Raw genomic sequence first — 56,931 nt, forward strand, 5'->3', positions numbered from 1 at the left:
ATTTAAGCAAGTTGTTAACAGTGTTCGAGAAATGCCACAACTTTCAAGCAGGGAAAGTGCAGTAATGAAGTATTTACTACAAGGAAAGTCCAATAGAGAAATCGCTTCAGTGCTATCAATAAGTGATAAAACAGTCAGCACATACAAACGCCGTCTATTGGATAAATTTAACGTAAAGAACATTGTTGAGCTAACAAGAGTGGCGGGGGCGTAAGACCGCATCATGACACTTAAAAGTATCGCGTTGTCTCTTTTCATCGCAACATTACTATTCGTCACTTCTGTCACAATGATTGGTGCGGTGTTAATTTCTTATGAAGTAAAGCAGTTCAACACTTACGCGAATAATTTAGCCAAAATAAAACAAAAAGTAATTCTCATGGGGCTATTGACGGAAGCGCAGCTCGAGCAATACAAAGGCATGAGCGTGAGTGAAGTAGAAGCGCAAACAGAGCTGAGCTTTCAAGATGCGATTTACTCCCTGTCACGTTATGAAAAACTCAATTACGTTGAAGCTGTTGCACGGAAATCGCTTCATCAGGCTGAAGCGTATTTATCAAATGCGTTCAATCGACAAAATGCCGTTATGTATTTTCGTTCTTATACTGGAAACAAACTCATCTTAGAGAGACCGATTGAAGCGCTAGAGGGAGTGAAAGCCACGTTTGATGTTGATTGGTGTAAAAGTAACTATTCTTGTGTGTTAGCCGCGTGGAAAGAGCAACTAACGGACCGGGTATTGTTTTCCCTACCATTTAAAACGACATACTCCGATGACATGGCGATAAGCATCATGAGTCCGGTTTACTTTCAAGGTGAGTTAGTGGGAGAGTTCTCGGAACAATTGTACCTCTCGCCGCTTTATAATGATGGGAAAGCGGTGGATGTTCAAATAGCGAATGGGAACAAGCAAATGGTGATTTACTTCGCTGGCTACCCCTTTCCATCATTCGCGTACACCCAATCATATGTCGCAGACAACAACAATCTCATTGTTTACATGTACCCATTCAGTAAAATTGTACTGGATTACGTGTTCTTGTTTATCATCTTCTTTTTCGTAACTTTAGCGTATTACAACAAAGCTTATGAATCTAAAGAGAGCAAACTTCGCCTCGCTAAGGCACTGACGAACGTGACGAAAGATGATTTAACGGGATTGTTTAACCGCAGAGTCTTTCAAGATAGCGAATTCAAACGTCGTTTGGAAACCGCGCCATATTCCGTCATTGCAATAGATGGCGATAGGATCAAGCGAATCAATGACCATTACGGTCACCATGTAGGGGACGAAGTTATTGGGATTATTGCTGATGCTATGTCTAAAGTGTTTCGAAATAGTGATTATCTAGTTCGAACTGGTGGTGATGAGTTTGTTGCGATTCTGCCAGGTTGCAGTATCAGCCAATCTTCAATATTGGCGAAGAAGCTTCGTAGTGTCGTTAAAGATAACCGACTAAAGACCTTGGATATCGAAGTTAGTGTGAGTACTGGTATCGCGGCGAATGAGTTACACGAAACGCTTCAGGACGTTATTGTACGTGCAGATGAAGATCTCTATGAGATGAAAAAACACAGACAAAAGTCCCATTAAGCAGGTCTGGTATTGACTAAATGCAAAGTTACGGAACATAACCATGACATAACTGTTTGATTAATTTGACCAAACAGAATGAGTGGTCTTTTATATTAGAGCAGTCAACAAATAGTGATTGCTCTATTTATTCTCGACCTTACATCTGGTGTCGCACGTGAACAAAGATCTCGACTTAAACTTACTTAAAATACTTGTCTTACTGGATAAGCACCGTCAGCTCAAGCCCGTTGCGAAAGCGATGGGGAAGAGCGAAGCGTCAATTAGCAAATACCTTGCCCGATTGCGACTCCAGCTAAACGATGAATTGTTTATTCGGCATCCTCACCACATGGAACCGACGGACTATTTAAAACGTCAATTACCTAAAATTTCCGATGCACTCGAGAAGCTTGAAACTTGTCTAATTAGAGATGAGTTTGAACCGGAAAATTACGAAAAAGACATCACCATTTGTTTACCGCAAACCGCTCAATACTCATTTGGGCATTTACTTGCAATGGATTTAATGGCGCTGTTTCCCAAGGCGCACATTTCGATAGCAACGATTACAGAGTATACGATAGAAGAGATAATCCTAGGCAAAGTGGATGCGCAGTTACATTACTTCAACGAGGATGTTCCGAAATCTGTTTATCAGAAGTTCATCGGCTATGCGCCTGCTGTGGTAGTTGTCCCTGAAGAGCTGGGAATTACCACCCTAGAAGAAGCAGCCAAACTTCCCTTTATCATGTTAGAGATTATCGGTTGGAAAGAGAAAGAGCAGCTCGTTAAGCGTGCAATGGAAAGCCACGGTATGGTCATCAACCGTATTGCGGCTCTAGACAACGTAAGCAGCGTATTGAAGCTAATTAAACAAAAAAGCGCCGCAACCGTATTACTTGAATATCAGGCGCCAATTGATGGATATAAATTTATAAGAGTGCCAGAGCATTTTTACCCAGATGGCTGGCCAAAAGTGGTTGTACAGGTGAAGCAAAGCTTAAGACATGATGCAATGCACCAGTTGTTAATCGGTGCTATTGCAAAATACATGAGCGCTTAGCGGCAAAACTCAATGTTTTCTGACTGAGGAATAGTATGCAGAAGTTCAATCAACGTGTCCGCATGGTACTTTTTCAGAATACGCGTTTTGTAGGTGCTGATTGTTTTAGCGCTGAGTGAAAGTTGTTCAGAAATCTTCTTATTTGAGTAGCCTTGTACAAGATAATGGAACACCATGGCTTCGCGATTTGAAAGTGTTACGTTACCCGACGATGGTGTGTGAGTCGACTTAAACATTGAGTAACCGCGTGAAACACTCACAATTGCGTCGATAATGGTCTCTCTTGTTTCATGCTTGCTTAAGAAGCCGTTTGCGCCCATTTCGTACGCTGCTTTAGAAAGACTCGAGTAGTCGCGTGAAGAAACAAATAACAGTCGGCCACGATATCCCGTCGCTAAAATGTTTTTGGCTAAACGCATACCATCGCGGTCGCCAAGCACTACGTCTAGAATAATCAAATCAATCTTTTGGCCTCGAACAAGATCCATCACTTCCGCACTGTCAGTGGTTTGAATCACTTCAGCTGCGTTGATTACGGATTCAACTAGAGAAGCAAGTGCTTCGCTATACAATGGTTGAGCGTCGATAATAAGAACATTATTCAAAGTTAACCTCACCTAATACATCAACTAGTGTGCTGTCAGGCGACAGCGCAATTGGATGAATAGGATTGTAGGAAAAACCTTGCTAAGAGGAAGGAAAATGACTCTTTCCAAAAGTGAAAATCAGTGTCTTGATTATGGGAATAGCGATGTCAGGTATTGAAATACCTAGTGATAGGATAATTGCTTAAAACTTACGCTGACAAAAAATTAACAAACTGAAAGTGCTCTTTCAGTGTTCTACGCCTTCAGATTTTCTTGTGATGTTTCTAGCGCTTCGATTTAAACCCGTGTGTTAGCAAGCGCAGTTTTATACCAAGCCACTTGAAGAGAGCGTGTTCTACACCAGGCATGAGCACGGTAGCCAACTTTGTAATGATATCTGTTAGATAGGTTTGGCTATTGACGCTGAACATTACTTCAAATTATTTCTAAACTTTTCATTGACTCTGCCGCTAAAAGTGGAGGTGTTAATTCGCACTTTGGCCACTCATAATGTCGTGTTCAAAAATGAGACAATTTTACATGGTTTGGTATGGAAATGTGCGTTAGCCGTCCTTTTGATGGTTTACAAATTTTGTTGTAACGACTAAAAAGGACTTTTGGATTTTTAGCCAGAGAATGGCTTCTCATGGCGTTTGCATCAAACTTTTTCTGATGCGTATTTTTGGTTGGATAATTGGCTTTATGAGTAACGTAACCAGCACCATTTTGACAGAAAGTGGTACCAATGAGCTTGAAATCATCGAGTTTCATTTAGAAAAAACATTGCCAGATGGCAGCACAAAAACTTGTTATTACGGCATTAACGTTGCGAAAGTACGAGAAGTGATTCGCGTGCCAGAAACAACCGATTATCCAAACGCACAACCTCATATGATTGGTGTGTTCTCATCCAGAGATGTACTGACGCCTTTAGTGGATTTAGCTGGTTGGTTAGGTGTGCCAACACGACAAGATCTGGAGCGCAAGTTTGTAATCGTTACGGATTTCAACAAAATGACCAATGGCTTCTTAATTGACAGCATTTCGCGTATTCATCGTATCTCTTGGAATGATGTGGAATCACCAAGTCAGTTTTTGGAAGCGGGCGAACAAGATTGTGTAGTAGCCGTTGTCCGTAAAGAAGGCAACCTGATCATGATTCTCGATTTTGAAAAAATCATCGCAGACATCAACCCAGAATTGAGTATGGAAAAATACGATGTGAAAGGGGACAAGTCGGTGGATCTCAACCAGAGAATGGTCGGTAAGCGTAATGCTAAAACGATCATGGTGGTGGATGACTCAGCATTTATTCGCTCTTTGATCCAAGAGACATTAGCTTCTTCAGGTTACAATGTGATCACATGTAAAGACGGTGGTGAGGCGCATGAGAAGTTGATGAGCTTGATCGAGGTCGCGAAAGAAGAAAACTTGCCAGTTAAAGAGCTATTAGATGCGGTGGTTACAGACGTAGAAATGCCTCGAATGGACGGTATGCACTTAGTGAAGAGACTACGCGATACCGAAGCGTTTCATGAAATGCCGATCATTATGTTCTCGTCATTGATGAGTGAGGATAACCGAGCGAAAGCACTATCTCTTGGCGCAAATGATACGATTACCAAGCCAGAGATTGGCCGCATGGTGAATATGATGGATAAATACGTGTTTAACTTTGCGTAAAAAACCGATCAGATGAAACAAATAAGGCTGCCGATTGGCAGCCTTATTTTTATTGAGGGCAGGGAAGAATATCTAAGGTGTAACTCTCGTTTGGAGTCTGCGGTGGCCCATATAAAATTCCGCATTGTGTAAGGCTAGCTCTTTTTTCGTCGGCTGCAGCAATGACCATTTCGCGAGTTGTTGAACCAGCCGGGTGATGAAATGTTTTCCAATCCGAGTCTTCTTCGTTCAGTCCTTGCACGAGTAACTTCATCGATTCGCTATCAGAATCAGGATATCCATATAAAAAAACACAGCGCTTTGAACCACCAATATTACAGCCGTCAAATGGTAAATCTGCCATTAAAGCACTGTCTACGAAGTTTGAAACGTAAGGCTTGCTTTCCAATCCCGCAATCGCCATTTTCCCATAACCCACGCCTAATGCTGACGCAATAGCGCCTTTCATTCCTTCCAAACGTGCTTCACGTGCATCGCTTTGAAGGTTTAAAAAGCGTGGCGCGGCAGTGACAGCAAGAATACCGAGCACGACAATAACTACGACTAACTCTATTAGAGTAAATCCCGTTTGTTTTTTCATATTATTTTCACAGCAAGTTAAAGGTAGAAAAACACTGACCGTACACTTGTTTATTGTGTAAATAAGTACGGTAATGATAAATCGATCAGTAGTATAAAGAGGTGAGTTGTAAAGTGCTATACCGACGCCGTACTAATTGACTGAATCCATTAAATGCAATGGAGAATTCACGGGTCTAATTCTGCTAGATTTTAAGAGGTCATTAATTCCGCTGAAGAAATGCTGCGTGAACAGGCGAGCATGAATCCTCTTCGATGTAAGCAAACATGTACATCAGCGGAATGAAATACAAAATGCAAATGAGGGCGAACCGCACAAATGGATTGTCTTTTTATTCACTTTGATGAATGCTACGCGGAATTCATATCGCAGTGTGCCTGAGGTATTCGTCATGCGAATGTGCTTTGGTTTTGTGTTTATTTTTCAAATATAAGAATAATCTAAATGGAATTCGATTCGATAAACTTCCTTGCAATAGGTTTGATATTTCTTGGCTCTTATGTCCAGACCGCAATCGGTTTTGGCTTGGCTATTGTTGCCGCACCTTTACTGATTCTTTGGGCGCCAGAATATGTTCCTGCGCCAATCTGTTTAGTCGCGTTATTTATTTCGTTGATGAATGCGATGAAGCACCGCAGTAGTGTTGAAATCGGCGGCTTAAAGATGGCGTTGATTGGGCGAGTGCCGGGATCAATTGCTGGTGGCTTGCTACTCTTTTTTGTATCTACACAAACTCTCACGCTTTGGATTGGTTTGTTGGTGCTGTTTGCAGTCGTGGTGAGTATTTTACCGTTTCGGGTTGAGCCTACGCCTTCGCGTATGACATGTGCTGGTTTCTTTTCTGGGTTGTTTGGTACCAGTTCTGCGATTGGAGGCCCTCCGATGGCGTTATTGTTGCAGCATCAAGAAGCAAATCAGTTACGCGGCAACTTATCGGCTTTTTTTGTTTTCAGTTCGATTATTTCACTAATAGTACAAATCCCAGTGGGCTTCTTCACATTGCATCATTTGGTCATTACTATTCCTCTATTACCTGCTGCGGCGCTTGGTTACTGGCTAGCAATGAAAACTACCCAGTCGTTACCAAAAGAAAAGATTCGGTTTGGGGCACTTATGTTGTGTTTTGTGAGTGGCTTTACCGCCGTCGTACAAGCGTTGAGCCAATAATGCCATCTGCATCATAAAGTCACTGCGGGATTGCATTCCTTTTTATGTATGGCGGACTTGTTTACTTACGCCAAATTGGTCGTTTAGATGGGCGATAGTTTTATGAATAACACTCGTTATGGCACTTTTATGGCAGCATTCTCCTTTGTGATCTGGGGATTGCTACCAATTTATTATCGTTATTTACCGAATGCTTCTATGGATGAGTTGCTAGCATGGCGAATCATTGGGTCTGTACCTGTCGGGTTTCTAATTGTACTTGGGATAACCCGTCGAGGGCTGAATTGGAAAGAAATCTGGCTTGATAAAAAATCCTTGTGGTACACGTTTGTGGCGAGCAGTTTGATGTGTATTTCTTGGAGTGCGTTCACTTGGGCTTTGACCCATCATCGGGTCATCGATGCCAGCTTAGGCTTCTTTATTGGACCATTAGTATCTGTTGCGCTGGGCGTATTTATTCTTGGGGATAGGCTCTCAAAAGGCAAACTTATTGCAATAGTGTTGGCAACAATTGGTGTTATGTATCAAGTGATTCACTATGGTCAGCTACCCGTTATCGCACTAACGATGGGGTTGTTCTTTGCTTTGTATGGGCTGTACAAGAAGAAGATAAATTATGACTGGAGTACAACCTTGTTTGTTGAGGCGTTGTTACTGACTCCAGTTGCACTCGCCTATTTGCTCTATAAACAATGGGCAACTGGTGAACTGGCTTCGGGCACAGATACCACAACATTGCTTTTGTATTTTGGCAGTGCACCTATCACACTTTTACCACTCGTATTTTATTCTATCGCAATACGTATAACTAATTTATCAACCGTCGGTCTAATGCAATACATCGAGCCAAGCTTGCAGTTTGTGTTGGCAGTTATGTTTTTTGGCGAGTTGTTTGACGAAGTGAAAGCGGTGACCTTTGCATTTATTTGGGCAGGGCTGTTGTTCACAATTTTTGAAAGTATTATCAAAGGGCATCGGCGCAAAAAGCTAGTCAAACACCCCTTATAGTGGTTTCAATATTCTCACATATTAGCTTCTTTATTCTTATGCCCTCCATTCGAGGGCATTTTTAATACCATAAAGCATTGGCTTTCGTTTTTTGCCCGAATAGAAATCATAACTTGAGATTATTTGACGCATTATCATAATGATACCGCTATAGTTATAGCCAAGTGACACGCTTATATAAGTGAAAACCAGATCAAGAAGGACGACATATGATCACAGCTCTGTATGCCAACATTCTCGCAATACTCATTATTTGGTTGGCTGTTCAAGTAATTAAGCAACGTCGCTTAAATCAAATTGCTTATGCCGATGGTGGGGTAGAGGCTCTACAAATTGCTCGTAGTGCCCAGAGTAATGCGACAGAATATATCCCCATCACCCTGATTTTAATGGCACTTTTAGAATTTAATAGTGCTTACCCAACATGGATACATCTCACCGGTATTATTTTTGTAATTGGTCGAGTTATTCATGCTAAAGGCATATTGAAAAAAGACTTGAAAAAGCGCATTAGAGGGATGCAGGTGACATTTCTGGTGATACTTTCATTGGTTGTGTTAAATATGATTTACCTGCCATACGATAAGTTATGGTAAGTCTGCGACGTTACATTCCACCACCTTGGGTACTCGTTCTGATTGGATTAGTACTGAATATTGGCGCGATCATCGTTACTAGCTTAGTCCTTGATAAGTTGGGTAAACAGCACTCGCAGCTCGCAGAGCAAACAGCAGAAAACTTGTATTCCATCCAACTCGCATGGAACAGTGTGGAAACCCTAGAAAGGAAAAGAGAAGCTTTACTGCTGCATGTGCACATAAGTCAGAGCGTAGCGATACCTTTAGAGCTAGAAGAGGTATTAGCAGGGCATTTATCTTCTTGGGTTCTCAACGAGTCGGATGAAATAAAAATTGATCAACTTCCTCAACTGATGTCAAAGATAAATCAGGCACAAGCTTCGTATAGAGACCGCATCGATAATTACTACATTGAGAATGTAGAGCTCAATGAGGTAATGGCAAAGCAGGATGAAAAGATCGCTTGGTACAAGAATATCGGACTCTTCTTGCAAGTATTCGGACTTGCGTTAATCCTTGCACGCGACTTAGCTAGGAAGCAATAAAAGCAAGAGCTAAAGATCAGGTTTATTGCGAAATGCCAATGGTAGTTTGCAAATTGCAATTTATTCGGTGAGCAAACAGTAGCTATTGGTTAAGTTTTAATGAAAGTGATTAAATAACAACCTGTTTTTGTGCACTGAAAAGTTGGCACGGCTCATGCTTTAGTATGAGTGACCCTTTCTAAGCCGAGGGTCACCTAGCCAACTGACGTTGTTAGTGAACCATCTTGTTCACAAATATATACAGCCAATCACGACTCCTTGTGGTTGGCTTTTTTTTATGCAGTCTAGAACTGTGCTTTAATCCAGATCATGCGATGGTCGGAAGATACATCCTTACCATCACCATACTTACCGATACGTGCATCGTTAAATAGTTTACGGCCTTCTTCATAAGACGCTGACCAGTACACACCAGAGTCTATTACATTCAAATTTGCTGAAGGCAAGGCATAGTCTACCCCTAAGCCAAACGTTGAAGTGATGCGATTCGGATATGGGTGAGTTGAACTGCGGTCAACAGCGTGTTCAGCTGCACCAAAGCTTGTTGGGTAAAGCTCACCATTCATCACGGTTTGATTAACCAATGGATCGTTGTGCAGCTCTTGCATTACAGAGCTAATACCGTCACCAGCCACTGGATCAAGATTTTGATCACCCATCATTACGAATTTAGTGCCGTTCGTTAAGCCACCTGTTTTACCCGCATCGTCGTAAAAATAGTCTTTGCCTTGAATGTAATGATGCCAAAACTCCACTTCTGCTGCGTTTTGCGCTTTGTTTTTACCGGTGTCAAATACTGGTGGAGTAGGATGAGACATCAACAAGTGTACAACTTCCTCGCCATTGCGTGTTGGAATGATGATTGGCGCGTCGACGTGATTTTTCGAAGATAGACGCACTTGATCCCATTCTTCCGCTGAGTACCATTCATCACCACACTTCATGCCGTCTGGAATCTTTTGCGAACCGTCACAGATAGTAATGGTTGGAATTTTCGCACCTTCCATATCTTTCCATTTAAATGCTTGGAATGTACGTGTGTTTGCCGTGTCAATTTTATACTTAGACATAAGGGCAAATGCATATTGACCATGGTACATGCCAAAGCCCCATGCATCACCTGGCATTTGACCTGCGGTTCCGTTGTTGTCGAGATCAAACTCACTCAACAACCCTGTATTGGTTGAATAAGATTCAGCATAAGGGTATTCAATAGGCTCAAGGTTTGCTTCACCGCCCGCGCCATTGATGCTTTGCGCGACAGACAAGTAGTTCTTCTGGAATCCTTCAATGGCTGCTTTGTTTTCGCCTGTTCCCTCGTTGTTGTATTCCGCCATCATAAGAACATCAGGACGATTCTTTTGAATGATTGCTGCAACGTTACGAATTTGAATGACTTTTTCCGCAGTGGTTTTGTCTTCGGCTGCGATTGAACCGTCTAAATAAGAGGTGACCAACGCAGCTTGCTGCGTTGGTTCAATTTGCATTTCATCTACCAAAGTTTCGAAGGTAGCGCGGTCAAAAGAGAGGTTGTAAGTCGCTATTTTTACTTCTTTAGGCTGAACATTGACGTATTCAGTATCGTCATTACATCCAGATAGTAGAGCGGCGCCAACAAGGACAGCGATAGAGGTTTTGATTGCTTTCATGGGTACGTCATACCTTATAATTAATTCGGCTGAATATTAAAGTCATCAGTCATTGTTTTAAGCGATATTAGTCACACAAACGTTTTCATATTTACATGTTCAATTAGTTTTTGTGTGATTTGTGCAATAAATGCAACACTTTCAACACCAGAAGGTTATATGTAAATTGTTAAAAAACGGTGTCGTTATTGATGCGAAATAGAGAGTCCGCCACCGTTAAAAAGAAAAGCGTAGAATTTAAGCGTGCATGAGATGTTTGAGTTGTATGCTTATCGCCGTGTTTTATTTTTTATGTTTAGATTTCCGTATATAATAAGCAGTCAATCAGAAGTGAGGACGACCTCACCGCTCTATCTTTTCTCGGGGACGACCCCATCTCGTTGGGAAATGTGACATGGCTTGGGGAATTCTCTTCATTGCGGGCTTGTGTGAAATCGCATGGGCTGTCGGTCTTAAATATTCACAAGGGTTTACCAAATTCGGTGCTTCGGCATTCACTATTGTCTTTATGTTATTGAGCTTTTGGTTGCTTGGCATTGCGTTAAGAACCTTGCCTTTAGGCATTGCTTATGGCGTATGGGTAGGGATTGGCGCAATAGGCACGGCAGTCGTGAGTATTTATCTGTTCAATGAGCCAGCAACACTTATCAAAGCCTTAAGCTTGCTAATGATTGTCGCTGGTATCGCAGGGTTAAAAATATCAGCTTAACGTTAGGCTAAACACAAAACAGCCAGAGTCACTCTGGCTGTTTTTCTAAATGTCGTGTTTACGGTTCTGGCGAGGTATATCAAGCGTTGCGCTTAATAAAAGGTAACCGTAAGTGATGACCAAACGCATTAATTAATGCGCCTGTAACAATCAGACCGCCACCGACGTACGTCCAAATGATCGGAACCTCGCCAAAGAAAATGATGCCCAACAACACAGAAAATACGATCTGGATATACGAATAAGCGGAGGCTTTACCCGCTTGTTGAGTTTGCATCGCTTTGGTTAACCCCAATTGCCCTATTTGGGTAAAGACACCAACTAGAACCAACATGAAAGTCAGATATAGATCGGGCATTACAAAATCGTCGCCAATCAGTAAGAGTGAAGCGGGGAGAGCAACCAACGGGAAATAGAAAATGATCACTGAGCTGTCTTCTGTCTGACTCAGTTTTCTGACAATGACGTAGGCAATTGAGCTACCAAATGCGCCTAAGATCGCAATCATGACGCTAAACATTGGTAAAGCGCTATCTGAGCCTTGCCCAGTTTCTGGGCTTACCATGATATAGATGCCGAGTAAGCACAACGCAATACAAAGGAAAGTTGACGGCTGGATGCGCTCTTTCAAGAAAAATACGGCGAGTAGTGCAGTAAATACCGGATGAATATATTGGAATATCGTCGCTTCTGCCAAAGGTAAGGTGGTCACTGAATAATATACACACATCAGAGCCATCGTGCCCACAGCACCGCGTGCAAATAGTAATGGCTTATTATTGCCCCATACAGAAATTCGTTTTCGCTTTACATCGAAATAACTAATGATAAGTGAAACGAGCGCTCTTGCTGCAACGATTTCAAAAACGGGGATACCGTAGTTGCCGACGTGCTTTACTGTAGCCGACATCAGAGCAAAGCCGAACGCGGAAAGCACCATAAAGCGCACACCGATGGGAATCATAGTGTTGAATGAATTGGACATTTTACTGCTCATTTGTTGCGACAGATCTCACTTTAGCATACTTAGTTAGCGATTAAATCCTCTCAACTCAAACACTTCTGTCGACAAGATGAATAAACAGTAGAATACGTAGCAATTAATCTGCCTCTCTCAGCGTAACAATAAAAACTCGATATTTAAGGAGCTTACATGATCCCGATAAAAGCAACGCATGTTTCAGGCGTTGTCATTTCAAAAATTGATGGCATAGAAAAAATGCTGTTACTCAAACGCGTAAAAGGTGGCTATTGGTGCCATGTTGCAGGTGGTATCGAAGCGGGTGAAGCCGGGTGGCAAACCATTTTAAGAGAGTTAAAAGAAGAGACACTAATTGACCAAGTTGAGTTACATACAGCAGACTTTCTAGAGCAGTTCTACGAAGCAAAAAATAACCGTATCATGGTTATCCCATGTTTTGTGCTATTTTGTCCGCCTAACCAATCAGTTGTTCTTAACGAAGAGCATACAGAGTATCGCTGGTGTACGCTTGAAGAAGCTAAGCAGCTGGCTCCGTTTGCCAATCAGCATCACCTCTATGAACATGTATGGAAGCATTATGTAGATGTGGCATCACTAACGCCATTTACGCTGATCGATCAAAAGGGCTAAATGAACGGCAACGGCTTTGATTAGTTTTTATAGAGAGGTTTGTTCTCATAAAATGAAGCGTTAGGATTTGCGCTGAGCGTTCACAATAAAAAGGAATAACATCTATGGATGAAGTCACATGCCAAGAGACGTATCAAGGAAATCACTTACAGAAGCGTTTTTCCGTCTCGCAAAGGATCTCAATTGAGCCCCTCAATACGAAACACGCGTCCGCTTTACTAGAGGTTGTGAACACTCACCGAGAGAGCCTTGAGGGCTATCTACCTTGGACGGATTCTGTCACGAATCATCGAGAGGCCGTGAACTACATTTCCCAGCGAGTGAACAGTAACGCGCTGGATTCCCACTGGTGTGCAATTTATTTTGATGAGCAGCTTACGGGTGTTATTGGCATTAAAGGTGTGGATTCACATACGCGTGTTACTGAAATTGGCTACTGGCTTGCCAACAATGGGCGAGGCCATCGTGTGATTGACCAAGTGCTCGCAGTATTGATCCCTTTTTTGAAGCAGAAAGGGCACGCACAATTCATTCAGTTCCATTGTATGGAAGATAACATCGCTAGCATCAATATTGCTGAGCGTGCAGGCGCCACATTAAAAGAATACGTTGATCATGAGTTCGATATGCTTGACCGCTCTCAACGACTAGGCATTTATGAACTACGTTTGATGTAGTATCCACCCCAGAAATATTTTAATCAGAGTTCGAACTCTAACTTCACGAGCGCTACAATAGTAACATTGTTGCGCTCGTGTTAACTTGGGGCGTCATTGGCAGAAACTAGGCTAGGAGAAGCATCATGAACGCAATCACAGAGGTTGAAGTAGATAACTTGTTACAGCAAAGCCTCGAACGCTTAAAAGCGGCATATGCAGCCGAGCCTTATCCTAGTTTGGATGAACGTAAACAGCGCCTCGTTTTGTTAAAAAAATCGCTGCTTGAGAACAAACAAGCGCTGGTTGAAGCGTTAAGTGACGATTTTGGCTATCGCTCAGAATTTGATACCGCTATGACCGACGTTTTGCCAACGGTCTCGCATATTAATTATACCCTCAAACGACTAAAAAAATGGTGCAAACCCAGCAAGCGCGAATCCGGCTTATTGCTCGCACCTTCTAAAGTCACCGTTCAGTATCAACCGTTAGGTGTCGTCGGGATCATTTCACCGTGGAACTTTCCTGTGATTTTGAGCCTTGCGCCTTTAGTGACAGCATTGGCTGCTGGCAACCGCGTGATGATGAAGCTCAGCGAATTTACGCCAAAAACCAATAAAGTCATCATCGATATTTGCCGTGGGTTGTCTGAGTATGTCGAAGTTTTTGAGGGTGAAGCAGACGTCGCACAAGCATTCAGCCAACTGCCATTCGATCACCTTTTGTTCACGGGTTCTACGAGTGTTGGTCGCGCAGTGGCAAAAGCGGCAGCGGAAAACCTTACGCCGGTGACGTTAGAGTTGGGTGGAAAGTCCCCGGTGATCATTGCAAAAGATGCAGACATGAAGAAAGCCGTTGATGCTATCTTGTTTGGTAAATGCATTAATGCAGGCCAGATTTGTGTCGCGCCTGACTACGCATTTGTACCGCAAGAACGTGTCGAAGAGTTCATTTCGCTATTCTTAAAACGTTTTGAAAAGCTCTATTTAAAATCCAACAAGAATCAAAAGCTGACCCATATTGTCAACCAACGACAATATGATCGTTTGACTGCGCTACTTGAGGATGCAAAAGCGCAAGGTGCTAACCTTCACACTGTTGAAGCGTCGCCCCAAGAGGAACGACTTCTGTATCCTCATTTGGTCACGGATGTGTCGCCGAATATGCGAATCATGCAAGAGGAGATCTTCGGGCCATTTCTACCTGTTAAGCCCTACAATGCGGTTGATGAAGCGATTGATTACATTAATCAGCGCCAAAGACCACTTGCGCTGTATGTTATGTCGGACGACAAATCGACCATCAAACATATTGTACGCAACACCCACAGTGGTGGCGTCGGCGTTAATGATACGGTTTTACATGTTGGCGCTGAAGATGCGCCTTTTGGTGGCGTTGGTGAATCGGGTATTGGGCATTATCACGGAGAGGAAGGATTCAGAACTTTTAGTCATGCGAAAACCATTCTTCACACACCGAAATGGTTGCCAAGAACGAGCGTATTAATGCGCCGTAGGGCTATGGCGATAAAAGCGATCCAAAAGATCTTTGTTCGATAATAATTATGATTTGATTGATAAAAAACCGCCCGAATAGGAGGTTTTTTGTTTCTATATGCTCTGAAACGCTGGGCACCAAAGTCCGAGAAACTTCCATCGCGTGCTACCAACAAAACAAAGAAAGGCTCTTGTTGAAAGAGCCTTGTTCAGGAAATGTCGAAATATCTTGGCAAGTTTAATGCAGAACTTCACTGCTGAATCTTAGATATCTACAGTCGTTCATCAGTTCTTTAAACGCCTTTCGGTCCAGCTTAATCAGAGTTTCATGATCGCCAGCTTCAAGGTAGACATGTTCCAAGTTTGCTAGTCTTTCATCGCAAACTGTCGACATGTGGTAAGGGCTACCAATCGGTGGAATAGCGCCGTGTTCACAATCGGTGAAGAGTCGGTAAACCATACGCTCTTTCACCAAGTGGAAGGTGGCATTAAATTCGTCGTTTAATCTCGACAAACTGATTTTGTTGTTGGCAGGTAAGACTGCCATCATATGACGCCCTTCATGATCCTCAAGAATCACACCTTTTGCGATATTCATTAAAGGCACACCTGCTGCAACACCACTTTGTAGCGAGCTATGACTGTGGCTGTGATTCACGGTTTGAAAGTGAATGTTATGCTCAGTCAAATATTCATCTAATCGGGTTGCAATCGCCATATAGCCTCCACGTGTATGAGACCCATAAAAAGTATAGGTTAGTCGGGCGACAATCGCGCATTTTACTCGGCGACACTGACGCTCTTTACGCTCCTGTTCTACGCTTATTGCAAGCCAGCGAGAAAGCATGGTTAACAATAATAAATAGGGGGCAACATGAGCAAGCCAATCATCGCTGATAACAAGCCGATCAAAGTAGAGTTGAAAGCTGGGCAAGAATATTACTTCTGCCGATGTGGGCGTTCTAAAAATCAACCTTACTGCGATGGGTCTCATTCGGGAACCGGCTTAAAGCCAATGAGCTTTAGTGCGGAAAAAGACGAAGATGCCTATCTCTGCCAATGTAAGCATACCGCCAATGCTCCTTTTTGTGATGGTACACACAAGCGATTTACCGCAGAGCAAGTCGGTAAAGAGGGACCGGAACAAAAGCGAGAGAAAAGAGACAAACCAACGGCGTCTGCTACTCAAGAAGAACCAACCCTCGAGTTTATCCACCAATTAGCGAGAGAAGGACTCTCTAAACTCGGTCATCATGGTCCGATGGCTGCAATGGGGGTTCCTAGGCATTTGCTACCACATTGGGATGCTATACAAATTATGGTGGCGCAAATGGCGACACAACCGTTGTTGGAAGACGTTCCTGTGTCTACCGAGTTGATTGTGGGACCAAACGCGCGTAAGCCGCTCAGACTCGCCATTCCTTTGTTGGTGTCGGACATGAGTTTTGGCGCACTTTCTGAAGAGGCGAAAATTGCACTAGCAAAAGGTGCAGAGTTGGCAGGGACTGGGATTTGCTCTGGTGAGGGTGGCATGTTACCGGAAGAACAAGCCGCTAATTCACGGTATTTCTATGAGCTTGCTAGTGCTCAATTTGGCTACGACGAATCTAAGCTTCTTAATGTTCAGGCGTTTCACTTTAAAGGTGGGCAAGGAGCAAAAACGGGCACGGGTGGTCATCTGCCTGCAAATAAAAATGTAGGTAAGATCTCTCAGGTGAGAGGCATCCCCGAAGGACAACCAGCGATATCACCACCAACGTTCAAAGATCTTCACACTACTCACGATTTCAGAAAGTTTGCTGACAGAGTTCGTGGCATCACAGGCGGTATTCCAATTGGATTTAAACTCAGTGCCAACCATATTGAGCAAGACATTCAGTTTGCGCTTGATGCTGGGGCTGATTATATCATCTTAGATGGTCGCGGTGGTGGCACGGGTGCGGCGCCAACTATGTTCCGTGATCATATTAGTGTTCCCACCATCCCTGCATTAGCTCGTGCACGTAAGTACTTAGATGAAAAAGGCGTAAGTGACCGCGTCACATTAATCATCACCGGTGGGTTGCGAGTTCCTACGGATTTTGTCAAAGCGTTGGCACTTGGAGCAGACGGAGTAGCGATAGCAAACAGTGCGATGCAATCGATCGGTTGTGTCGCGGCTCGCATCTGCAACACCAATAATTGCCCGGCAGGCATTGCGACACAAAATGCCGATTTGAGGCAGCGTCTCGACGTTGGAAAGTCATCCCAGCAACTGAAAAATTTCTTCGAATCCTCGGTCGAGCTCATGAAAGTCATGGCGAGGGCGTGTGGTCATCACGCTCTGAATGAATTTAGTCATCATGATTTAGCGACCTGGGATCACAACATGGCGAGGCTGTCTGGGATTAAGTATTCAGGTATGGACTTAAACTGATCTCTATCCATATTTTCTGCATATAGGTACATGTTTGATAACAATTATTTATTCGCTGAAATGTTTGAAATTTTGACTTGGCGTTAACTAAAAAAACAGTGTATGAACTACGCTGTTTGAGGTGGATATTCGATTTATTGAATAACAAAGAGTGGTTACCACAACCACGACACGAAGGAGCATTATATGAGCAAAGCAAACGGCGGTTCGGTAGGTAAATGTCCAGTTATGCATGGTGGGCAAACATCTACAGATAAGTCGGTGATGGATTGGTGGCCGAATGCCTTGAACTTAGACATCCTGCATCAACACGACTCCAAAACCAACCCATTTGGCCAGGACTTTAATTACAAAGAAGAACTGAAAAAGTTAGATGTCGAAGCACTTAAAAAAGATTTAAAAGATTTAATGACTGATAGCCAAGACTGGTGGCCTGCCGACTGGGGACACTACGGTGGTTTAATGATCCGAATGGCATGGCATGCAGCGGGCAGTTATCGTATTGCGGATGGCCGTGGCGGTGCTGCTACAGGCAACCAACGCTTTGCTCCTCTCAACTCTTGGCCAGATAACGCCAACCTGGATAAGGCTCGACGCCTTTTATGGCCAATCAAGAAAAAATATGGCAACAAACTAAGTTGGGCAGACCTGATTGTCCTTGCCGGTAACATGGCGTACGAATCCATGGGCTTTAAGACCTTTGGCTTTGCGTTTGGACGAGAGGACATCTGGCACCCAGAAAAAGACACTTACTGGGGCTCTGAGCAAGAATGGTTAGCCACAAGTGACGCTGATAACAGCCGCTACTCTGGTGAGCGAGATTTAGAAAACCCGCTTGCTGCGGTAATGATGGGTCTTATCTATGTGAACCCTGAAGGGGTAGACGGTAACCCAGATCCTCTCAAAACAGCGCATGACATGCGAGTGACCTTTGCGCGAATGGCTATGAACGATGAAGAAACCGTCGCTCTCACAGCTGGTGGTCACACGGTGGGTAAGTGTCATGGTAATGGTGATGCCGCAAACCTTGGCCCAGAGCCCGAAGCAGCAGACGTTCATGAGCAAGGTCTTGGCTGGATTAATCACAAAACACGTGGCATTGGCCGTGACACGGTAACGAGTGGTATTGAAGGTGCTTGGACAACACACCCTACACAATGGGATTACGGATACTTCCACCTACTATTTAAGTATGACTGGGAACTGAAAAAGAGCCCAGCAGGTGCATGGCAATGGGAGCCAATCGACATTGAAGAACAAGACAAGCCTGTCGATGTTGAAGACGGTTCTAAGCGCTACAATCCAATCATGACCGACGCCGATATGGCGCTCAAAATGGACCCTGAATATCGTAAGATTACAGAAAAGTTCCAAAATGACCCTGCGTACTTTGATGACGTTTTTGCTCGTGCCTGGTTTAAGTTGACACACCGCGATCTAGGACCAAAATCATGTTATTTCGGCCCTGATGTGCCAAGCGAAGATCTTATTTGGCAAGACCCAACGCCCGCAGGTAAGACAGACTACGATGTTGATTTAGTAAAAACAAAAATCGAAGCAAGTGGCCTATCCATTAGTGAGTTAGTAAGTACGGCGTGGGATAGTGCGCGTACTTACCGTGGCTCTGACCGCCGAGGCGGTGCAAATGGCGCGAGAATTCGCTTGGCTCCGCAAAAAGATTGGCAAGGGAACGAACCTGAACGTCTAAGACGTGTTCTTGCGGTGTTAGAAAAAATAGCAGCAGAAGAGGGCTGTAGTGTTGCAGATGCTATCGTGCTTGCTGGTAACGTAGGTATTGAACTGGCTGCGCGTGCCGCAGGTCATGATGTATCTGTGCCATTCACGCCAGGCCGAGGTGATGCCACCCAAGAGATGACGGATGTTGAATCATTCGAAGTACTTGAGCCTGTTGCTGACGGTTTCCGAAATTGGTTGAAGAAAGACTACGCGGTTAAGCCAGAAGAGCTTTTATTAGATCGTGCTCAGCTTATGGGATTAACGGCGCCAGAAATGACGGTACTTATTGGTGGTATGCGCGTTCTAGGCAGTAACTACGGCGGTGGAAAAGAGGGCGTATTTACTGACCGAGTCGGCACTTTGTCGAATGATTTCTTCGTGAACCTTACTGACATGGCATATACGTGGAAACCAGTGAGTGCTAATCAATATGAAATCCGTGATCGTAAAACCGACGCTGTGAAGTGGACGGCAACCCGTGTGGATCTTGTCTTTGGTTCAAACTCGATCCTGCGTTCGTATGCGGAAGTGTATGCGCAAGATGATAATCAGGAAAAATTCATCCATGACTTCATCGCCGCATGGACGAAAGTCATGAACGCGGATCGTTTTGACTTGCAATAAGTGAAACGATGCCCGTCGGTAGATGGGTTGATGAATAAGTAAGAGAGGCGGGCGAAAAGCTCGCCTTTTTCTTTACCTATCTTTTTACTTTGATTGAAAGTTAAGCTCATTTGAACCATAATAACTGGACCATATGAACCATAGGAGCTTGATATGGCAACTGCAGCATTAAAAAGCTTCAAACCGAAACAACCTCATAAAGCCAATTTCTGGTTTATGTTGGGTATTGAAGACGCTGAAACAGGTCGCACTGATGCGGTTCACAAAGGCTTTGAGCCAAAGGTGTATCGCAATATTGTTGAGCGTGTGAAGCTTTCTCAGAGTGAGTTTCAAAACGTCACATTGATACCTGTCAGCACGGTCAAGCGTCGTCTAAAAAACGATGAACGCTTCAATACGCAAGAAAGTGATGCAATCTATCGATTAGCGATGTTATTGAAACTCGCGACAGAACTGTTTGACGACGAAGAGCGCGCGTTAAAATGGATGAGAGAGAATGTGTATGGCTTAGGTGGAAAACGTCCACTTGATATGGTCTCGACCACGGTGGATTTTGAAATCGTAAAAGATTTGATCGGCCGTTTAGAGCACGGGGTATTCTCGTAATATGAAGCTCTATCGTCTCACACAAAAGAAATTTGCTGACACGCCATTCAGCCCCGTTGGCGCAAAGTTATTTGGAGGGCGATGGAACTCAAAAGGAACCGAAGCCCTCTATTTCTCTGAATCGGAATCCCTTTGCTCGTTGGAAGTGTTTGTTCACGTAAACAACGATCCTGCTATCACCAAACTTTACGATTTATATCGTATTGAAATGCCAGAATACCTCATCGCCACCTTAGATGAAGAAGATCTCCCTGTGACGTGGCGAGCAATACCGGCGAGCGAGTCTACGCAGTACATTGGTGACCAGTTTCTCAATGATCCTCATCCTGAGTTTGCCGCGCTGCAAGTGCCTTCAACGATTTCACCTCGTGATAAAAACTACGTGGTGAACCCAAATCATCCCAAAATGAAAGAGATCATCAAGAAAGCCGAAAAGCTCGATTTCGCGTTTGATCCGCGCATTTTCAAATAGACGCCTAGCTTTGTCTTGCTTTAAAGCATTCAGCGCTTACCTGAGATAAGCGCTGAAGCATAAAAGTTTATTTCCTTGGTTATTGTCGGTCGTAAGTGAACTGTTGCGCTTCATTTGTAGTGTTGAGGTAATGCCCAAGCACCAACTCAGCACCTTTGTAAGATAAATGGCTGTCATCCGTATACATCGCATTGTTTGCTCCAACTCTCATTCGACATACGCCATTTCTGCAAATGGCATCGGTCAAGTCGACAAACTCAACGTGCTCAAATTGCTCAAAGTAGTTCACTAACTTCGCCACGTTTTGAGGGTGATGTTGTTTGGGAGAAAAGTCGCAGGCAGACTCTTCTGTCTCGCCAAACAAACGCGCTTTCCAAAGGCATTCTCCTACCGCAAACGGTGCAGAAGGGGTTGGACCGAAAACGACCACTTCCTTTCCTTTCAGTTCATTCAATAATTTGGTTAATGATGCTTCATAATCGGCTTGTGAAAGCTCTTTATTGAAATTAGAAGAGATAACAACGCGACGAATGGAAGGGGTACTTAGAATGGTATCGACAGCCTCATTGAAGAACTGTCGGCAAGGAACTGAGCCAGCACCTTTGATGGTGTCGACATAACCGACCGCACAGGAATCTTGAGTAAGTTGCACCACGCCAGTTGGTGTTACTTCAGATAGACGCTTCACGTAAACCATGCTGTGACTATTGCCTAACACAGCGATGGCGGGCTGCGGCGCAGACGAGCACACATCGTTAACGTTGGTGTTGCCGTTGCAATCTAAACCATAACCGTTGTTAACGCGCATGGCCTCGAAAAATGCGCTTCTTTCTGGAAAACCACCGTTTTGATGACCGATAACGCCGAGCGTTAGCAAGGGCAACGTCAACAACACAATAACCGCGGACACAGTGCGCATGCTCATGGCTTTTCGGCTACGGAACGGCTTTTCAATAAAGCGCCAAGTGAAGTAAGACAGTACAAAAAGAGCGATAACGTAAAGCGGGATATTGACGTCTTGTGTTGTGTCCAACATGTAGCGGTAAAAGACAAATAATGGAATGTGCCACAAGTATAAGCTGTAGCTGATTAAGCCGACGAACACGACCCACTTTAGGCTCAGTAATCTACCGCAGACATTGTCTTTAGAGGCAAACAAAATCACCAACGCGCTACCGATGACCGGCACCAGCAGCGTAATGCCCGCGCCATCTTGCGATTTTTCAAACAAAAGCGCGGAAGCCAATATCAAAACGATGCCAATGGTTGCTAGAGTATCGTTAGATTGAACTTGGACTTTTCTCATCACTAATGCGAGTAATGAACCGCTTGCCAGTTCCCAAGCGCGAGAGAAGATCATGTAGAAGGCGAAATCAGGGTCGTTGCTCGCGTAGACAATAGTCATCAAACTCAGCACAAATACCGTGATAAAAAAAGTCAGGTAAAACGCGTTTTTACCACGAGCGAGTAGCATGAGTAGCAAAGGAGTGACAATGTAGTACTGTTCTTCAACGCCCAAGCTCCATGTGTGGAACAGCGGGTTGGCTTGATCTTCTAAACCGAAGTAATTGTGGCCTTTTAAATACAGAAGAATGTTGGATGCGGAAAGAATGGAAGACACTGCAAATTGACCAACGTCTTTGTGTGCTTGCGGCAAAAATAGCCACCAAGACATCAAATAGCTGACGGCGATCACCACCAGTAAGAGGGGGAGTATGCGACGAATGCGTCGCTCATAAAAATCACCAAGGCTGAACTTCTGGTTTTCTAAGTCGTTAATCACGATGATAGTGATCAAATAGCCGCTGATCACAAAGAACACGTCGACGCCAATAAAGCCACCAGCGAATTGCTCAACTCCTGCATGAAACAAAATCACCAACGTGACAGCAATCGCCCTTAATCCGTCTACTTCTGCTCTGTAAGTCATATCGTGTTGCTCCAACATTCCGTTTAATGAAGTAGAGCAAAATATGAACCAGAAATAATGTTTATTTAAATCAGTGCCTTAAAGTGATTGTCAAAATGAAAATGCTAGGTGGGTTAACGAATTCCCAAATTGAATTTCAATATGGAAAACCCATAAAGAATGATCTTAAGAAGCGCTAAATCAAAGAACGTAAAGCGCGAGGCACTTAGACTCCATTGAAAATGATTACGCTAAAGAAACGATGACAGAGAATACGATTCAGGAAAAAATTGCCAGCTTTACTTGTATCGAAGAGGCTTTGAATTACTTCGACATCGAGTTTGATAGCCGATTTATCGAAAACAATCGAACCGAGTTGGTTAAGAGGTTTCACGGCTACTTAATCCTCACTAAACCGGATGATTGGTTTTCAGGTCGTCGTGCTTTAAAGAATGCTTACTGTAAAGTACAACGCAGTTTGCTCAGTAAAAAGACGCGCTCTGCGTGTCGAGGTTGTACATCTTGTCAAAGACGTTAATTCTGATGGCTTGCCTAAAAAGAACCCTGCATCTTGGCGTTACAGGGGGAAGAGCAAGGTTCTTTTGGTTTCGCTATTGGTTTGTCGCGAGTTGCGAATCAGCTTTACGTAGATGAATTAACCCGCGTGGTACGCAGGGTAGTCCACTAAGCCTTTTTCACCGCCGCCGAACAATGTGGCAGGGTCATGTTCTGCCAGTGGATAGCCATGCTTGATGCGGCTTGGTAAGTCGGGGTTTGCAACAAACGGACGGCCAAAGCCAATCATGTCAGCTAAACCACTTTCGATCGCGTGTTGCGCCTTTTCATCGTTGTAACGACCGGCATAAATCAGTGTACCTTTGTACGCCTCACGAACTGCGGTTTTAAAGTTGTGCGGAGTGTCTGGCGCGTCGTCCCAATCCACTTCTGCAATGTGAATGTAAACCACATTGAGTTTATCAAGCAGCGCTGCAGCGGCGGTGTAGGTTTCGACTGGCGTACTATCAACGGTGCCATTTAACGAAGTGAATGGTGCAAGACGAACACCAACGCGCTCAGCGCCAATAGCTTGCGTCATCGCTTCTATCACTTCACCAAGAAAACGCAGACGGTTTTCAATAGAGCCACCGTATTCATCGGTGCGGTTATTCGCTTCAGAATCGATAAACTGGTTAACCAAGTAGCCATTCGCTGCATGAAGCTCGATACCATCGAATCCGGCTTCCATCGCGTTTAGTGCGGCTTGGCGGTACTCTTCAATAACGTTCTTGATGTCTTGTTTGGTCATTTCACGTGGCACAACCACGTCGACAAAACCCGGTTCGTCTGTGCCGTTATCGACAAATACTTTCACGTTTTCTGCTTTTAGCGCAGAAGAAGAAATAGGTTGCTCACCGCCAATGTTATCAGGGTGAGTCACACGACCAACGTGCCATAATTGCGCGAAGATAACGCCGCCTTTCTCGTGCACTGCATCAGTTACTTTTTTCCAGCCAGCAATTTGCTCTGGGCTGTAAATGCCTGGTGTCCATGCATAGCCTTGACCCATTGGCGAAATTTGTGTGCCTTCAGCAACGATTAGGCCCGCTTCAGCACGTTGAGCATAGTAGGTCGCCATCATGTCGTTAGCGATATTACCTGGTTGAGAAGCACGAGAGCGCGTCATCGGAGGCATAACGATACGGTTTTTTAATGAGAGAGAGCCAAGTTTAATGGGTTGAAATAATGCGTCTGTCATAGGAAACCTCGTTATTTTTGAGTTTGGATGAGTTCGATTTGGTAACCATCGGGATCTTTAATGAACGCGATGTGAGTTTCTCCGCCTTTCATTGGACCTGGCTCGCGAGTAACGTTGCCACCAAGCGCTTTAATTTTTTCGCAAGCGGCGTAAATATCTTCAGACCCCAGTGCCATGTGTCCGAATGCGTTACCCAAGTCGTAACTGTCGGTATCCCAGTTATAAGTTAGCTCGATGGTCGCGCCATCTGGTTGATCAGGGTTACCAACAAACACCAGTGAGTAACGGTATTCTTGGTTTTCAAAACGATCCAAAACACTCATTCCCAGAACTTTTGTATAAAATTCGATAGATTTGTCTAGGTCAGCTACACGGATCATCGTGTGGAGAAACTTCATAAGTCGCCTTTTCATAACGTTGCGTAATCACTATGCAAACCATATCGTCACTCTAAATAAACTGGAAATTATCGTTAATTATTAAAATGATTATTTAGTGTTATGAAAAGCGAGGTTGCTGGCCCTGCAACATGCAAACAAAGATTACTCGCCGTTTCTTTTTAATTATTGGCATATGCTAATTACTCTTTTGAGAAACCGAGTAACTATCATGTCCACAAACAGCTACTGTCATTACACTCACGAGTCTCATCATCAATGTGCGGTTTGTTCTTCAATTAATGTGAATCCGAACTCTTTGGCCGTGAACTACCAATACCTAGCCGATGGCTCTGTTGTCGGAGAGTTTCACGTTTTACCGCGTCATCAGGGTTACACCGACCTGTTGCATGGTGGCATTGCGAGTTCGCTGCTCGATGGTGCAATGACGCACTGTTTGTTATTTAGAGACATTCAAGCCCTTACCGCGCAGTTGGATGTGCGCTACCATGCACCTATTGAGTTAGATGAGCACGTCACGATTACTGCACACTGTGAAGGTGAACGCCGCGGTATATATCAATTGGTGGCTCAATTGCTGGTCAATAATGAAGTTAGAGTGACGGCAAAAGGGAAGTTTATTCGTCCTAAAGAGGCGTAAATAAAAACTCGTTCTACGGAGAGATAATGAAGAAATTTGATGAGTTGTACGCAATTGCGACGAGAAAATCTCAATATGACCAAACCAACACTTGGTTTAAAGGCGTAGAGACTTATCTGGAGGCCATTGGCAAAGAAGTTGATGAAGTCCGCGAAGAGATTCGTGAGGATCGCCTTTGTCATTTGGAAGACGAGTTAGGCGATGTGTTGTGGAACTATCTTAACGTATTAAAAGCGCTGGAAAGAGAAAAGGGGATAGATCCTGAGAAAGTACTCGAAAGAGCCTGCAACAAATACGATCAGCGTGTATCTGCGATTGAGTCGGGACGCAGTTGGGATGAGATAAAACAGCAGCAGAAACAAGCCTTGAACGCAGAGCATGAAGCCGCGCAGTTAGAAGATGTAAAGAGCCAATAACTGCGCTTGGTATTGAAAGGGTTGGTCAATAGGGAATACCTAGTCAGCCCTTGGAACTGTTGACCAACAGTAGGTCACAAGGTGGTTGATCAAGTAACGTGTCTACAGTGCTGCCAGACCAAAATTGAGATGACATGCTTCGTTTACATGCCCCCATAATCAAAATCGCTGCTTGTGATTGCTTAACTGCTTTTGGTAACGCCGTTTCAGGGTTTCCTTCTGGCAGCAGTAGTGGTACTCGAGTTAACTTTTGCGCAGTAATAAAGTCCGTAATGCCTGCTTTTTGGTTGCTTAATATCTCTGCACGATAGCGAGAGAGGTATGGCGCGACGTATCGGCAGTAAACGAGCGTCATTTTCCCGCTTAAGGTTTGTTCCAATTTTGAGCCTCGCGAGACGATGGCTTTATCTACTATCGACTTTTCATCCCCTCGATGAAGTGGGTCGATTGCACAAAGCATGTTGGCGTGAGAAGGCCATGAACGCTCACTCAGTAGCAACAAGTCGCAATCTTGTTGTGCTAGTTCTGTGAGCATCGTTTGAATCTCGTGTTTGTTAAAGTGTCCCACGAGCAGTAAGTCAGTGTGGTCAACAAGCCGTTTCGTAACTTGCTCAACCCAATGACTCCCTTTGAAATGCTCGTAAGAGAGCGTTGGCGTTTCAAGCTCTTCTTCTTCACAAAGTTCGACAATTAATGCGTTGAACTTTAAGGTCCAAGATTCAAACTCAGCTTGTCTTTTTTCTATATGGTCAGAGTTGAAACTGAGAAAATGAGCGAATGCGTGATCTTCACTTCGGCGATGGTCTTCCACTAAAACCACAATAGGCTGAGCCAACGCTGTCGAAAATTGAATCACTTTACGAAGCACCTTACGACTTGGTAAGGCGGCCTGCTGAGTCAGAAAAAATACAGGTGCCATTGATTACTCCATTATCAAACAAGGCGAATGAGCCTGACACACATTCAAGTCTATACCATGAACTGATGCAGAGGCGTTTTGTTTCTGCGAGCGAAATATAAATTCCGCAATTAAGTCAACTATCGCCTAGAATTTTAACATCAAGAATTCATGCCTTCGGATAGCACATATCGTCAATGCGGCGAATGTGGTAGTGAAAGCTATAGGTAAAAGTAATGATAGATTCCAACCAATTGCAAATTAACCGCAAAGTGCCACATTTGCTTGCTGAGATCATTAAAGCGATAGAATCGACCGAAGACTTGAGCTTTTTGAAAGACTATCAAGAAGCACAGATTGCGAACATTTTGGAATCGGTCAACATTGCTTACCGTAAGCGTGTCATAGAAGCAGTGCCGCCTGAGAAGTATTGGACGGTATTAAATTTGCTCCGATACGACACCGCCAAGCACATTCATCAATCACTCAATAAAGACTTACAACATGAACGCTTGGCGTACATAACTGATTCTGAACTGATCATCTTTGCGGACTTTCTACCGACCGAATTTGTAGATGAATACCTTATTGATCAAAGTGAAGAGTCTGTCGCGCATATCCAACAAGCATTGTCGTATGAAGACAACAAAGTTGGACGTTATGCCGAGCCTCACTTTCTGGTCGCAAACCCTAAAAACAGCGTAGGAGGCATCAAAACCGAGCTGCTAAAACGTGGGCAAAGTCCAGTGCGGTTGATTATTGTGCGTGATGCAAGTGGTGTGATTGGTACGATAGAGCCGCAAACCCTGTTGCTGCACGAGAATCATATCAAACTTACCGACTTGACCGTAGTTACGCCAATTCTAGAAGATATTCAAACGATTCAAAGCGTCAGCAAACAAGTCTCGATTGATGGTGGAGCACATTGGTTTCCTATCATGGCTGGTGGCAAAATTATGGGCGTCTTGTCGATGGCGACCATTGCGATTACGTTGCGCGAACTCAGCCTACAAGCTGTAGTGGCAGAAAACGTACGAAGCGAAGAAGATTTGTTCACACCATTAAGCGTGGCGACAAGGCTAAGAGCACTTTGGTTGGTGATTAACTTGCTGACCGCTTTCGTAGCCTCCGCCATCATTGGGCTTTTTGATAATGTGGTCGAGCAAGTCGTTGCGCTTGCGATCTTAATGCCTGTCGTGGCGAGCATGGGCGGCATCGCGGGTAGCCAAACCTTAGCGGTGGCCATTCGGGGTATCGCATTGAACCACTTGCACCAAAGTAACTTGAAGCTATTGGTGAATAAGGAATTAAAAATCGCCACCATTAATGGCTTGATCATGGGATTAGTCATCGCGGGTGTCGTCTACATGGTGTTTGACTCTTGGCCATTGGCGCTTATTATCTGTTGTGCCATTTTCCTCAATAGTTTGGCGGCCGCGGCATCGGGTACGTTGATACCATTCACGTTGAAGAAGTTTAACATTGACCCCGCCGTGGCTGGCTCGGTAGTATTGACGACCGTTACCGATGTCGTTGGTTTCTTTGCGTTCTTAGGCTTAGGTGCCATTTTCTTGATATAGATATCCAATTGACGCGTTAACCAGCAGAACCAATCGCACCATTTCCCAACCCAGTATTTTGGGCGAGCTTGCTTCGCTCAGCATTCCTCCGTTTTCCATAACCGATGAACACGTCGTTTCGGTTCTTACTTTGTATATCTCTTCACTGCCCAGTTCTATTCCCCCAAATTTCCCACTACCGATCTCGCTTAACGCTGGCGTGCCAAATGCCAATTTCAAACGCCAGATGATGCCAATTTTCTTGGCTGTACACGCATTACTTCACTCAAACAAAAAAATAAGGAAACAATTTTGAATAAACTCATCGTATTCACTGGTGGTCCTGGTGCAGGGAAAACTTCGGTAATCGAACAGCTAAAAACACAAGGCTTTATCTGCGCGCCAGAAACCGGCCGTCAAATAATACAAACGCAGGTTGCCAATCACGGTTCAGCATTACCTTGGAATGACAAACAAGCTTTTCGAGACGAAATGATGAAGGTAGAAGTGAGCAATTACCGAGCTTTCAATGTCCACCAAGGGAATGTGTTTTTTGATCGCAGTATTGTGGACGTATATGGCTACAGTAAGTTGGAACAACTGCCAATCTCGCATGAGCTCATCACGCATTGCCAGACGCTTCGTTATCATTCTCAAGTATTCATTTTTCCACCGTGGACGTCGATATTCAGCAACGACGAAGAGCGAAAGCAAGATTTTTCTGAAGCGGTGGCTACGTATCAACAGATGGTCAACGCTTATCACAAATTTGGTTATCAATTGATCGAAGTGCCCAAAATGTCAGTCGAAGACAGAGTAGCGTTTATTCGCGGCTCAATCATCGAATAAGGCTGAAAGATGATTGATGCAAACAAATGCGTAAGGCGATTGTGACCACGACGACAATATGCGTAAAGGGAGTTATTTATACTGGATAAAATTCAATAACTTAATTGAGTGTTATGTCTTTTAAATATCTTACCTTATTGCTCGCAACGACGAGCATGAGCAGCTTTGCTGATGTAGGCCTGCCTTCGGGGGATGATTGGTTAAACCATGTGACGAATGGCCTAGCCCCATATTGGATGATGGAAAGCGCGCATGGACAACCTGCGGGGAATTTTCCGACTTTTCGTTGTGATAACGGTGTCATTCTCGACCCACAAAAGCCGTGTGAAGAATTAAACAAAGAGTGGATTAGCCCGCACTTCGATCGCGAATACACCCGCATGAAATCGCGCCAAACTTACGCTTATGGCGTGCTTTTTCATCTTACGGGTGACAAGCAAGCATTAGAGCTGGCAAAGAAAGGGGCTTATTACCTGATTGATCATCTACAAGATGAGAAAAACGGCGGCTTTGTGAGCTTTACGCGTGGTGGAAAACCGGGGATGGAGTGGCAACAACGAACTTCTCAAGACCAAGCTTACGCCTTGGTGGGGTTGGCGATGTACTACTACTTGACGCAAGATCCAAAGGTTGAACAAGCGCTTATCGACCAGCAAGCGTTTATATTTAAACAATACCGACGAAGCGATGATCGCGGTCTGGCTTGGGTTTTGAAAGACGGTGATGGGGAAGGTGCGAAGCAGCAAGAGCTAGTCGCTCAACTTGACCAGATCAATGGCTATCTGTTGTTAACGGCGCCACTTTTACCACCGCCAGCGCAAGCCAAGTGGAAGCAAGATCTGCAATGGCTGACGCAAGTGATGATAGATAACTACCATTCCGTCAAAGAGCAGCGCTTTTATGGCGCGATACACCACAAAGCGGTAATGATGCCAGATGCGAAACACAATGATTTTGGACACACCATCAAGGCGTATTGGATGACGTATCTGACAGGTCAGTTGTTGGAAAATTCAAAGTGGACAGAGTTTGGTTTCAAAGGAATGAAACACACGCTTAAACAAGCGCAATACCAGCAAAACTTTGAGCAAGTCAAAGCGCTCTTCTCTCCAGAATGGCAGGGTAAATGGACGCAAGAGAGCATTCCTGCTTGGCAATCAAGACCGCACAAGCATTACAGCTCGTCTTGGGAATGGGCAGAGCTCGATCAAGCGGCAATGACAGTTTCCCTTATTGATGGTTCGATGAAAGAAACGCTTCAATACACGTTACCCACTTTTATGGACGTATGGGTGGATCATCAGTACGGAGGTGTTGGTCTGAATCCTAAATCAACCAAAGCGTTCCATTGGGGAAATGGTTACCACCAGTTTGAACATGCGTTGGTCGGGTATTTGTACGCGCAACAAATGGCAAAACAGCCCGCCAAGCTTTACTACGCGCGACCAGCAGAGAGCAAAATGCCACTTAATCCATATTACTTTAGCGCAGACGTAAAATCGTTGTCGTCACAAAGTGATGGAGTCACCATCGCGACATTCACCAATATTCGACCTTAGGTTGGTCGATGGTGATGTGTTGGTTAAAGTCCGCGTAAAAGCCAATAAAATCCTCCGACAGCAAGTGCGACTATTAGCTATCTAGGTCTGTCACTAGATAAGCTTCAAGCAATAATGGTGTAGGTAATGCCCACGGGGCGCTTACAAAAAGCCGTCAGAACCACTGGCTTTGACGGCTTTTTATTCTATGACAGGTAGAGGCTTCAATTTTCAGCGCGATAGGTCCATGAAAACTTAAGTGAGATTCCAATCACGTCGCATAATCTCACTAGTGTCATTGGAAATAAATGAATTGTTTCTGATACATAGAACGTATTAACATGGTTGCACTGGGCCCATATGAGTAAACTTATTGAATATACAATTTGAGAGAGAGGGGTTAGTTTTAAAAAATAACAGTTAGTTGGAATCTAGGTTAAATGAAAATAAAACTATTTAAAAAGCTACAAGTTGTATTTCTTGTGGTGTCAGCATCTTTAATGGTGGGGTGTTCGTCTATAGATGCGCATGCTGGTGGCGGATACGGAAAGCCGTTTTCAGGCACCGCGTTATCAGTCGCACGACAACCTTGCTATTTAAGAGCTGATATTACTTCTATCGCGTTATACCCACTATCATTGATTGACATTCCTTTGTCGTTAGCAACGGACGTTGTGTTTCTTCCTGTTGATTTAGTCATGGTAGTTACGCCAACAACGAGTTATGGCGGTGTTGTTTCTCTAGGTTGTCCAAGCGGAAGCATGATCTAAAACGCTTATTTTATTCAAATAAATGGAAGGAAATGAAAGTGGAATTAAAAAATAACTATTCAGAATCAGAAATAAACCAGCCACCATCGGTACTTCTTGTTGCGTCTCTGTTGTGTCTGGCGTCCGTTTGTTGGGCTGCATTGCTGTTGGCCATTGAATATATTGTTGGGATAGAAATGAGTGGTACAGGCTTTCTTAGCACGTTAATCCCAGCCATGAGTGTTGGTTATTACTTCGGCTACAAGACTGGAGATGTAATGCCATCAAAAACAAGATGGTATGCTGTTTTACTGTGGACTTTAGCAAGTTTGGTAGTGTTCTCTCTTATCTTAATGTCGTTAGATATTTCTCCGTTTTATTTATTATCTGAGCTCGGTGGGGTAAGTATTTTTATTGCTATCATAATGCTAATAACGATTGGCATCGCCTACTTAATTTTAAAAAGTGGTGAGAAAATGGCGATTAGAGTATTACTCAAAGCCAAGGAAAGTCAGTAGATAAAATACAACAAACGATTCAATTAGGATCATGACAAGACGTCAGCCATAATGTGCTGGCGTTTTAGTTTCCTGTTTGTAGGATTTTTTGTCTAAAAGGCAAACCCATTTATTGTGTTGTCGTTTGAGTTAATGGTTTATGCCTTGTGCGCAAGATAGCTTAGCAGGTTTATGTATCGAGAAACGTGTGTATAATTCGCCACGAATTACGATTTATAGATATGAAAGGTAAGTATGGCAGTCCTCGAAATTCTCTCAATTCCTGATCCAAGGCTTAAAGTAAAAGCAGAAAAAGTCACTGATGTATCGACAATACAAACGCTGATAGACGATATGCTAGAAACACTTTACGCAACGGGCAATGGTATCGGTTTAGCTTCAACCCAAGTGGGCAGAAAAGAGGCGGTTGTTGTCATCGATATCTCTGACGAACGCAATGATCCTTTAATCTTGGTTAACCCAGAAGTGGTGAGCGGAGAAAACAAAGCACTTGGTCAAGAAGGGTGCCTATCTGTTCCTGAGTACTACGCAGATGTAGAGCGTTACACGTCAGTTGTTGTTTCTGCACTAGACCGTGATGGCAACCCGATTACAATCGAGAGTGATGAGTTCTTAGCGATTGTGATGCAGCACGAAATTGATCACCTATCTGGTAACTTGTTCATTGATTACCTTTCACCGTTAAAGCAAAAAATGGCGATGAAAAAAGTGAAGAAGTACGTAAAATCGCAAGCTAAGTAATATGAAAGGAAGTAACTCACAACCGCGAGTTACTTCCTTGTAAATCAAGAATAGGAAGGTAGTGAGAGCGGTTTATCTCTGTTTTTGGGGGACATAACGCTTTACGACCTTCATAAGCTTCTGAAATGAAGAACAGTCCATATGTGACTCATGAGGGCAGGAGGCAACATGGTTTAGGCTGTCTCGCACCGCTTTCAAACGTTTTATTTGCTCATCAATCTCAAGTGCCTTTTTCGTTAGTAAGTCACGATCGATATATGGCTTTGAAAATTCTGATTGATTCAACATTTCTGCCATTTCGTTAAGCGATATTCCAGCGATACGCCCCAAACTAATTAAATTGAGTGTATTGAGTACCTCTGGTGAATATTGGCGTCTCAATCCATTCCTTCCTATCGAGCGAATTAACCCCAGCTGTTCGTAATACCTGAGCGTTGAAGTCGGCAATCCTGATTTTCTAACCACTTCTGCAATATCCATATTATTCCCCATTGACTTCAAGTTGGCTTTAAGTTGTAGCATGCAACTAAGACCTTAACAAATCAAAAACTTGAGGAGAGAAAAATGCTGCTTTTAATGGGATTGCAAGCGGTGCTAATAGGGATTGGTGCCACTTTGATAATGGATTTATGGGCATGGTTACAAAGGAGAGTGTTTGGTATTCCTTCATTAAACTATGCGTTGGTTGCGCGCTGGGTTTTGTACATGCCCCAAGGAAAGTTTATGCATGCGCCAATTATGGCGTCAGAGGCGATGCCGGGAGAAAAGTCACTTGGCTGGTTTTTGCATTATGCCATCGGCGTTACTTTCGCTTTGGCTCACGTTACTGTTTTTGGTCATCATTGGTTGGTAGAGCCCAGTCTAATGCCCAGCTTAATTACAGGCGTGGTAACGTTGATCTTCCCATTTTTGGTCATTCAACCTTGTCTAGGATTTGGTTTTGCTGCGAGTAAAACCCCAACACCTTGGAAAGCCCGTTTTCTTAGCACATTGGCGCATTTGGGTTTTGGTTTGGGTTTATTCATAGCCGGGTTTGCAATCAAAGTTACGAGCCAGTATTTTGCATAGAGAACATGAGCATCATGCAAACGAGTGGTTTTTATCTATGATGCTCAACTCTTGGTTGTTTTTTGCGCTTTGATCATAGTTGACCGATATGTCTAAAGTCTGTTGCATTTATCCAAGACGTAAAGTCGGCGGACATTTAACATTGCCTTAACGTCAGAATGGCAAGCGGTTTACCAAGAAAAACTAAAATTATCTGGTTTGACATAAAGAATATTAAGGGTTTCAGATGGCTTCAAAAGTGGCAGGGATATCAATACTGAGTTTATTGGCAGCGCCAGTTGCGATGGGAGAAACAGCCAGTGCTTATGATTTATGTTTGCTAGACAAAATAAAGCAAAGCAAAGGTGAAGAAACCATAAAGAGCATTCGCGCGCAGTGTGAGCTTGACACAGTAACCAGCACAGTGCCCGCTGATCCAGAAATTGAAGAGCCTGAAGAACTTCAGGAAAGTTTGGTCGACAAGCGTTTGGAATCAGAACGAGAAAACGCGTTCGAACCGTTTAGTCTGGTCGCGCATCGCGTTAACTATATTCTTCCGTTTACATACAGTGATCGTGTAAATAAACGCGCGTATGCCGACACCAAATACGGCGATGAACTGCGTAAGGAAGAGGCGGAGTTCCAAATCAGTTTTAAAGTACCAATGAACTATGATGACTTGTTGTTTGATGGCGATGGTCTGTTTTTTGGAATGACTCTTAAATCATTTTGGCAGGTATATACGGGTGCAGCATCTCGTCCATTCCGTGAAACCAATTATCGTCCAGAGCTTTTTTACTACACCCCAACTGACTGGAAACCACTTGATGGTTCGACTTGGTTAGGTTTTGGTATTGAACATGAGTCTAACGGTCAGAGACAGGAGCTATCGCGCAGTTGGAACCGTGTCTATGCCAACGTAACCTTTGCAAAAGACAATTTTGCGGTTTCTATCCAGCCTTGGTGGCGTATACCTGAAGATGAAAAGACATCGCCTAATGATCCCAAAGGTGATGATAACCCGGATATCGAAGACTATATGGGACACTTTGAGCTATCGAGTGCTTACAAGTGGAATGGTTACGAGTTTACCTTTTTAGGTCGCCAGAACTTTCAAACACATAAGGGTTTTGCAGAACTGGGAGTGTCATTTCCGATTTGGGGCAAAGTTCAGGGGTACGCACAATACTCAGCGGGTTATGGTAAGAGCTTGATCGACTATGATCATAATCAGCAGCGGATTGGTGTTGGTATTGCAATCAACGGTGTTTTGTAGTTTTTCGTAGATGGATAGAAATTAACACTGGCAATTGAAATTTCAATATTTAGAATGCGAGGCTGAAATTGATTTCTAACCTAGAGTGATTTTATGCTTCGTGATTACACCTTCGATTGTCTTGTAACTATGCCTCGCCATGAGCTGGAAGAGTTTAGTGCTCGTATGATCAGTAAAATGGTGCCAGAAGACGTGATGAATGAGCTGTTCACTTTTGATCAAGAAGAAGTGGATAGTGAAGACCGCATGTTGTCTGCACGTCTTGATGCAATGCTACGCATGACAGCAATCGCACTGAGTGAAATTCAACAAGCGTTTGATGACTCAGACAACGCAAAGCAAAATAGCGAGCGAATGACGCGATTGGTGCTTTGGCATTTCTACGCGCTCTCATTCCGTTTGGAAGAGGCCATCACGCTAGAAACACACTGTGCTCTAGTGGAAAAACTAATCGAAAATGCACCTTCGGATGTTTTTGCGTGGGTAAAAACATTGACGGAGCTGCTGCACACTTACGCTGAAATCAACGCGAAAGAGAATCCTCAAGACTAAACCCCTGTCGTTTATCGTTCAGTAAATTAGAAACAAGGCGAGCCATTTGGATCGCCTTGTTTTTTCGCGTCAGATAAACCTTCGGGTTTGAAATACCAAACAAGCCTAGACTCAGATTTGTTCGTTCACTAGCGAACGGCGTGATTCCTTCTTACACTAAATCAAGGTGTTTGTTGCTAAACAAGCAAATGCATGACTAAGTCGTGTATTGTTTTCCACTTAAATGCGGATAATTTATGTCGAAGAACCTTCTGGTTTTTAAATTGGAACCGACTATTGAGCGTGTACGCTTTCCAGCTGAGCTTCATCTATCTAAAGGAAGTGAACGATGGATCCGTTAACGCAAGGTTTATTGGGTGCAACTTTGCCACTGGCCGTGAGCAACAAGCGAAACCTTGCAGTTGTTGGCGTGTTGGGCGTGGTCTCTGGGATGGCTCCGGATTTAGATGTGCTCATCCGTTCTTCAACTGATCCTTTGCTGTATTTGGAATACCATCGCCAATTTACTCACTCGCTCTTGTTTATCCCGTTTGGTAGTTTCATTTGTGCTTTGGTGTTGTATCCATTGTTCGCAAAAAAGCGAGGACTAAGCTTCCGGCAGAGTTGGTTTTACTGCGCGCTTGGTTATAGTACCCATGCGTTATTAGACGCATGCACCAGTTATGGAACACAGCTTCTATGGCCGATAAGCAACACGCGTTATGCTTGGAACACTATTTCGGTAATCGACCCCGCGTTCACACTCCCTATTTTAATATTGCTTTTGTTTGTTGCACTGAAGCGAAGCCCAAACTATGCCCGCATTGCATTTTTATGGTGCCTGGCTTACCTAAGTCTTGGAACGATACAACGAGATAGAGCAGAAGTAGCTGGTTGGGAAATCGTCAAAGAGCGACAACACAACGCTATACAATTAAAAGCCAAACCAAGTTTCAGCAATCTTTTGGTTTGGAAACTAATTTATGAAACGGAAGAGAGCTACTATGTAGATGCCGTAAGGGTGGGGCGTTCAATAAAAATTTACCCTGGCGAATCAACTCCAAAGTTAAATATAAAAGAGCAATTTCCGTGGCTAAACCCGCAATCGCAACAAGCAAGAGACATCGAACGTTTCCGTTGGTTTTCAAACGGTTTTGTAGCGACGGATCCGAATAATGAAATGCGAATTGTTGATATGCGTTATTCCATCGTACCAAACCAAATTAATGCGTTATGGGGCATCAATCTATCCCCAAAAGCCAGCGCAGACGCGCACGTTGAATACACTGCTCATCGAGGAAGTACTGCAGAAGATCGCCAAGTTTTTTTCAACATGCTTACGGATTTTGAGTGATGGTTTTACTTTGGATGTCGATGCGGTTTCGTAATAACTATTACGCAGACTGAAAGTCCTTTACTAGGGTCGGCTTGCTAGCGAAGAAAATCTTGCCAAACAGGGACTTGTACTTCCAGCCAAGAGACAAAAGCCGTTTAGCTAAGTTCTTGTTTTCAATGATTGCAACCTCAACACCTTGGTAGTGGTAAGGATTGCTTTTGATGTAGTCGATAAATGCAGTAAGCACGCCTTGCCCGCGAACGGAGGGTGCAAAGTTGACTGCTACAATAGAAAAGCGTTGGCTACCTGCTGGGCAACGGACTAAACAGTGCCCAAGAGGATGAGTAATAGTCTCAGAAAATTCAGGAAAAGGGCGAGACTCAAGCTCTTGAGAAAGCGCATCGTATCGCTGACATAGATAAGAAAATAGTTGTTTCGCTTCGCTGTTCATATCGGTGCCGCTTTTGTGTTGCTTGGTTTGAAGGCATTGATGTCTCAAACATTGTAACCATAGATAGCAACACAAAACGCGGTAAACTTTTTCAGTAATGATTTCCTATTTTTGAAACCTTAATTGTTACAAATGAAGTTGATTGGGTTTTATATGGTAGTTGTGAACGAGTGTTTCTAGTTGAAGGGAGAATACGCTGGTTACTGGATTCTTACTGGAATTCCTTTGTTAAAAGGCGAGCTGCTTGGTTTAATGCCGCTCGTTTAACTGCGAGTGGCATCTTTTGTATTTCGTCACCTTGTACAGCGACGATGGGACATGATGTGGGATCTTCTATCCTAGCTCTTCATGGTCTAAATTATCTCATTAACCACTCAGAGCTAGATTCTTAGTCTCGCCAAGGCTCGCTGGACTGACACAAAAACATCGTTAAACTCCTGTTATTAAATTATTTGGTCCGCCTTTGCTTACTTTTGAACGCTTAACTAGGCGTTACTCCAAGTGCTTAAATTGCAATGCCACAAGTCGCTGATACAACTCACAGCTTTGCATTAATGATTGGTGGTTACCAACATCGACTAACTCGCCATTGTCGAGCACCGCAATTTTATCCGCATGTTGGATAGTCGAAAGACGATGAGCAATAATCAGCGTTGTGCGTCCTTTCATTAGAGCTTCAAGTGCTTGTTGAACGTGATGTTCACTTTCACTATCAAGAGCGCTGGTAGCTTCGTCTAGCAGTAAGATTTTTGGATCTTTTAGAATCGCGCGAGCAATCGCAATACGCTGCTTTTGTCCGCCCGATAGCCTAACGCCGCGCTCCCCTAAAAAGCTGTGATAGCCTTCGGGAAGCTTCTCAATAAACTCATGGGCATGGGCTTTTTTCGCGGCTTCGATAACTTGTACATCCGTCGCTTCAGGATTACCGTAGCGAATATTATGAAAAACATCATGGCTAAACAGCGCTGGTTGTTGTGGTACGAGCGCCATTTGACGTCGAAGCTCGTTTGGGTCGAACTGTCGAATATCTTCACCACCAAACAACACTTGCCCTTGCTGTGGGTCATAAAATCGTTGCAGCAGTTCGAATAGTGTTGTTTTACCTGCACCAGAAGGGCCGACCAACGCCAGTACTTTTCCTTGTTCAGCGGTTAGATTTAATTCTTTGATTGCTGGTTGATTTGGGCGAGAAGGGTAGTTGAAACTCACCGAATTAAAGTTAACCTCAGCAGGCATGTCGGAACGGACAGGCAAATAGTTGTTCGGCGCTTTAATATCGCTGTCTACTTGAAGGATCTCAATCAGCCGTTCGGTAGCACCTGCGGCTCTTTGCAATTCACCCATGACTTCGGAAATGGTTGCAGTCGATGAGGCAACCATAATGGCATAAAACACAAATGCGGCTAGGTCACCCGCAGACATTTTTCCGTGAATCACATCGCTGCCGCCTACCCAAAGCATGCCTGAAATCGCGCTGAACACAATCACAATAACGCCTGATATCAGGATCGCGCGCTGTTTTACTCTCTGTCTGCCTACTTCATAAGCTTTTTCCACCTCGACAGCAAAAGCCGCTCGTTCATGCGACTCTGAGCTAAAACTTTGCACGGTTTTAATATGCTCTATCGCTTCTCCAGCGTAGCTTCCGACATCGGCCATTGAGTCCTGACTTTGGCGAGAGAGCGCACGCACGCGTCGTCCATAAAACAAAATTGGTACCAAAACCAAAGGCACAGAAGCAAGCACAATCAGCGTGAGCTTAACGTTAGTGGCAAACAACATTATGATGGCCCCAAAGCACATCAAAGCGCTACGCATCGCCATCGAGAACGATGAACCAATAATGCTTTGCAGCAATGTGGTATCGGTAGTCAGGCGCGACATAATGTCGCCACTACTGTTGGTCTCAAAATAGCTCGGATGCAGCGTAATCACATGGTTAAACACCGCAAGGCGAATATCCGCACTAACGCGCTCACCTACGGAAGAGACAAGGTAAAAGCGAAAGAAAGTCCCAATGGCAATACACAATGTGACACCGACAATAAACTGAATCGCATTGGTAAGCTCTTGCAATGATTGCTGAGCAAAGCCTTGGTCGATAAGTATGCGTACTCCATAGCCAACGGATAACGTCAAACTTGCTGTCGCAACAAGGGCAACCAAGGCCGCCGCAACCCGCCATTTATACGGTGCAATAAAGGTGTTGAGTTTAAGAAGAATGCTGAGATTTTTGTTATTTTTTCTGCTCATGAGTGGCTCACAAAGCGTTTTAGGTAACTGGCATAGTAAGCCAGTTTTGTAGGGGAGACCAGCGAACTGCCGCTTTCGGAGTAGGAAGTTCACTGGGATGCACAATATCTTATGTATATCGAAACTTGCTTAAATGTCTAAGAGTCAAAAATGAACTTTGAGTGAGGAGGGAGTTAAGCACGGCTTTTGGCGAGTAGCAGGTCGACCTTTCCTTTTGCTGTTTTACTAACCGTTTGCATCAACTGAAAACTTGGCTTAACGATACCTGAGTTTTCTAATCCTTCGACCATTAAGAGCCAAAGCTTGGCCGTCATTTGCGCATCGGCTAGTGCGCGGTGAAAAACACCGTCGTTGTCGATATTTTTATAGCGAACAAGTTCTCCTAGTTTGTGCGATGGGGCATCTTGAATGAGCCGTCTTGCCACCAGTAAGGAGCAAGCAAACTCACCTGAATAACCACAGTTGATTCGCTCAAGTTCTGCATCTAAAAATCGTTTATCAAATGAAGCGTTATGAGCGATAAGGTTCTCGCCAGCAATGAACTCACTAAATGACGCCATTACCTCTTCGCAGCTTGGTGCCGATCGCAACATATTGTTGGTAATGCCGGTGTAGTTCTCAATGAAAGAACTCACTCTGAAACCGGGATTCATGAGTTGCTGAAAACTATCGACAACCTCGCCATTGACTAACTTTACTGCACCAATTTCTATTGCGCGATCACCTAAAGTAGGAGAGAGACCTGTGGTTTCAAAGTCGAGTACGACCACAGAGTTTGCTTGAGGCATAAAATTTTCCAGCTGAGTAATATTGCGCAAGAGTATTATCGAAAGCGACAGAAAAAGAAAGGCGAACACAATGGTGAATATCTGTCTATCTTTACTCCACAAAGTCAGTGTTCGTCGTCCACTGTTTATGGACAGGTACGTTCTGGCCTACCCATCGCGGCTTGTGCGGTAGCCTTATATTTCAAATGTTTTTCGGCTTTTCGATTCATTTCAGTTAAGCATTAACTTTCGATACAACATACTGATTATAAATTGATTTTATAAATCAACTTCGGCATCATTCACGGCTTGATTTTGAGGATGAATATCATCACGGCAAAAAATTAGAACAACTTATAATGCGAGGCTAGGGAACGATGGAAACAATAAGAAATCACTATTTAGATATACCTGAAGAAAGAAAATTGCGTATTTTTCGTGAAGAAGACGAAAATTTTTACAGCTTCTGGGAAAGGATGCTTGATGAAAAACAATTTTTTTATAAGCAACCTCTTAAAAGAATGAAAGGCGATGCTTGGGATTCGCTTGAGGCATTCTTCACTGCTTCAGAATACGGACAACATCAGGCCTCGCCAGCTTATATAAAAAGGGCGCTTGAGTTACTGAATAACGTGTACTTGCTGGGCAATCATTCAGACCAAGTGGTTGAATTCTCCGTTGGGCACCGACACTTTTCGGAAGTGGGTAACCGTTCTGTTGCAGGAGGAACAATGGATGCTTGGTTGGATGAAATCTGTTTAGCGATGGCTGCGAGAGATTGGCGCTGCGTAGAGCTGATGACCATCATGGATGAGTCATTAGTGTCTATAAAGACGCCGTTTAATGTTGCGCTGGTCGAATTCGTTAACGGTGTATTTAGCAATTCATCAGCGTTACCAGAGTTATTGCAAACTGTGATGGAGAAATCCTCCCCGCAATACTTAGAATCAACCAGAGTGCCATATGTACACTCTTTGTTTATTCCATTTGTGAATGTGTTTGTTGCCATTATCGATGGCGATGAGGCACATTATCAAGAGGCACTGAGGGATGCGTTAGAGGCGCATTACCAGTTCTACATAAATGAAGATGTTCGCTATTCGCCAAAAGGAAATGTTTCTCTGAAACTGACTGGTCTTGCTGCATTAGCATACGATAAGTATGGCTGGACGATTCCAGAAGCCGCATATTTACCTAAATGGCTTGTTTACGGTGAGCATGATCTTTGTTCTGCGTAAATCACTCTTAAGTTAAATCTATGTCCAACCGGAGGTTCAGCACGGAGGCATACGCAGAAAATACATCGCGAAAATGCAGTTTACGCCTCCGTTTTAACAAGTTACATTGTTGAAGCTTTGATTCAAAGGACAGAACAATGAGCGCTCACCTAAAACAGCTTTGTCATACCCATCTCCCTGGCAATAAAGAAGACTCTCCAGCCGAACACTTTGCGAAAATGGCAAAGTGGTGCGAAGAGAACAACGTAAATCACGATGTCTACGGTGAGGGAGAAACGATTCAAGCGTTCGAGCAAAAGATTGCCGATCTGCTGGGTTACGAGGCAGGGCTTTTTGTTGTAACAGGGACGATGACGCAGCCAACGGTGCTTGAAATTGTCACAAGACAAAAGCGTAATCCTATTGTCGCCATGCACGCATCTAGCCATATTCCGGTGCATGAAAAACAAGGCTATCAGCTTCAACATCGCTTTAGTATTTTGCCAGTAGGGAACCCTTATCAAACATGGAAGCTTGAGGATCTCACTGCTTGGCCGGATGAAATCGCAGCCGTTCTTTATGAACTCCCGATGCGAGAAATTGGTGGTCAGCTACCTTCATGGCAAGAACTGGAAGAAATCAAAGCGTACTGCGCCGAAAACAAAATTCATCTCCATATGGATGGCGCAAGACTTTGGGAAACCGCAGCTTACTATCAGAAAGAATACCGCGAGATCGCCGCTGGTTTTGATACGACCTATGTTTCACTTTACAAAGGCATCAACGGCATGGGTGGATCTATGTTGCTTGGCTCAAAGTCGTTCATTGAACTGGCTTCATTGTGGATGAAGCGGCAAGGTGGCAACCTGTATCACAGAACACCTTATGTGGTGTCTGCGGCAATGCAGTTTGATGAAAGGTTGTCACAAATGCCGGTTCTATTTGAGCGAACAAAACAGATCTACAGGATCATTGAAGAGTTCCCACCTTTGGCGGTAAGACCAACCCAGCCTCAAGCAAACATGTTGCACCTTATCCTGCCATTTAGCTGTGAAGAGTTGAAAGAACTCCAATACACGTTTGCCACGGAAAAGGGCATTTGGTTTGGTAACCCGCAAGTCACGGCACATCCAAATCAATCGATTGTTGAATGGTATGTTGGTGACTACCTGCTCAATCTTGGTGATGACGAATTAAGGTCGTTTTTCAATCAGTTACTCGGTAAGAAGGCATAAACTTATCAATATGCGAGCTTACTAACACGCCATACGTGACACTTCATGTATTCTTAATTGAAGCGAAGAAGAGGATTTATCAATGTCAAAAAGCTCCAAGCTTCACAATGAAGACAAACTGGTTAAGAAGGCACTAGAGATTGGTGGGAAGATGGCGAAGCTACAAGGTTTTGACCTTCCTCAGTCACCACAACCTCTAAGAGTAAAAGCGATTTACCTATTCTTGGTCGATGCAAAACAGATCACGCCATTGCCGGAAAGCAAGCTAGACGGCGCAAGCATCAAACACCGACTGGCAGTATGGATACACAGTGCGTTGCCAGACAACGACCCTCTAAAGTAAAAACCTCAAGAAGTTACATAGGTCATTAATTCACAAGGCGAGCCAGGTGGTTCGCCTTGTCTGATCTTGGCAAGTGCACCGAGGCCTTCTAATGTTTCGTTATCATTGATTTACAAAACAGCATCAAAAGGGCTAAAGATAAAGCCAGAGAAGCGCTACAATGCTCGCGTTGCAAGAGTGCAACCAAGAATACTCATTTACAGAAGCCTTGAAGTAACCATACATGTCTAAAGATTTCGAATTCACTACAGAATACACACTCGACAAGCCATTTTTTGCTGAGTGTTATGATCAAACTAGCCAGCCAGTTAAGTTCCCGCAAGCGTATTTGAAAGGGATCCTCTTTCTAATTTTTGGTGTGGTTTTATTGGAGTTTGAACTGCTACCTAACGGTTACGTCGGTTGGTTCTTTATCGTATTGAGTGTGATTGAAGCGTGCAGCGTTTACTTCAAAAGAACTTGGTGGCTGTGGCGTCAAACCATCAGCTCAAGCCGCGGCAGTAAAGTGGTGTTTGAAGTGAATGCAGATGGCGTACGCTACAAAAGCGGTAAAGTTGACCGCAGCCTCGCTTGGAATGATATCGACCAACTCGAACAAACTGATTTGGGCTTTATCCTTCACCTTGGTAAACAACGCCAATACATCAGCAAATCTTGCTTAAACGAAGAAGTGATCGCGTTTATGGTAGAGCAGCACGCAGCATCAAAAGCGAGCTAACCAGCTCATATCAAGCTGGAATGAGCGATCGAAAAAGTAGGTGATATATGATCGAACATTGTAACAAGTATATGGTCGATTCTGAATCAATGGGGTTTGATGTAGAAAGCTAATAAGGCTTAGAGGTTTCTCTTTCGGACATACTGCTTCGGTGTCATGCGCGCAATCTGCTTACACTCTCTAGTCATGTGTGCTTGATCGGAAAAACCTTGCTCCAGCGCCAACTCCGATAAAGTAAGATCGGGTTGCGCTCGGAGTTGCTCTAAAGTGTGCTTCACTCGTTTAATGCGTTGGTAATGTTTAGGAGTAATCCCCAACCATTTCTGAAAATTGCGCTCTCTCTGGCGCTGACTGATGGTCCCTGTAGGTTGGTCAATAATGTGGCCGACATACTGCGGTTCATATTCCTCAATCAGTGTTTGAACCCAGCGATATAACGTAGAAATCCTTGCATATGGCGAATGCGCTGTTTGCAGAGACTCAAATGTTGCTAGCGCAGAAGAAGCCAAAGGGTGGTCGTCTTGAATCCGCAATAGCTGTTCTAGACGTTTACCAAATAGTTGATAACCAACAGCAGGATGAAAGCGTACGCCAGTCATCACCGCGCCTGGCGGTAGGCAGACCTGATGTGCCAGAATGCTTATAGGCAGTAGGACAACCCCTGGCGTTTGCCACTCACCATCCATTTGTACTTCATTCTGTAAAATGAATACCACACCTGTACCAGCATCACTGAGTAATTGTTTACGTACGGTTTGCGTCGTATCAGGTTTGACGGATGCTGACCAAATGGCTTGAACATAGCCAGCTAAAGCCTTTTGAGGTTTTAAAATATCAAATTCTAAGTTCAAATGAATCATCCTATTTAACCTCAACTTAAATGAGAAAGTGATACACATGTACTTTTCATCCTATTAAGTTGAGGTATAAGCAGCGGCTTACAAGTAAGAACCGTCAAATAGAATTATCGAGGTTTATAGACTCCAACCTTTGGCTTAAATGCCTTAACTATTCGGTTCCAACTATTGATCGCGTTGATCGCAATTGTTAGGTTGACCATAGCTTCTTCTCCAAAGGTATTCAAGGTCAGCTGATAGGTATCATCATCTACTGGTAGGCCAGCAGTTAGTAGTTCAGCCCAGCCTAGTGCAACGTGTTCTGCATCGCTGTAGAATGGCATATCTTTCCATGCACTAAGCCCCCATATGCGTTCCGGCTTTTCACCTAACTGAAGCGCATCTTTACTATGCATGTCGATACAAAATGCACATTGATTGATTTGCGATATGCGTAACTTAACCAGTTCCCATATGATCATGTTCATGGTTTCTGATTGGCTAAATTGTTCATGGAAGTAAGCCTCCTGAGCGTATAGGATTTCTATTGCTTTTGGCGCTACTTCAATATAGTTGAGTCGTTTCTTCATGGTCATTCTCCTCTGTTTTTTACATAGTAAAAAACGCTCTTAGCAAAAGATTGAAGATTTTCGACATGTACTCAATAAAGTTAGATAAAAGAGTGAACGACGAAAGCGAAAAGTGTACCTATTGGAAACCAAGAAAACTTATGCCAATTAACAAAGTATTGCTCTAAATAATGGACTTAAGGTTGGCGTCTATTTTTACTCCACCACCTTCCGTAAACGAGCAAAAGGTGCTGAGTTACCTATATACACACCAGCCGCAACGATAAAGACGCCTAAAACATTTTCCCATTGAGCCTGCTCACCAGAAATGAACGAAATCAGTAGAGTGAATACCGGCATAATATTAAATAATGGAGACATCTTATCTGGACCAAGAACGATAGCGCCTTTCATCCAAAAGTAATAAGCAATCAAAGTTCCAAACAGGCTCATGTAAGCTATTAATGCTAGGTCTTTAAATGTTATGGCATTTAAGCTACGGCTAAAGTCGCCGTGGTACATCGCTATAGCGACCATTTGAATGGCACCAATACTTAACACCCAACGTAACTGCTGAGTTACTGGGATATGAGATGTTAAACGCTTCGCTAGAATTGTGTATAAACACCCACTAATTAAAGCAAATAACATGTATAGATCACCAATATTACTATTGCTGCTAATAGAATGAATATTTCCCCCTGTAATGGCGATTACCACTCCACAAAAACTGATTAGTGCACCTAAAATAGTTTTAACCGAAATGGAAGTCTTGAGAATAAAGCCCGACAACAAGATAGTGACAAGTGGTAGGTTTGCCTGAACAACCGCTGCGTTAACTGGGGTAGTAAATCTCATTGCAGAGAAAATAGAGAAGTTTTGGATAGTTACACCCACGGTTGCTATAACAAACAACGACAACATACTTTTTCGTGTGAGTTTGGCTCCATATGGAGAGCGTTTAGTACCTCTTATCAGTAAGAGTATTAAAGCTGCAACGGAAAAACGTAACGTCGCTGAATCCAAAGGAGAGACATCGCTATTAATAGCCTTTATTACGTTAAAGTTACTAGACCAAAAAAAGATAGCGACAACAACACCGCACCAAATTGATAAATGCTTAGACATAGATCTTCCTGATAAAAATTAACTTGACGCGATAATGCTATATATTTCATATTTGATTTTTAATAGCCAAATTTAAGAGGGTTAATCCCAAATATGGAACGTCACTCTTTGGATGACCTTTTGTTATTCGTTTCTGTTGCTCGCTATCAAAGCCTAACACAAGCATCTGAGTGTCTTAATGTCCCGTTAGCTACGCTAAGCCGGAAGTTAAAAAGGCTGGAAACAAACTTAAATTGCAGACTATTTAACCGCAGTGCACACCACTTTGCGTTAACAACTGATGGCGAAAAATATTATCAACTCTGTGAGCCGTTACTTCTTAGCTTAAATAATGTGACATCGAGAATTGCGACTGAGCGTCAGTCTTTAAGCGGAACGATCAAAATATCAGCGCCAATTAACATGACACAGATGTGGTTAAAGCGGTGCGTTTATGAATTTGCAGAGCAACATCCGAAGATATGTATCGATTTAGATGTACAGAATGAAAAAATCAATCTTGTATCTAACCGTGTCGATGTTAGTTTTCGTCTTGGTGATCTTATTGAACAAGACTGGATTGCTCAGAAATTATGGTCGATTCCATTTGCGCTTTGTGCATCACGAAGCTATTTAGAACAACACCAACCGATTACCCATCCAGAACAACTTGTTCATCATCGCCTAATTACGGTAAACAACGACAGCCAATGGAAATTAGTTAATCAAATCACCAATGAAACATTTGATCATCCGCTAAAGTTTCAATTCACTTCAAATGATGTACTGCTAGTTAGAGACGCCGTCATCCATGGTTTAGGAATTGCTTGGATTCCAACCTATTACTTTCATGAGCTAAATCATGATCAACATAACCTGCTGCCTTTGTTGCCAGAATGGCAATGCTCGGGTAAAGAAGTATTCATTATGTATCGAGACCGCGATAAAAGGCCTGCAAGAGTTGATGCATTTATTGAACATGTCTTAAATTGGAAAAATCGCATTCAAATGTTTGCTTGAAAGAGGTTTATCACATTGTGCTGTGCCGGTAACCTCAAGTGAAGCTTCATGACTCTGCTTCAATTGAGTTCATTTATTTAACCTCTAAAAGAATCATGAATACATAGGCAGTTAATGGGATTCGAGTTTACAAGTGATTCGGTCAGCTAAAATTCAAGCTAAGTAGAAAGTATTTGCAGTTGTATTTGCCTCTGAAAATCGTTTAGAGCTTTCTCATCCGCGAGGTTCTATAAGAAATTATTAAGGATATATTTGTGTGTGATTTCGTGAAAAAAATTATTGTAGGTTTACTTTTCAGTGCTTCGTCTTTTGCTTCCTTAAGTCAATATGTTCCAGCAATGAATGATAAGAACGGTTATGTAGAACCATTTCAGATGTTTGATAATGTCTATTATGTAGGAGACAAGTGGGTCTCATCATATGCCATTGCTACAGACGACGGACTCGTTATCATTGATACGCTTGACTTCCCTTACTCTGAGTGGATACCTATCAACCTAGAGAAGCTAGGGCTAAAAGATAAGCCAATAACGCACATATTGGTAACTCATGGGCATTCTGACCACGTTGGGGGCGCCCAGTTACTTCAAGAGAAGTATGGTTCCAAAGTCGTGATGACCAAAAGCGCTCATGAACTATCTATACAGCAATCAAACAAAAGCGAAGGTGAGAACAAGTTCCTTCCTCCAAATTTAGACATAGAGATAAAAAGCGATAGCTCTATGGCTATTGGTGGACATGAGTTTAAGTTCTATCTCACACCTGGCCACACGGAAGGTGATTATTCCTTAGACTTCACTGTTGAAGATAATGGCGAACAATATCGTGCTTTTATCGTTGGTGGGCATAGCGTAAGTAGCAATGATCCAGAAGTTATTGGCCAGTTCCTGACTAGCATGGAGAAAATTCGAAAAATTTCACTACAGGCACCTATTGTGAACGTTAACCTTTCGAACCATCCACATAAAAATTTCCTTTTTGAAAATAGGAAGAAGCTCAGTACAAGCGGTAACCCGTTTATCAGTGAGGCAAACTTCTTCATGTTCCTTAAGCAACAAGAAGATTTAGCTAAGGGAAAACTAGAAGAACTATAATACCGTGGTATACGAGCAGCCTTCGTTATTAGGTTAGAGATTTGCTCTTGAGTTATAGCTAAGGCTTTGATGAGTTGCTCAATCAAGATTCGACACTTGTGGTAGCTGTATTGTTTGTAGGTTCTAGTGGCAAAGGCGCTGTGTGTAAACATTCGTATTGTGTGCCTTAAACATTTGCAAGGCGTTACGTGCTTTCTAGAAAAGTCTCAAAATAGCGTACAATTAGCGTTTTGACACAGCGGAAATCATCATGGCCAAAACTGTTCAGCAGCAAATCGGAAACATTGCTCTAGTCGTTGAAAATTACGACGATGCTATCGAATTCTATACTCAAAAACTTCAATTCACTCTGGTTGAAGATACCAACCTAGGTGGTGGTAAACGCTGGGTTCAAGTTTCTCCTCCAAACTCCAATGGTACAAACCTACTTTTAGCTCAAGCGAGTACACCGGAGCAAACGCATGCAGTAGGAAATCAAACAGGTGGCCGTGTTTTCCTGTTTCTGCAAACTAATGATTTTTGGCGTGACTACGAGTTGATGAAGAAAAATGGTGTTGTATTTAATGAAGAGCCTCGTGTGGAAGAATACGGGACAGTGGTGGTGTTCCAAGATCTCTATGGTAATAAATGGGACTTACTGCAACTGAACTAGAAACTACATAGCACCTGCATAACATAGTGTTCATGAGGAGTTTCCAACAAGCTTTTAAGGCTCTGAGATATTAGTGCTAATTCAAAGGTTCTCAGAAGTCACTGTATTTCTAAATCACTTTTGTGCAAACAATAACTAGCCATCATTCCTTCTCGATGTATCAACAAATGTTAGGGCGGCACACCAAAAACAAAGGCGAACCAAACGGTTCGCCTTTGTCGATTTAGAGACTACAAAAATTAATCTTCGTAGTTATCGATGCTTGGGCATGAACAGATTAGGTTACGGTCGCCGTATACGTTATCTACGCGGTTTACCGTTGGCCAGTACTTCCAAGATTTGGTCGCTTTAGACGGGAAGCAGCCAATCTCGCGAGAGTAAGGGCGGTCCCAATCTTCAGCTGAAAGATCAACTTGAGTGTGTGGCGCGTTAACAAGTGGGTTGTTATCCAGTGGCCATTCACCGTTTTTCACTTTCTCCATTTCTTCGCGGATAGCGATCATCGCATCACAGAAGCGGTCCAGCTCTTCTAGATCTTCCGATTCCGTTGGCTCAACCATTAGCGTGCCCGCTACAGGGAACGACATAGTTGGTGCGTGGAAACCGTAGTCCATTAGACGCTTCGCGATGTCTTCTTCGCTGATACCTGTTTCTTCTTTCAGCGGACGAATGTCGATAATACATTCGTGCGCTACGCGGCCATTTTTGCCACGGTAAAGAACAGGGTAGTGTTGGCGAAGTGTTTCCATCACGTAGTTTGCGTTCAGAATTGCTACTTTTGTTGCATCTGTTAGGCCAGGTTCGCCCATCATTGCGATGTAAGCCCAAGAGATAGGTAGGATAGAAGCGCTACCCATATCTGCTGCTGATACTGCGAAATCTGCGCCTTCTACACCGTCTTCAATATGCCCTGGTAAGAAAGGAGCTAGGTGAGATTTCACACCGATAGGACCCATACCCGGACCGCCACCACCGTGCGGGATGCAGAAGGTTTTGTGTAGGTTTAGGTGAGAAACGTCTGAACCGATGAAGCCTGGTGATGTTAGACCAACCTGCGCGTTCATGTTAGCGCCGTCTAGGTAAACCTGACCGCCAGCGGCATGAACCATTTCACACACTTCTTTCACTTTCTCTTCGTAAACGCCGTGCGTAGAAGGGTAAGTGATCATAATGCTTGATAGGTTGTCTTTGTGTTTCTCGATTTTCGCTGCTAGGTCGTCGATGTCGATGTTGCCTTCTTCATCACACTTAACCACAACCACTTTCATTGACACCATAGATGCTGTCGCAGGGTTAGTACCGTGCGCAGAGCTTGGGATCAAACATACGTTGCGGTGACCTTCGCCACGGCTTTCGTGGTAGCGTTGAATCGCGATAAGACCTGCGTACTCACCCGATGCACCAGAGTTTGGTTGTAGTGAGAATGCGTCATAGCCAGTGATTTCACATAGCTTTTCTTTAAGATCTTTTGCGAGTGCTGCGTAACCAGCTGCTTGTTCTGCTGGTGCGAACGGGTGGATCGAACCAAACTCAGGCCAAGTTACTGGAATCATCTCTGCTGCTGCGTTCAGCTTCATCGTACAGCTGCCCAGTGGGATCATGCCGTGCGTGAGTGAGAAGTCTTTGTTCTCTAGCTGTTTTAGGTAACGCATCATCTGTGTTTCGCTGTGGTGCGTGTTAAACACAGGGTGTGTTAGATATTCTGTTGTGCGGCGCAATGCTTCTGGAATGGCTGCAAACTCGTTGCCTGCGATTTCAGTTGATAGTGCTGCGACTTCTTCTTTCACACCGAATACTGCGAATAGGGCTTCTACATCTGCCACGGTTGTGGTTTCGTCGAAGCTCACACCTAGCTGAGTACCCAACTTACGTAGGTTGATGTCTGCGGCTAGTGCTTTCGCGTATAGGTCTTCAGTTTGTGCACCTGTGTTGATAGTGATGGTGTCGAAGAAGCTGTTGTGAGCAAGCTCGAAGCCGCCTTTAGTTAGGCCAGCGGCTAGGATGGCTGTCATGTGGTGCGTACGACGAGCAATCGTGCGTAGACCTTCTGCGCCGTGGTAAACCGCGTAGAAAGACGCCATGTTCGCTAGCAGTGCTTGAGCAGTACAGATGTTTGATGTCGCTTTTTCACGACGGATGTGCTGTTCACGCGTTTGCATTGCCATGCGCAGTGCTTGGTTGCCGTTAGTATCGATAGAAACACCGATAACACGACCTGGCATAGTACGCTTGTGCTTGTCACGTGTTGCCATGAAGGCAGCGTGTGGACCGCCGTAACCCATCGGCACGCCAAAACGTTGTGCTGAACCGATTGCTACGTCTGCGCCCATTTCACCAGCAGGTTTAAGTAGGGTAGAAGCAAGAAGGTCCGTTGCTACAGTCACTAGTGTTTTGTTTGCTTGCGCTTTAGCGATGATGTCCGTTAGGTCACGAACTTCACCTGTTGTACTTGGGTATTGAACTAGTGCGCCGAACACGTCTTGCTCTGGTAGTGATTCTAAAGAACCAACCAAGACTTCAAAGCCGATGAATTTCGCACGAGTTTTTACCACTTCGATGGTTTGTGGGTGAACGTCGTCAGCAACGAAGAATACGTTGCTCTTGCTTTTACCCGCACGCTTACAAAGTGTCATCGCTTCTGCTGCTGCCGTTGCTTCATCGAGCAATGACGCGTTCGCGATTTCCATACCAGTAAGATCCATCACCATTTGTTGGTAGTTTAGAAGTGCTTCTAAACGACCTTGTGAGATTTCTGGTTGGTAAGGGGTGTAAGCAGTGTACCAGCCCGGGTTTTCCATCACGTTGCGTAGAATCACGTTCGGCGTGAAGGTGTTGTAGTAACCCTGACCAATGAATGTACGTTTAACTTGGTTCTGATCGGCGAACTTACGCATTGCTGCCAGCATGTCTGCTTCGCTTTTCGCTTCTGCCAAGCTCATTGGTTGCTCTAGGCGAATTTGTGCTGGTACGGTTTCGTCGATAAGCGAATCTAGGCTAACTGCGTTGATCGCTTCCAACATTTTCTGTTGGTCAGATTTGTTTGGTCCATTGTGGCGAGCAACGAACTCGTTTTGTGTGCTGAGGCTTTGAAGTAATTCAGTCATTGTCCTTTACCTACTCCTTGGTTCGGGTAACGGATTTGCGTTACTGATAAATTAAATTATACGTCCGAACCTAGAAAAAAAGCTGTTCTCTAAACAGGCTAGGGAACAGCTTTCGTCACATCCTAATTACTCTTCTTCGATAGAGTTTAGGTATTCGTCTGCGTCTTTCAGGTTATCTAGTTCAGATACATCAGACATCTTCACTTTTACGATCCAGCCACCTTCGTACGGCTCTTCGTTAATTAGCTCTGGGCTGTCTTCTAGTTCTTCATTGATTTCTACGATTTCACCAGTGATTGGTGCGTAGATGTCTGACGCTGCTTTTACAGATTCAACGAGAGAGAAGCTTTCACCTGCTTCAACTTCGTCTTCTACGTCTGGTAGGTCAACGAATACCACGTCACCTAGCATTTCTTGTGCATGCTCAGAAATACCAATTGTTACTGTGCCGTCACCGTTGTCACGTACCCACTCGTGGCTATCTGCAAACTTCAGTGTTTTGTCCATTGCTTAATCTCCGAATAACTTGTCAGGAATTATTATGATTTTAAAAAAATCGTTTACTGGTATAGAGGAAAGCGACTGCAAAGTTCTTTTACTTCTTTGCGAACGCGTTTTTCAACTTCTGCGTCACCTTCAGGGTTGTTCACTAAACCGTCCAGTACGTCACCAATCCAATTACCGATGAGTTTGAATTCTTCAGCGCCAAAGCCGCGGCTTGTACCCGCAGGCGTTCCTAAACGGATGCCCGATGTAATCATAGGCTTCTCTGTATCGAATGGGATGCCATTTTTGTTACATGTGATCCCAGCACGCTCTAGAGCTTCTTCTGCTTTATTGCCTTTCAACCCTTTCGGACGAAGGTCAACCAGCATTAGGTGCGTGTCTGTGCCACCAGTTACGATGTCGCAACCGCGAGTTTGCAATACTTCCGCTAGGACTTTTGCGTTATTGATCACCGAATCAATATAAGTTTTAAATTCAGGGCCAAGCGCTTCACCAAATGCGACCGCTTTGGCTGCGATAACGTGCATCAGTGGGCCACCTTGTAGGCCAGGGAATACGGCTGAGTTGATTTTCTTAATGATGTCTTCGTGGTTAGTAAGAATCATACCGCCGCGAGGGCCACGCAATGTTTTGTGTGTTGTAGTCGTAACAACGTGTGCGTGTGGCAGTGGGCTAGGGTGCGCGCCTGTTGCGATAAGACCGGCGATGTGTGCCATGTCGACCATAAGAATTGCATTTACTTCGTCTGCGATTTCACGGAATTTTGCAAAGTCGATAGTACGTGGAATAGCGCTACCACCTGCGATGATCATTTTAGGTTGGTGCTCAAGTGCTAGCTCACGAACATCTTCGTAGTTGATTTCCAGTGTTTCGCGATCAACACCGTATTGAACTGCATTAAACCATTTACCAGAAAGTGCAGGGCGTGCACCGTGCGTCAGGTGACCACCTGCGTCTAAAGACATACCAAGAATGGTGTCACCAGGTTGAAGCAGTGCTAGTTTTACTGCGCCGTTTGCTTGTGCGCCTGAGTGTGGTTGAACGTTTGCGTATTCACAATTGAAAAGTTTTTTTGCGCGTTCGATAGCAATGGCTTCCACTGTATCTACGTGCTCACAACCACCATAGTAACGACGACCTGGATAACCTTCAGCGTATTTGTTTGTTAGGCATGTGCCTTGAGCTTGCATTACCGCTTTAGAAACAATGTTCTCAGAAGCGATAAGTTCGATTTGTTCGTTTTGGCGAGCGGATTCCGCTTGAATTCCAGCAAAGACAGCATCATCTGTCGCAGAGAGGTTGGTAGAGAAAAAGTTTTCCAAGCTGTGGTTAGGGTAACTCTTATTCATGGTAGTTGACCTTCCAAATCTGAAAATGAACCCGCAATAGATGAGTTATGATTTGCGGTTGTGGTTCATTTGTCCTCAAAAACAGCTGAACTGCGTAGCAGAACAGAGTGAACATCCGGCCCTAAATTTGGGCAAAAACTCCGTTGGATTGCGTGTTTCCTTTACCAATCTCTTACGGAAATATGCATCTCTACATCTAACAAGTTGGTAACATAGCGCCTGTGACGGGAACAATCAACCAAAAATTTCCTATAGGAAACAAGATTTCAAAATTTGTTAACAAGAGCACGGTTTAATTCACTTGGTGGACTTCTATCCACTATGTGCTTCATGCACAATGCGAGTAAGACAAAAAATATGGATATCTATAGAGGGATTTATGGCAGAAAGTATTTACGATGAATACCCATCGATGACGTTGGCAAAAGAGCAACATGACCAAAATATCGAGCCGTTAAAACTGGGCCAGCGTATTAAGGATATCCGCTCGAAACTCGGTATCACATTAGAAGAGGCCAGTCAGCGAACCGGGCTTGCTCGATCTACACTGAGCAAAATAGAAAATGAGCAGATCTCCCCGACGTTTCAAGCGATGCAAAAATTGGCACTTGGCTTACAAATTGACATGCCACAACTATTTGAGCCACCTAGAAAAAAGGTAGCGACAGGGCGTAGGGATGTTACCAAGAAGAATGAAGGTAAACCACACCCAACACAAACTTATGAACATGAACTGCTCGCGACACAACTTTCCAATAAGAAAATGATGCCGTTTAAGAGCCAAATTCGAGCTCGTAGTTTTGATGAATATAAAGACTGGGTTCGTCATGATGGCGAAGAATTTCTGCTTATCTTATCTGGTGAGGTCATGTTCTATTCTGAGTTTTACGAACCTGTTGTTTTAAGCGAGGGAGACAGCGTTTATTACGATGCAAATATGGGACATATGTTGACCAGTGTTAGCGAGGAAGATGCGCTCATTTTGTGGGTGACAGCCAAATAGTGATAAATACTTGTAAATTTCCTATAGTGAAAGCAAACGATTGCTGTTGGTGGTCGTTATGATGAAAAGGCGCTTTTTTGATGAGAACTTGCTCATTAAAGCGCTTTTTTTGTACGATTTTTTGTGATTAAAATGTTAAGAGTCACACTTTTGCAAGTCGATCTACGTCTTGTTCGTGCAAAATAGAATGAGCCATGTTTATTATTGGAAACACATCGAATGCCGATAGCATTCTCGGGTCTATCTAAATGGAGACGAAAATGACTCAAGAACTACTGAAAACACCACTACACGCACTTCACGTTGAAGTTGGTGCCAAAATGGTCCCGTTCGCGGGTTACGATATGCCTGTTCAGTATCCTCTAGGCGTAAAGAAGGAACACTTACATACTCGTGATGCGGCAGGTCTGTTTGACGTTTCTCACATGGGACAGCTTCGCCTAATTGGTGACGGTGCAGCTGCGTTCCTAGAAACATTAGTTCCAGTGGATATTGTGGATCTTGAGTCTGGTAAACAGCGTTACGCTTTTTTCACTAATGAAGAGGGCGGCATCATGGACGACTTGATGGTGGCTAACCTAGGCGATCATCTGTTTGTGGTTGTGAACGCAGCATGTAAAGCGCAAGATATCGCACACCTACAAGCGCATTTACCATCTGGTGTTGAGCTAGAAATTATCGAAGACCGAGCTCTACTTGCAATCCAAGGCCCTAAAGCGGCGGCTGTATTGGCGCGTTTTGCACCAGAAGTTTCTGAAATGCTGTTCATGGATATTCGTAAAGTCGATATTTTAGGCGCCGAGTGCATTGTTTCTCGTAGTGGTTATACAGGCGAAGACGGTTACGAAATCTCGGTTCCTGCTGACAAAGCGGAAGAGCTAGCACGTAAACTGACTGCTGAAGATGAAGTTGAATGGATTGGCCTTGGTGCTCGTGATTCGCTTCGTCTTGAGTGTGGCCTTTGTCTATACGGTCATGACCTAGACACAACAACAACACCTGTTGAAGCGAGCTTGCTATGGGGTATCCAAAAAGTTCGTCGTATTGGTGGTGAACGTGAAGGTGGTTTCCCTGGCGCAGACATTATTCTTAAGCAGATTGAGACTAAAGATGTGGCGCGTAAGCGTGTGGGTCTAGTAGGTCAAACCAAAGCGCCAGTGCGTGAAGGTGTTGAACTGTTTGATGCTGACGGCGTTAAAATTGGCGTTGTAACCAGCGGTACGGCGGGTCCGAATGCAGGTAAGCCAGTCTCAATGGGTTATGTTCGTGCGGATTTGGCGGCGATTGGTACTGAAGTGTTCGCTGAAGTGCGTGGTAAAATGCTACCAATGACAGTTGAAAAAATGCCGTTCGTACCACAACGCTACTACCGTGGTTAAAACGAATTGAAACAAAAATGCCGAGCTTTGTAGCTCGGCATTTTTTATGTCTTCTTTTCGCTTGTTTACTTTTAGTTTACTGCTTCATCAATAGTACAGCACATATCAATAACGATATCTTCAAGCTTTTCCGGATGAATCATCTCTTCTTTTGGGATCCCAAATTGAGAGGCCATAATGGTATTAAACAATTCCCAATGCTTGATCAGCAGTTTTTCGCGATTATCTGCAATATCCGGCCATGTTTCTTGCATCATTGGCGCGAGACTGACAGCACCATGTGCGAAGATCAACATTTGCCACTTTGATTCCCACTGATCAAATTGTGCATTAGGGTTTTCGCTGTTGTACTGCTCGAAAATTCCGGTAAATATCGCAGCGAACTCATCTTTTGACTTTAAG

58 protein-coding genes (2 of these 58 cut by a window edge) are annotated in these 56,931 nt (G+C 43.8%); 38 read left to right on the forward strand and 20 right to left on the reverse strand.

What is annotated here, in order from left to right; translation table 11 throughout:
• The 3 genes from R7M72_RS01595 to R7M72_RS01605 all read left to right on the forward strand — a co-directional run.
• On the forward strand, positions 1-214 hold the 3' portion of the coding sequence (locus R7M72_RS01595; protein ID WP_017635347.1) for a response regulator transcription factor. The gene continues 383 nt to the left of window position 1, outside the view; 214 of the gene's 597 nt are visible here — the last part of the coding sequence; the start codon falls outside the window, past its left edge; it ends in the stop codon at positions 212-214.
• Positions 215-223: 9 nt separating this feature from the next.
• Positions 224-1,594 carry a GGDEF domain-containing protein gene (locus R7M72_RS01600; protein WP_017635346.1) on the forward strand — a complete coding sequence of 457 codons (1,371 nt, stop codon included), beginning with the start codon at positions 224-226 and terminating at the stop codon, positions 1,592-1,594.
• A 157-nt stretch (positions 1,595-1,751) separates the two neighbouring features.
• Positions 1,752-2,639, forward strand: a complete 888-nt coding sequence (locus tag R7M72_RS01605; RefSeq protein WP_017635345.1) for a LysR family transcriptional regulator — start codon at positions 1,752-1,754, stop codon at positions 2,637-2,639.
• On the opposite strand, the gene R7M72_RS01610 is transcribed toward R7M72_RS01605, so the two are convergent.
• A complete protein-coding gene (locus tag R7M72_RS01610; protein WP_017821556.1) occupies positions 2,636-3,244 on the reverse strand; it encodes a response regulator transcription factor in 609 nt (202 codons plus the stop codon). The genes R7M72_RS01605 and R7M72_RS01610 overlap by 4 nt on opposite strands.
• A 684-nt stretch (positions 3,245-3,928) precedes the next feature.
• Between R7M72_RS01610 and R7M72_RS01615 the strand changes: the two genes are divergently transcribed.
• Positions 3,929-4,909 (forward strand): chemotaxis protein, encoded by a 981-nt coding sequence (locus R7M72_RS01615; RefSeq protein WP_021707545.1) that lies wholly within the window; start codon positions 3,929-3,931, stop codon positions 4,907-4,909.
• 49 nt (positions 4,910-4,958) lie between these two features.
• On the opposite strand, the gene R7M72_RS01620 is transcribed toward R7M72_RS01615, so the two are convergent.
• Entirely contained in the window at positions 4,959-5,489 is a 531-nt protein-coding gene (locus R7M72_RS01620; RefSeq protein ID WP_005376513.1) for a prepilin-type N-terminal cleavage/methylation domain-containing protein, read from the reverse strand.
• Positions 5,490-5,933: 444 nt separating this feature from the next.
• On the opposite strand from R7M72_RS01620, the gene R7M72_RS01625 reads away from it, so the two are divergent.
• The 4 genes from R7M72_RS01625 to R7M72_RS01640 all read left to right on the forward strand — a co-directional run bounded on the left by R7M72_RS01625 (position 5,934) and on the right by R7M72_RS01640 (position 8,787).
• Positions 5,934-6,656 (forward strand): sulfite exporter TauE/SafE family protein, encoded by a 723-nt coding sequence (locus tag R7M72_RS01625; RefSeq protein ID WP_318056001.1) that lies wholly within the window; start codon positions 5,934-5,936, stop codon positions 6,654-6,656.
• A gap of 102 nt (positions 6,657-6,758) precedes the next feature.
• Positions 6,759-7,664, forward strand: coding sequence for an EamA family transporter RarD (rarD, locus tag R7M72_RS01630; protein WP_064369681.1), 906 nt, complete (start codon positions 6,759-6,761; stop codon positions 7,662-7,664).
• 209 nt (positions 7,665-7,873) lie between these two features.
• Positions 7,874-8,260: an MAPEG family protein gene (locus R7M72_RS01635; RefSeq protein WP_005376510.1), complete on the forward strand. Its 387-nt coding sequence runs from the start codon at positions 7,874-7,876 to the stop codon at positions 8,258-8,260.
• Entirely contained in the window at positions 8,254-8,787 is a 534-nt protein-coding gene (locus R7M72_RS01640; RefSeq protein ID WP_033906497.1) for a hypothetical protein, read from the forward strand. Before R7M72_RS01635 ends, R7M72_RS01640 begins: the two co-directional genes overlap by 7 nt.
• Positions 8,788-9,071: 284 nt before the next feature.
• Here R7M72_RS01640 and R7M72_RS01645 read toward each other — a convergent pair whose 3' ends face one another.
• Positions 9,072-10,436, reverse strand: a complete 1,365-nt coding sequence (locus R7M72_RS01645) for an endonuclease/exonuclease/phosphatase family protein (protein WP_318056002.1) — start codon at positions 10,434-10,436, stop codon at positions 9,072-9,074.
• A gap of 394 nt (positions 10,437-10,830) precedes the next feature.
• Here R7M72_RS01645 and R7M72_RS01650 point away from each other — a divergent pair, with 394 nt between their 5' ends.
• Positions 10,831-11,145 carry a DMT family transporter gene (locus R7M72_RS01650; protein ID WP_005376506.1) on the forward strand — a complete coding sequence of 105 codons (315 nt, stop codon included), beginning with the start codon at positions 10,831-10,833 and terminating at the stop codon, positions 11,143-11,145.
• Between the two features lie 79 nt (positions 11,146-11,224).
• Here R7M72_RS01650 and R7M72_RS01655 read toward each other — a convergent pair whose 3' ends face one another.
• Positions 11,225-12,130: a DMT family transporter gene (locus R7M72_RS01655; RefSeq protein WP_005376505.1), complete on the reverse strand. Its 906-nt coding sequence runs from the start codon at positions 12,128-12,130 to the stop codon at positions 11,225-11,227.
• 168 nt (positions 12,131-12,298) lie between these two features.
• On the opposite strand from R7M72_RS01655, the gene R7M72_RS01660 reads away from it, so the two are divergent.
• From R7M72_RS01660 to R7M72_RS01670, 3 genes are all read left to right on the forward strand, one after another.
• Positions 12,299-12,757, forward strand: coding sequence for an NUDIX hydrolase (locus tag R7M72_RS01660; protein WP_005376504.1), 459 nt, complete (start codon positions 12,299-12,301; stop codon positions 12,755-12,757).
• 104 nt (positions 12,758-12,861) lie between these two features.
• On the forward strand, positions 12,862-13,434 hold the full coding sequence (locus R7M72_RS01665; protein ID WP_054574614.1) for a GNAT family N-acetyltransferase: 573 nt from the start codon (positions 12,862-12,864) through the stop codon (positions 13,432-13,434).
• Between the two features lie 125 nt (positions 13,435-13,559).
• The gene (locus R7M72_RS01670; protein ID WP_054577837.1) at positions 13,560-14,972 is read left to right on the forward strand and encodes a coniferyl aldehyde dehydrogenase; all 1,413 of its coding nucleotides are present in this window, start codon (positions 13,560-13,562) and stop codon (positions 14,970-14,972) included.
• Between the two features lie 175 nt (positions 14,973-15,147).
• On the opposite strand, the gene R7M72_RS01675 is transcribed toward R7M72_RS01670, so the two are convergent.
• Positions 15,148-15,627, reverse strand: coding sequence for an aminoacyl-tRNA deacylase (locus tag R7M72_RS01675; RefSeq protein ID WP_054577838.1), 480 nt, complete (start codon positions 15,625-15,627; stop codon positions 15,148-15,150).
• Positions 15,628-15,783: 156 nt separating this feature from the next.
• Here R7M72_RS01675 and R7M72_RS01680 point away from each other — a divergent pair, with 156 nt between their 5' ends.
• The 4 genes from R7M72_RS01680 (at position 15,784) to R7M72_RS01695 (ending at position 20,764) form a co-directional block, all read left to right on the forward strand.
• Positions 15,784-17,325, forward strand: coding sequence for a glutamate synthase-related protein (locus R7M72_RS01680; RefSeq protein WP_225491584.1), 1,542 nt, complete (start codon positions 15,784-15,786; stop codon positions 17,323-17,325).
• 186 nt (positions 17,326-17,511) lie between these two features.
• Positions 17,512-19,686 carry a catalase/peroxidase HPI gene (katG, locus tag R7M72_RS01685; RefSeq protein WP_225491585.1) on the forward strand — a complete coding sequence of 725 codons (2,175 nt, stop codon included), beginning with the start codon at positions 17,512-17,514 and terminating at the stop codon, positions 19,684-19,686.
• Positions 19,687-19,839: 153 nt separating this feature from the next.
• Positions 19,840-20,292, forward strand: coding sequence for an antitoxin Xre/MbcA/ParS toxin-binding domain-containing protein (locus R7M72_RS01690; RefSeq protein WP_005376498.1), 453 nt, complete (start codon positions 19,840-19,842; stop codon positions 20,290-20,292).
• A 1-nt stretch (position 20,293) separates the two neighbouring features.
• On the forward strand, positions 20,294-20,764 hold the full coding sequence (locus R7M72_RS01695) for an RES family NAD+ phosphorylase (RefSeq protein ID WP_005376497.1): 471 nt from the start codon (positions 20,294-20,296) through the stop codon (positions 20,762-20,764).
• A gap of 79 nt (positions 20,765-20,843) precedes the next feature.
• Here the strand turns inward: R7M72_RS01695 and R7M72_RS01700 are convergent, their stop codons facing one another.
• Positions 20,844-22,694 carry an acyltransferase family protein gene (locus tag R7M72_RS01700; RefSeq protein ID WP_225491586.1) on the reverse strand — a complete coding sequence of 617 codons (1,851 nt, stop codon included), beginning with the start codon at positions 22,692-22,694 and terminating at the stop codon, positions 20,844-20,846.
• A gap of 241 nt (positions 22,695-22,935) precedes the next feature.
• Between R7M72_RS01700 and R7M72_RS01705 the strand changes: the two genes are divergently transcribed.
• The gene (locus R7M72_RS01705) at positions 22,936-23,211 is read left to right on the forward strand and encodes a nitrogenase-stabilizing/protective protein NifW (protein WP_033906505.1); all 276 of its coding nucleotides are present in this window, start codon (positions 22,936-22,938) and stop codon (positions 23,209-23,211) included.
• Positions 23,212-23,328: 117 nt separating this feature from the next.
• Here the strand turns inward: R7M72_RS01705 and R7M72_RS01710 are convergent, their stop codons facing one another.
• Complete coding sequence (locus tag R7M72_RS01710; protein ID WP_318056003.1) at positions 23,329-24,429, reverse strand: alkene reductase; 1,101 nt, start codon at positions 24,427-24,429, stop codon at positions 23,329-23,331.
• A gap of 11 nt (positions 24,430-24,440) precedes the next feature.
• Entirely contained in the window at positions 24,441-24,827 is a 387-nt protein-coding gene (gloA, locus tag R7M72_RS01715) for a lactoylglutathione lyase (RefSeq protein WP_005376490.1), read from the reverse strand.
• A 211-nt stretch (positions 24,828-25,038) separates the two neighbouring features.
• Here gloA and R7M72_RS01720 point away from each other — a divergent pair, with 211 nt between their 5' ends.
• Entirely contained in the window at positions 25,039-25,467 is a 429-nt protein-coding gene (locus tag R7M72_RS01720; protein WP_225491588.1) for a PaaI family thioesterase, read from the forward strand.
• Between the two features lie 26 nt (positions 25,468-25,493).
• A complete protein-coding gene (locus R7M72_RS01725) occupies positions 25,494-25,883 on the forward strand; it encodes a MazG nucleotide pyrophosphohydrolase domain-containing protein (protein ID WP_005376487.1) in 390 nt (129 codons plus the stop codon).
• A 43-nt stretch (positions 25,884-25,926) separates the two neighbouring features.
• On the opposite strand, the gene R7M72_RS01730 is transcribed toward R7M72_RS01725, so the two are convergent.
• Positions 25,927-26,802: a universal stress protein gene (locus tag R7M72_RS01730; RefSeq protein ID WP_053307641.1), complete on the reverse strand. Its 876-nt coding sequence runs from the start codon at positions 26,800-26,802 to the stop codon at positions 25,927-25,929.
• A 215-nt stretch (positions 26,803-27,017) separates the two neighbouring features.
• Here R7M72_RS01730 and R7M72_RS01735 point away from each other — a divergent pair, with 215 nt between their 5' ends.
• The 6 genes from R7M72_RS01735 to def all read left to right on the forward strand — a co-directional run bounded on the left by R7M72_RS01735 (position 27,018) and on the right by def (position 32,735).
• Positions 27,018-28,361: a magnesium transporter gene (locus tag R7M72_RS01735; protein ID WP_033906508.1), complete on the forward strand. Its 1,344-nt coding sequence runs from the start codon at positions 27,018-27,020 to the stop codon at positions 28,359-28,361.
• Positions 28,362-28,652: 291 nt separating this feature from the next.
• Positions 28,653-29,189 (forward strand): AAA family ATPase, encoded by a 537-nt coding sequence (locus R7M72_RS01740; RefSeq protein ID WP_171342917.1) that lies wholly within the window; start codon positions 28,653-28,655, stop codon positions 29,187-29,189.
• Between the two features lie 113 nt (positions 29,190-29,302).
• Positions 29,303-30,748 (forward strand): N-acylglucosamine 2-epimerase, encoded by a 1,446-nt coding sequence (locus tag R7M72_RS01745; protein ID WP_193837986.1) that lies wholly within the window; start codon positions 29,303-29,305, stop codon positions 30,746-30,748.
• Between the two features lie 419 nt (positions 30,749-31,167).
• A complete protein-coding gene (locus R7M72_RS01750; protein WP_017820979.1) occupies positions 31,168-31,497 on the forward strand; it encodes a YceK/YidQ family lipoprotein in 330 nt (109 codons plus the stop codon).
• 32 nt (positions 31,498-31,529) lie between these two features.
• Positions 31,530-31,994 (forward strand): ABZJ_00895 family protein, encoded by a 465-nt coding sequence (locus R7M72_RS01755; protein ID WP_042520755.1) that lies wholly within the window; start codon positions 31,530-31,532, stop codon positions 31,992-31,994.
• Between the two features lie 234 nt (positions 31,995-32,228).
• The gene (gene def / locus R7M72_RS01760) at positions 32,229-32,735 is read left to right on the forward strand and encodes a peptide deformylase (RefSeq protein WP_042520757.1); all 507 of its coding nucleotides are present in this window, start codon (positions 32,229-32,231) and stop codon (positions 32,733-32,735) included.
• Between the two features lie 72 nt (positions 32,736-32,807).
• On the opposite strand, the gene R7M72_RS01765 is transcribed toward def, so the two are convergent.
• Positions 32,808-33,215, reverse strand: coding sequence for a helix-turn-helix domain-containing protein (locus R7M72_RS01765; RefSeq protein WP_042521113.1), 408 nt, complete (start codon positions 33,213-33,215; stop codon positions 32,808-32,810).
• Between the two features lie 84 nt (positions 33,216-33,299).
• Between R7M72_RS01765 and R7M72_RS01770 the strand changes: the two genes are divergently transcribed.
• From R7M72_RS01770 to R7M72_RS01785, 4 genes are all read left to right on the forward strand, one after another.
• Positions 33,300-33,803: a DUF2938 domain-containing protein gene (locus R7M72_RS01770; RefSeq protein ID WP_033906514.1), complete on the forward strand. Its 504-nt coding sequence runs from the start codon at positions 33,300-33,302 to the stop codon at positions 33,801-33,803.
• 226 nt (positions 33,804-34,029) lie between these two features.
• Complete coding sequence (locus tag R7M72_RS01775) at positions 34,030-35,058, forward strand: phospholipase A (protein ID WP_005376466.1); 1,029 nt, start codon at positions 34,030-34,032, stop codon at positions 35,056-35,058.
• Positions 35,059-35,151: 93 nt separating this feature from the next.
• Entirely contained in the window at positions 35,152-35,610 is a 459-nt protein-coding gene (locus R7M72_RS01780) for a hypothetical protein (RefSeq protein WP_042520759.1), read from the forward strand.
• A 328-nt stretch (positions 35,611-35,938) separates the two neighbouring features.
• Positions 35,939-36,943: a metal-dependent hydrolase gene (locus tag R7M72_RS01785; RefSeq protein ID WP_042520761.1), complete on the forward strand. Its 1,005-nt coding sequence runs from the start codon at positions 35,939-35,941 to the stop codon at positions 36,941-36,943.
• Positions 36,944-36,983: 40 nt separating this feature from the next.
• On the opposite strand, the gene R7M72_RS01790 is transcribed toward R7M72_RS01785, so the two are convergent.
• From R7M72_RS01790 to R7M72_RS01800, 3 genes are all read right to left on the reverse strand, one after another.
• Positions 36,984-37,376 carry a hypothetical protein gene (locus R7M72_RS01790; protein WP_005376463.1) on the reverse strand — a complete coding sequence of 131 codons (393 nt, stop codon included), beginning with the start codon at positions 37,374-37,376 and terminating at the stop codon, positions 36,984-36,986.
• A gap of 492 nt (positions 37,377-37,868) precedes the next feature.
• Positions 37,869-39,629, reverse strand: coding sequence for an ABC transporter ATP-binding protein/permease (locus R7M72_RS01795; RefSeq protein ID WP_042520763.1), 1,761 nt, complete (start codon positions 39,627-39,629; stop codon positions 37,869-37,871).
• 173 nt (positions 39,630-39,802) lie between these two features.
• A complete protein-coding gene (locus R7M72_RS01800) occupies positions 39,803-40,417 on the reverse strand; it encodes a PolC-type DNA polymerase III (protein ID WP_042520765.1) in 615 nt (204 codons plus the stop codon).
• 356 nt (positions 40,418-40,773) lie between these two features.
• On the opposite strand from R7M72_RS01800, the gene R7M72_RS01805 reads away from it, so the two are divergent.
• From R7M72_RS01805 to R7M72_RS01820, 4 genes are all read left to right on the forward strand, one after another.
• On the forward strand, positions 40,774-41,634 hold the full coding sequence (locus R7M72_RS01805) for an immunity 49 family protein (RefSeq protein WP_318056004.1): 861 nt from the start codon (positions 40,774-40,776) through the stop codon (positions 41,632-41,634).
• A 137-nt stretch (positions 41,635-41,771) separates the two neighbouring features.
• Positions 41,772-42,848: a threonine aldolase family protein gene (locus tag R7M72_RS01810; RefSeq protein WP_318056005.1), complete on the forward strand. Its 1,077-nt coding sequence runs from the start codon at positions 41,772-41,774 to the stop codon at positions 42,846-42,848.
• 82 nt (positions 42,849-42,930) lie between these two features.
• Positions 42,931-43,191 carry a DUF5062 family protein gene (locus R7M72_RS01815; protein WP_005376453.1) on the forward strand — a complete coding sequence of 87 codons (261 nt, stop codon included), beginning with the start codon at positions 42,931-42,933 and terminating at the stop codon, positions 43,189-43,191.
• Between the two features lie 223 nt (positions 43,192-43,414).
• On the forward strand, positions 43,415-43,909 hold the full coding sequence (locus R7M72_RS01820; protein ID WP_033906521.1) for a YcxB family protein: 495 nt from the start codon (positions 43,415-43,417) through the stop codon (positions 43,907-43,909).
• A gap of 119 nt (positions 43,910-44,028) precedes the next feature.
• Here R7M72_RS01820 and R7M72_RS01825 read toward each other — a convergent pair whose 3' ends face one another.
• The 3 genes from R7M72_RS01825 to R7M72_RS01835 all read right to left on the reverse strand — a co-directional run bounded on the left by R7M72_RS01825 (position 44,029) and on the right by R7M72_RS01835 (position 46,442).
• Positions 44,029-44,769 (reverse strand): helix-turn-helix domain-containing protein, encoded by a 741-nt coding sequence (locus tag R7M72_RS01825; protein ID WP_169628822.1) that lies wholly within the window; start codon positions 44,767-44,769, stop codon positions 44,029-44,031.
• A gap of 104 nt (positions 44,770-44,873) precedes the next feature.
• Positions 44,874-45,335: a carboxymuconolactone decarboxylase family protein gene (locus R7M72_RS01830; protein WP_042520770.1), complete on the reverse strand. Its 462-nt coding sequence runs from the start codon at positions 45,333-45,335 to the stop codon at positions 44,874-44,876.
• A gap of 195 nt (positions 45,336-45,530) precedes the next feature.
• Positions 45,531-46,442, reverse strand: a complete 912-nt coding sequence (locus R7M72_RS01835; protein WP_042520771.1) for a DMT family transporter — start codon at positions 46,440-46,442, stop codon at positions 45,531-45,533.
• A 93-nt stretch (positions 46,443-46,535) separates the two neighbouring features.
• On the opposite strand from R7M72_RS01835, the gene R7M72_RS01840 reads away from it, so the two are divergent.
• The 3 genes from R7M72_RS01840 to R7M72_RS01850 all read left to right on the forward strand — a co-directional run bounded on the left by R7M72_RS01840 (position 46,536) and on the right by R7M72_RS01850 (position 49,187).
• Entirely contained in the window at positions 46,536-47,441 is a 906-nt protein-coding gene (locus R7M72_RS01840) for a LysR family transcriptional regulator (RefSeq protein WP_042520773.1), read from the forward strand.
• 266 nt (positions 47,442-47,707) lie between these two features.
• Positions 47,708-48,535: an MBL fold metallo-hydrolase gene (locus tag R7M72_RS01845; RefSeq protein WP_318056006.1), complete on the forward strand. Its 828-nt coding sequence runs from the start codon at positions 47,708-47,710 to the stop codon at positions 48,533-48,535.
• A gap of 250 nt (positions 48,536-48,785) precedes the next feature.
• Positions 48,786-49,187 carry a VOC family protein gene (locus R7M72_RS01850; RefSeq protein WP_005388788.1) on the forward strand — a complete coding sequence of 134 codons (402 nt, stop codon included), beginning with the start codon at positions 48,786-48,788 and terminating at the stop codon, positions 49,185-49,187.
• Positions 49,188-49,426: 239 nt separating this feature from the next.
• Here the strand turns inward: R7M72_RS01850 and gcvP are convergent, their stop codons facing one another.
• From gcvP to R7M72_RS01865, 3 genes are all read right to left on the reverse strand, one after another.
• The gene (gene gcvP / locus R7M72_RS01855) at positions 49,427-52,291 is read right to left on the reverse strand and encodes an aminomethyl-transferring glycine dehydrogenase (RefSeq protein ID WP_042520777.1); all 2,865 of its coding nucleotides are present in this window, start codon (positions 52,289-52,291) and stop codon (positions 49,427-49,429) included.
• A 126-nt stretch (positions 52,292-52,417) separates the two neighbouring features.
• Entirely contained in the window at positions 52,418-52,798 is a 381-nt protein-coding gene (gene gcvH / locus R7M72_RS01860; protein ID WP_005376432.1) for a glycine cleavage system protein GcvH, read from the reverse strand.
• A gap of 53 nt (positions 52,799-52,851) precedes the next feature.
• Positions 52,852-54,147: a serine hydroxymethyltransferase gene (locus R7M72_RS01865; RefSeq protein ID WP_005376430.1), complete on the reverse strand. Its 1,296-nt coding sequence runs from the start codon at positions 54,145-54,147 to the stop codon at positions 52,852-52,854.
• Between the two features lie 379 nt (positions 54,148-54,526).
• On the opposite strand from R7M72_RS01865, the gene R7M72_RS01870 reads away from it, so the two are divergent.
• Positions 54,527-55,150, forward strand: a complete 624-nt coding sequence (locus R7M72_RS01870) for a helix-turn-helix domain-containing protein (protein ID WP_005376429.1) — start codon at positions 54,527-54,529, stop codon at positions 55,148-55,150.
• A gap of 260 nt (positions 55,151-55,410) precedes the next feature.
• Positions 55,411-56,529 carry a glycine cleavage system aminomethyltransferase GcvT gene (gene gcvT / locus R7M72_RS01875; protein WP_017820967.1) on the forward strand — a complete coding sequence of 373 codons (1,119 nt, stop codon included), beginning with the start codon at positions 55,411-55,413 and terminating at the stop codon, positions 56,527-56,529.
• Between the two features lie 71 nt (positions 56,530-56,600).
• Here gcvT and vdeR read toward each other — a convergent pair whose 3' ends face one another.
• Positions 56,601-56,931, reverse strand: the 3' portion of a protein-coding gene (gene vdeR / locus R7M72_RS01880; RefSeq protein WP_005376423.1) for an efflux transporter transcriptional repressor VdeR. 398 nt of this gene lie beyond the right edge of the window; only the last 331 of its 729 coding nucleotides appear in the window; its start codon lies beyond the right edge, outside the window — the gene reads right to left on this strand; it ends in the stop codon at positions 56,601-56,603.

The organism is Vibrio sp. YT-18 (assembly GCF_033337345.1).
Classification (GTDB): Bacteria; Pseudomonadota; Gammaproteobacteria; order Enterobacterales; family Vibrionaceae; genus Vibrio; species Vibrio alginolyticus.

Coding starts and splice junctions, on each gene's coding strand:
- R7M72_RS01730 (WP_053307641.1), bottom strand. CDS start 26,802: ATGGCACCTGTATTTTTTCTGACTCAGCAGGCCGCCTTACCAAGTCGT.
- R7M72_RS01710 (WP_318056003.1), bottom strand. CDS start 24,429: ATGACAGACGCATTATTTCAACCCATTAAACTTGGCTCTCTCTCATTA.
- R7M72_RS01600 (WP_017635346.1), top strand. CDS start 224: ATGACACTTAAAAGTATCGCGTTGTCTCTTTTCATCGCAACATTACTA.
- R7M72_RS01870 (WP_005376429.1), top strand. CDS start 54,527: ATGGCAGAAAGTATTTACGATGAATACCCATCGATGACGTTGGCAAAA.
- gcvP (WP_042520777.1), bottom strand. CDS start 52,291: ATGACTGAATTACTTCAAAGCCTCAGCACACAAAACGAGTTCGTTGCT.
- R7M72_RS01865 (WP_005376430.1), bottom strand. CDS start 54,147: ATGAATAAGAGTTACCCTAACCACAGCTTGGAAAACTTTTTCTCTACC.
- R7M72_RS01820 (WP_033906521.1), top strand. CDS start 43,415: ATGTCTAAAGATTTCGAATTCACTACAGAATACACACTCGACAAGCCA.
- gcvH (WP_005376432.1), bottom strand. CDS start 52,798: ATGGACAAAACACTGAAGTTTGCAGATAGCCACGAGTGGGTACGTGAC.
- R7M72_RS01790 (WP_005376463.1), bottom strand. CDS start 37,376: ATGAACAGCGAAGCGAAACAACTATTTTCTTATCTATGTCAGCGATAC.
- gloA (WP_005376490.1), bottom strand. CDS start 24,827: ATGAAGTTTCTCCACACGATGATCCGTGTAGCTGACCTAGACAAATCT.
- R7M72_RS01690 (WP_005376498.1), top strand. CDS start 19,840: ATGGCAACTGCAGCATTAAAAAGCTTCAAACCGAAACAACCTCATAAA.
- R7M72_RS01625 (WP_318056001.1), top strand. CDS start 5,934: ATGGAATTCGATTCGATAAACTTCCTTGCAATAGGTTTGATATTTCTT.
- gcvT (WP_017820967.1), top strand. CDS start 55,411: ATGACTCAAGAACTACTGAAAACACCACTACACGCACTTCACGTTGAA.
- R7M72_RS01745 (WP_193837986.1), top strand. CDS start 29,303: ATGTCTTTTAAATATCTTACCTTATTGCTCGCAACGACGAGCATGAGC.
- R7M72_RS01660 (WP_005376504.1), top strand. CDS start 12,299: ATGATCCCGATAAAAGCAACGCATGTTTCAGGCGTTGTCATTTCAAAA.
- R7M72_RS01680 (WP_225491584.1), top strand. CDS start 15,784: ATGAGCAAGCCAATCATCGCTGATAACAAGCCGATCAAAGTAGAGTTG.
- R7M72_RS01675 (WP_054577838.1), bottom strand. CDS start 15,627: ATGGCGATTGCAACCCGATTAGATGAATATTTGACTGAGCATAACATT.
- R7M72_RS01830 (WP_042520770.1), bottom strand. CDS start 45,335: ATGAAGAAACGACTCAACTATATTGAAGTAGCGCCAAAAGCAATAGAA.
- R7M72_RS01775 (WP_005376466.1), top strand. CDS start 34,030: ATGGCTTCAAAAGTGGCAGGGATATCAATACTGAGTTTATTGGCAGCG.
- R7M72_RS01770 (WP_033906514.1), top strand. CDS start 33,300: ATGCTGCTTTTAATGGGATTGCAAGCGGTGCTAATAGGGATTGGTGCC.
- R7M72_RS01655 (WP_005376505.1), bottom strand. CDS start 12,130: ATGTCCAATTCATTCAACACTATGATTCCCATCGGTGTGCGCTTTATG.
- R7M72_RS01835 (WP_042520771.1), bottom strand. CDS start 46,442: ATGTCTAAGCATTTATCAATTTGGTGCGGTGTTGTTGTCGCTATCTTT.
- R7M72_RS01615 (WP_021707545.1), top strand. CDS start 3,929: ATGAGTAACGTAACCAGCACCATTTTGACAGAAAGTGGTACCAATGAG.
- R7M72_RS01620 (WP_005376513.1), bottom strand. CDS start 5,489: ATGAAAAAACAAACGGGATTTACTCTAATAGAGTTAGTCGTAGTTATT.
- R7M72_RS01705 (WP_033906505.1), top strand. CDS start 22,936: ATGACAGAGAATACGATTCAGGAAAAAATTGCCAGCTTTACTTGTATC.
- rarD (WP_064369681.1), top strand. CDS start 6,759: ATGAATAACACTCGTTATGGCACTTTTATGGCAGCATTCTCCTTTGTG.
- R7M72_RS01725 (WP_005376487.1), top strand. CDS start 25,494: ATGAAGAAATTTGATGAGTTGTACGCAATTGCGACGAGAAAATCTCAA.
- R7M72_RS01700 (WP_225491586.1), bottom strand. CDS start 22,694: ATGACTTACAGAGCAGAAGTAGACGGATTAAGGGCGATTGCTGTCACG.
- R7M72_RS01805 (WP_318056004.1), top strand. CDS start 40,774: ATGGAAACAATAAGAAATCACTATTTAGATATACCTGAAGAAAGAAAA.
- katG (WP_225491585.1), top strand. CDS start 17,512: ATGAGCAAAGCAAACGGCGGTTCGGTAGGTAAATGTCCAGTTATGCAT.
- R7M72_RS01840 (WP_042520773.1), top strand. CDS start 46,536: ATGGAACGTCACTCTTTGGATGACCTTTTGTTATTCGTTTCTGTTGCT.
- R7M72_RS01670 (WP_054577837.1), top strand. CDS start 13,560: ATGAACGCAATCACAGAGGTTGAAGTAGATAACTTGTTACAGCAAAGC.
- R7M72_RS01720 (WP_225491588.1), top strand. CDS start 25,039: ATGTCCACAAACAGCTACTGTCATTACACTCACGAGTCTCATCATCAA.
- R7M72_RS01640 (WP_033906497.1), top strand. CDS start 8,254: ATGGTAAGTCTGCGACGTTACATTCCACCACCTTGGGTACTCGTTCTG.
- R7M72_RS01825 (WP_169628822.1), bottom strand. CDS start 44,769: ATGATTCATTTGAACTTAGAATTTGATATTTTAAAACCTCAAAAGGCT.
- R7M72_RS01645 (WP_318056002.1), bottom strand. CDS start 10,436: ATGAAAGCAATCAAAACCTCTATCGCTGTCCTTGTTGGCGCCGCTCTA.
- def (WP_042520757.1), top strand. CDS start 32,229: ATGGCAGTCCTCGAAATTCTCTCAATTCCTGATCCAAGGCTTAAAGTA.
- R7M72_RS01750 (WP_017820979.1), top strand. CDS start 31,168: ATGAAAATAAAACTATTTAAAAAGCTACAAGTTGTATTTCTTGTGGTG.
- R7M72_RS01635 (WP_005376510.1), top strand. CDS start 7,874: ATGATCACAGCTCTGTATGCCAACATTCTCGCAATACTCATTATTTGG.
- R7M72_RS01695 (WP_005376497.1), top strand. CDS start 20,294: ATGAAGCTCTATCGTCTCACACAAAAGAAATTTGCTGACACGCCATTC.
- R7M72_RS01795 (WP_042520763.1), bottom strand. CDS start 39,629: ATGAGCAGAAAAAATAACAAAAATCTCAGCATTCTTCTTAAACTCAAC.
- R7M72_RS01800 (WP_042520765.1), bottom strand. CDS start 40,417: ATGCCTCAAGCAAACTCTGTGGTCGTACTCGACTTTGAAACCACAGGT.
- R7M72_RS01785 (WP_042520761.1), top strand. CDS start 35,939: ATGGATCCGTTAACGCAAGGTTTATTGGGTGCAACTTTGCCACTGGCC.
- R7M72_RS01765 (WP_042521113.1), bottom strand. CDS start 33,215: ATGGATATTGCAGAAGTGGTTAGAAAATCAGGATTGCCGACTTCAACG.
- R7M72_RS01850 (WP_005388788.1), top strand. CDS start 48,786: ATGGCCAAAACTGTTCAGCAGCAAATCGGAAACATTGCTCTAGTCGTT.
- R7M72_RS01650 (WP_005376506.1), top strand. CDS start 10,831: ATGGCTTGGGGAATTCTCTTCATTGCGGGCTTGTGTGAAATCGCATGG.
- R7M72_RS01665 (WP_054574614.1), top strand. CDS start 12,862: ATGGATGAAGTCACATGCCAAGAGACGTATCAAGGAAATCACTTACAG.
- R7M72_RS01735 (WP_033906508.1), top strand. CDS start 27,018: ATGATAGATTCCAACCAATTGCAAATTAACCGCAAAGTGCCACATTTG.
- R7M72_RS01815 (WP_005376453.1), top strand. CDS start 42,931: ATGTCAAAAAGCTCCAAGCTTCACAATGAAGACAAACTGGTTAAGAAG.
- R7M72_RS01780 (WP_042520759.1), top strand. CDS start 35,152: ATGCTTCGTGATTACACCTTCGATTGTCTTGTAACTATGCCTCGCCAT.
- R7M72_RS01810 (WP_318056005.1), top strand. CDS start 41,772: ATGAGCGCTCACCTAAAACAGCTTTGTCATACCCATCTCCCTGGCAAT.
- R7M72_RS01755 (WP_042520755.1), top strand. CDS start 31,530: ATGAAAGTGGAATTAAAAAATAACTATTCAGAATCAGAAATAAACCAG.